This window comes from Schlesneria paludicola DSM 18645, from assembly GCF_000255655.1.
Lineage (GTDB): Bacteria > Planctomycetota > Planctomycetia > Planctomycetales > Planctomycetaceae > Schlesneria > Schlesneria paludicola.
Genome location: NZ_JH636436.1, coordinates 907,037 through 949,918 on the forward strand (window position 1 = coordinate 907,037; position 42,882 = coordinate 949,918).

Genomic DNA, 42,882 nt, shown 5'->3' on the forward strand with positions numbered 1-42,882 from the left:
GCTGATCAATTTCAATGTCCGGCGTGGCGATCGCAACGTGCATTTGGCGCTCGGCCCGACGCACGAAGAAGTGGTGACGGATCTGATGTCACGGCACATCAGCAGCCACCGCCAGATGCCGCTGACCGTTTATCAGATTCAGACCAAGTTCCGAAACGAAGAACGGCCCCGCTTTGGGATTTTGCGGACCAGTGAATTCTTGATGAAAGATGCCTACAGCTTCCATTCATCACTCGAATCGCTGAACGAAACGTATCAGAAGATTTATCGCGCCTACTGCCGGATCTTTTCGCGTTGCGGGCTCGAATACTTGCCCGTCGAAGCGGAAAGTGGTCCGATCGGGGGGGATGCGTCCCATGAGTTCATGATTCCCGCCGCTAACGGCGAAGACCGCATCGTGTTTTGCAAAAAGACGAACTACGCGGCGAACCTGGAACGTGCGGAAACCGGGCGAACGCCTCCCGTGATCGCGACGTCCGCCGACGCGAAAGCCGTGGCTAAGCTGCATACTCCCAACGTCGGTAGCATCGAAACGGTTTGCAAACTGCTGAAGTGCAAGCCCGAGAAGATGGTCAAAACGCTGATCTTCATCGCCGACGAAAAGCCGGTTGCGGTGCTGCTGCGTGGCGATCATGAGGCCAATGAAGGAAAAATCCGACGGGCACTCGGCGTGAAAGTGCTCGAACTGGCCGATCCTGACACGATTCTGAAGGTCACGGGGGCACCCGTTGGCTTCGCGGGTCCGGTCGGGATCAAATGTCCGATCTTCGCCGATCACGACGTTCCCTTGGTCGTCAATGCGATCACCGGGGCGAACGAAGGCGATTATCACCTGGCGAACGTCAATGTGGGACGCGACTACAGCCTCGAGACCACCTTCGATCTGCGAAACGCCGCAGCGGGCGATCCAAGTCCACGAGGCGAAGGAACGCTGGAACTGGTGCACGGCATCGAAGTCGGTCACGTCTTCAAGTTGGGCACAAAGTACAGCACGTCGATGGACGCACTATACGACGATGAATCGGAAACTCGTAAGCCGATCATCATGGGCTGCTATGGGATCGGTGTGAACCGTATCCTGGCGGGTCTGGCGGAAACACGCCATGACGAACAGGGATTGATCTGGCCATTGGCAGTGGCTCCATACGAAGTGATCGTCAGTGTCATTGGAGCCAACGAAACGGACACCCTGTCCGCTGCCGAGACGTTCTATCAGGAACTGAAAGCGGCAGGTGTCGATGTGCTACTGGACGACCGCGACTTGCGTCCGGGTGTCAAATTTAAAGACGCAGACCTGATCGGAATTCCGCTACGTGTAAATTACGGCGGCAAAGGGCTGAAAGAGGGGATTGTCGAGTTGAAATGGCGCACGAGTGCCGATTCGCAGCGCGTGGCAACCGCCGACGCACTGAAAACAGTCCTTGAGCAACTCGCCGAGCGACGACGTACGGACGCGGCGAGCGTTCCGGAATAAAGGAGTTTTGGATCGCCAGGGCTTCGCGACGGCGGAGCCCTGATCATTCATGACTTTGCGTGATAGTTTAGTTTGGTCTGCTGTTGCCGCTTGTGTGCCACTGGGCTATGCCAGTGCCGATGGACATGCAGGTGTGCCAGATCGGTGATTGGAGGCGTCTCTCTGTAGTAAATAGGTACTTAAAGAGATGCATTTTCATGGCTGAAATTGTGACCTTCGTTGCCGTGTTCCACCATCATGGTCGACGGGCACTGGCGGAGCCAGTGGCACACAGTCCAGAAGTGTTGAGTGAAGGAATTTGATGTTCGGCGGATGCTGAAGTGCCAGGACTTTTTAGAGGTGAGGAGCCGGTAGAAATCACGGGGGCTGGCTCCGTCCAGATACAAAAATGCCATGAAATAGTGGACACCGAGGTGCCTGTCCCCCTTGTTTCAACCGAACGATGAGAGGCGGATGTCGATGGCCGACGATGACGCTTCGCTATTGGCTGGCGTTCGCCGCGGTGAGGCGGCCGCGTGGGAGCGATTGATTGCCCGGTATGAAGGGCGTTTGCTCGCGTTTGCTCGCAGTCGACTCTCGGATATGGCGGCCGCGGAAGATGTCGTTCAAGAGGCGTTTCTCGGGTTTTTGATTTCGCTGCCGAACTATCAGGATTCGACGCCGCTTGAGTCATTCCTCTTTTCGATCACGGCCCACAAGTTGACGGATGCGTTGCGTAAAGTCGGTCGCTGGCCGCTGTTATCGCGTGTGGCCGCGTTTGAGGCGGGATCGATCGACGAACCCGCCAGCCGTGAGCGAAAAGTGTCGAGCATGGCGCGCAGCCGCGAACGGCGGGTGGGTGAACAACGCGTGCTGGCGGATTGCCTGAAAGACTTGATCCAGTCCTGGTTCAGCCGAGGCGAGTTTCAGCGACTGGAGTGTGTTGAACTGCTGTTCGTGTTGGGTTGGTCCAACAATGACGTGGCGGCGAAACTGGGAATCAGCGAACAAACCGTCGCCAATCACAAAAGCTTCGTCGTCGGAAAACTGAAATCCGCGGCCACGGCCGCAAAGCTGCGGAATGTCGATTGGAACTCATTGCGAGTCGAATGACCTGTCCCGGGATGAGTCGGATCTCTCAGCTGTTTGGAAATCATCGCCCGATCGGATGCGAACCAAATTAAGTTTTCACGACTCTTGGATTCAATGGGCCGCTGGATCGATGCACTCACCATGCGTTCGACGACGTAAGTGGGGCAGGCGCTCAATCGCCGTCGTGGCCGTTTTTCGCAGGCTTCCTTGAGCTTCCGTTTTGCTCGAGCAGCCTGATTCGCCGACGGGAAGCGTGCATTTCCCGTCTCAGATAGGATTGGACCTTCGACGCACCATGTTCCTGACTCACATGAACCGACCGAGTGTCTCACATCAGGGGAAAGCTGGTGACGAGGATCACTGGCAGAAACCGCCGAACACCGTAGGTTTCACGGGGGAATCGAGCTGCCATTGACGTTTTTTGCCGATTCACACATAGTTCCGACCTCCCCAGATCCCGCTGTTTCTCATTTATGTAGAAAAGTTTGCTCGATGTCCGAGACGCCAGATCGTTTGGAAGCCGCTCGTTTGGAAAAGCTCGCGAAAATCGAAGCACTGGGGCTTGATCCCTGGGGCCAACGGTTTGACGGCCATATTCCAATCGCCAAGGCGCGTGATTTGTGCCCGACCGAGAACGGCGTGGACGGTGATACGGTCCGCATTGCTGGCCGGATCATGAAGTGGCCGAAAACGGGCAAGCTGAACTTCCTGCACGTGCAGGACTACAGTGGCCGCATCCAGTTGATGCTGTCACAGAAGGACTCGACGCCCGAAACCTGGGCGCTCTTGGAATGTCTCGATCTCGGCGATCTGATCGGCGTCGAGGGCCGCGTCCGCGTCACGAACACAGGTGAAAAGACGGTCTTCGTGACCGAACTTGTCATCCTGTGCAAATCGCTGGCACAGCCGCCCGAGAAGTTTCACGGATTGCAGGATAAAGAGCAGTTGCTGCGTCAGCGGTATGTGGACCTGATCTACACCGAAGGGGTGCTGGATCGGATGTTCAAGCGACTGCGGATTATCGACTCGATCCGAAGTACGCTGCGCGGTGAAAGCTTTTACGAAGTGGAAACACCCGTGCTGCACGCGATCGCGGGTGGTGCGGCGGCGCGTCCATTTGTCACGCATCACAACGCACTCGACATTCCCCTGTTTCTGCGGATCGCGCTCGAACTGCATCTGAAGCGACTGATGGTCGGCGGGATCGAACGCGTGTACGAAATTGGTCGCGTCTTCCGGAACGAGGGTGTCGACAGTACTCACAATCCCGAATTCACGATGATCGAGCTGTATCAGGCATACGGCGACTACAACGCGATGATGGATCTGGCCGAGAAGTTGATCTCGCAAGCGGCGATCGCTGCGAACGGGACGGCCGTCGTGCCGTGGGGCGATAAGACAATCGATTTCACTCCACCGTTTCAACGAGCCAAGTACGGTGACCTGTTCCGTGAACACGCCGGTTGCGAGATGCACGACACGGCGGCCGTTGCTGAAGTCGCGAAGAAGCTGCATATCGAAACCGCGAACCGCCATCCAGACGTCATCGTCAACGACGTCTTTGAAGCGACTGTGGAAGACAAGCTGATCGGCCCCGTGTTCGTCATCGACTATCCTGCGTCGATGTGTCCGTTGACCAAACGCAAGCGAAATGATCCCGCCATTGCCGAACGGTTCGAGATGTTCGTCGACGGGATGGAAGTGGCGAACGCCTACACGGAATTGAACGACCCACGGCTGCAGGAAGAGTTGTTCCGGACGCAGCTTCAGGGGTTGGCCGAAGATGATTCGATGGCCAAGATGGATCACGATTTCGTACGAGCATTGAAGGTGGGGATGCCACCTGCCGGGGGCATGGGAATCGGGATCGACCGGTTGATCATGTTGCTGACGAATACAAACAGTATTCGTGACGTGATCTTCTTCCCCTTGCTGAAACCGGAACAAGAGAAGTAATTTGGACGGTGGCAATTTGCTGTAACATGGCAATTCGTTAAACGACGGCCTTGCGCACGGATCAACCGAACTCAATCATGCCAAAGGACTGGCGATGTACAAACTGCTTCTCTGCCAGCGGTACCTGCGAACGCGGTATATCGCGTTGGCCAGTATTATCAGTGTGACGCTGGGCGTCGCCACGATGATCGTCGTCAATTCCGTCATGGCGGGATTCGGCACGGAAATGCGTAGCCGAATCCAGGGCATTTTGTCCGACATCATCATCATCACCCGTAGCATGAACGGCGAGATCGATCCCGAAGCCCGAAAGGCAGAGGTCCGCGAACTGGTGGGCGACTACATCACCGGCGTGACGGCGACGGTCGAGATCCATGCGATTCTGAGTTACAAGTACGGGGGGGACTGGGTCCCACATCCGATCAACCTGGTCGGAATCGACCCGGAATCGAAATCGGAAGTCGGGCCGATCGTCGGCTATCTGCAAAGTTATAACTCGCAAGAGGTTGATGGCGTCAAATTGCCGCCCGAGAGATCGAAAGATGAACCGCTGGGTTGGGAATTGACGCCGGCCGCCATGGCCGAGCGTGTCGAGCGAGCTCGCTGGTACAAAGACCAGGAACTGAAACGGGAAATGATGGCGAGCGGTGCTGCACCCGCTGCCGATCCGGCTGCGGCCGGTGGTGATTCGCTGCTCGATCTGGAGATGCCTGATGAGGCGCCGGCGCTCGGGAAGTTGCGAAAAGGGCGATTGTTTGTTGGCGTCGGACTGGCGACCTACACGCAGGTGGACCCCGACACGCAGAAGCTAAAAACGTACGACATGATCAAGCCTGGCGATGACGTGAAAATCAGCACGATCCAGGCGGGCGCCCCCGAACCTGTCCATTTCGAAGCGACGATCGTCGACACCTTCAAGACTGGAATGAGCGAATACGATTCGACGCTGGTCTACTGCAATCTGGATCATCTTCAAGAGGTTCGCAAGATGATTCACACCAAGGAAGACGGCAGTACCGTCGGTGGGTTCACCTCGCTGCAGATCAAGTTGAAGGATTACAAAGACGCACCGAAAGTGATGGATCTGCTGCGAACACACTTCTCGGCCGATCGCTACATCGTGAAAACCTGGGAACAGCAGCAGGGACCGTTGCTGGCGGCGGTCGATGTCGAATCGTCGATTCTGAACATCTTGTTGTTCCTCATCATCACGGTCGCGGGCTTCGGAATCCTCGCGATCTTTTTCATGATCGTGGTGGAAAAGACTCGCGATATCGGAATTTTGAAAGCCCTGGGGGCCAGTTCGTCGGGCGTCATGTCGATCTTCCTGACCTATGGACTGCTACTGGGCATGGTCGGGGCGGGGGCAGGGGTTGTCTTCGGGCTCTTGTTCGTGCATTACATCAACGAGATCGAAGCATTTGTGACGCTGGTGACCGGGCGAGAGGTCTTTCCCGAGAAGATTTACTACTTCAAAGATATTCCGACGCATGTCGAGCCATTCACGGTGGTCTGGGTCACCGTCGGCGCGATCCTGATTGCCGTCCTGGCCAGTGTTCTGCCCGCTCGTCGTGCCGCCCGGTTGCGGCCGGTACAGGCTCTCAGATACGAATAGCACATCCTTCGTGACGATCGTCTGTCCGAAAGGGAAGTCCCATGGTCGCTACTTCGCCCACGATTAACCCCGCAAAACGAGAGCCTCTCACCATGCCTCAAACGCATGTGGCCGCCTTGGCGGTCCAGAAGTCGTACCGCAAAGGGGAACATGCCGTTCCCGTGCTGCACGGTGTCGATATCTCGGTGCGGAAAGGTGAATTTCTTTCCATCATCGGTCAGTCGGGATCGGGGAAGAGCACGCTGATGCACCTGATCGGCTTGCTCGATTCGCCGGATCTCGGTGAAGTGCAGCTCGAAGGCGAGCGGATCGACGACTTACCCGCGCGAACGCGAGACGAACTGCGAAACCGTGTCTTCGGATTCGTGTTTCAGTTCTATCACCTGCTGCCCGAAATGAGTCTGATCGAAAACGTGCTGACTCCCTTGATGATCCGTCATTCCATCTGGAGTTATTGGGCGCGACGACGTGAATACCACGACCGGGCAAAAGAGATGATCGACCGGGTTGGGTTGGGACATCGGCTGACTCACAAGCCGTCCGAACTGTCCGGCGGCGAGATGCAACGTGCGGCAATCGCCCGAGCCCTGGTCGCTCGCCCTGAAATCCTGCTGGCCGATGAACCGACCGGAAATCTGGACGCCAAAACCGGACGCGAAATCATTGACTTGATCGCCCAATTGAACGAGAAGGATCGGCTGACTATCATTATGGTTACGCACGATAAGTCCATCGCCGCGGAAGCGCATCGCACCGTGAAACTCTGCGAAGGACGAATCGAATCGCTGACCGATGCGGCCTGAGTGACCTTAAGTCAAGGTGATGGGCCGGGCGTGGCGACGATTCTGCGGAAGGGCTGAGCGGGGTCGTCGGCTGATTTCCTTCGTCGAGCGAACTCGCGATTGGTTGTCAGAATCTGTGATTTGCCGTTAAGCTGCCGACAGCCGAAAGCACTGGTGGCCAAGCGTTTCGGTTGAGGTGAGCGATTTCGCCGGATGGTGCGTCGCTTGCCAGGACGGTTGGCTCGGTCAGTGAACTCAAATCAAAAACGTGTGTCTTCGTTGATCCTGGAACATTCGCCCATGAGACGTTGGTCGAACGGTTCATGAATTCGACAATGTCTCAACCAACTCCGCGGGTCTGTTCAGGGCGGATTTCAGAAACAGGGACTGCCGCAAATGGCGCTCAAGATTTTTCTCGGTGGTAAGCTGGTCGACGAGGCCGACGCCAAGATCAGTGTGTTCGATCATGGTCTGCTGTACGGTGACGGCGTCTTCGAAGGAATTCGCGTCTACGGCGGCCGTGTCTTTCTGCACCAGAAACACATTGATCGGCTGTTTGAGAGCGCCAAGGCGATTCGTTTGACGATCCCGATGACGCCGAAAGAAGTCATGAGCGCGGTTGAGGCGACCGTTAAAGCCAATCAGATCACCGATGGATACGTTCGTCTGGTGGTGACTCGCGGTGCGGGCAGCCTGGGTCTCGATATTCGCAAGACAAGCAATCCTCAGGTGATTGTCATCGCGGATACGATCACCCTGTATCCGCCCGAGACCTACACCAAGGGGATGCATCTGGTCACGGCGAGCACGATTCGTAACCATCCGGGGGCACTTAGCGCTCGCATCAAGTCGCTGAACTATCTGAATAACATTCTCGCTCGCATCGAAGGGACCGATGCCGGAATGGTCGAAGCGTTGATGCTCAACCATAAAGGCGAAGTCGCGGAATGCACCGGCGACAACATCTTCATCGTGAAGAATCGTGTACTGATGACACCGGGGCTAGATGCGGGAATCCTCGAAGGGCTCACGCGAAATGCCGTGATCGAGCTGGCTCGCGAAGGCGGCTATGAAGTTCGCGAAATGTCGCTGACCCGTCACGACCTCTATGTGGCTGACGAAATGTTCCTGACCGGAACTGCTGCGGAAGTGGTGGCCGTGGTCAGCCTTGACGGTCGTTCGATCGGTTCCGGCCAACCCGGCCCCGTAACGAAGGATCTTCTCGAACGATTCCAGGCGTTGACGCGTTCGGGTGTCTAAGTCTGCTGCTTTGGGCCCGAGGTTACCGTTCACAGTCCGAAGCGAGGGGCAGGCACAGTTTCCCGGATTGCATGGGAATCCGCAGTGCCTCGACGAGAGCAAGTATTCCCTTTGCCGCGGGAAAATGAGCCAGTCCCCGGCCTGTGGACGGCTAGAGGCCTGACAGGAATTCCTCGATGGCCCCCCGCAGGTTGTGACCGAAATCTTCGGCTTGAAGCCGGGTGCCGACATGACGCGCTCGTTCTGCGAACGAAGGCTCTTGAAGTACTTCCTTCAAAGCCGCGATCAGGCGCGGGGTGGTCAGTCGCCGGGATGAGATGGTGACGCCGCAACCCAACGTCGCGACGCGCTGTGCGTTGTCCGGCTGGTCATGGGCAAAGGGAACCATAACCTGGGGGCGGCCGGAAGTAAGTGCCTGTGCAGTTGTTCCCACTCCGCATTGATGAACGATGGCCGCGGCCTTGGGAAACAGATGGGAAAAGGGCTCGTACGGCGAGATCAGGATTTGCGGATCAGAGACCGCAGCGGGGGGAATCCGGTGGGGTGTCTTTCCCACAAGAAACACCGCACGAAGCCCCAACGCCTTAACGGCCTTGTACGCAATTTCGTAGTAAGGCGTTTCCATCGTGACGATCGTGCTCCCCAGCGTGAAGACGACGGGAGCCGGGCCGCCGTCAAGGAACGCTTGCAGATCCGCGGATAGCTCGCTGGAGGTCTCTTCGTCGTAAAGCGGAAACCCGACTTGCCGGAGATTGGGGGGCCAATCGGGTTGTGCCGGTGCGAACTCTTTCGAAAATAGCGCCAGGCAGCCGTACGGCGAGTGGCCATGAATCAACGGATTCTTCGACGATGGTGGCAAACCGATTTGTGAACGAAGTCGTGCGACCGGTTCAAACCAGGGATTGGTCTGCTTGACCAGGGTTCCTAGCAGCCAACCCATGAATCGCGGCCCCAGAAATTTCAGTCGCGGCAGGAAGTTGAAGAATCCCAGCTTGGGTGGGTCGTAGGCCGAAAAGTAGACGGAAGGCTGCAGTACGGTGGAAATCCACGGAATTCCCAGCTCTTCCGCGACAATCGGTCCCGCGAAAGTGAGGACATGCGAAACGATCAGGTCGTGTTCGGGTGCGATCTCTTTGATCGTCCGGTAACTGTCCTGCAGAAAAGGCAGGACAAGTGATCGAACCACGAACTGACTGCCGGTCAGAGGATGATTGGCTCGGGCCGTCCAGACTTCGGGTGGCCCCAGTTCTTCCTCACCAGGTTTGACGGGCACAAAGCGAATTCCGACCCGCTCGACCTGCTCGCGATAATGTGTGTGCGTCGCGATCGTGACCTGGTCACCGTTGGCCTTGAACACTCGAGCCATCGCGATATACGGGTTGAGATCGCCGTAGGAACCAAACGTCGTGAATAAAATTCGGCGCATGAAGTGGGCTCGGATAGCGGAACGGAAGATCCATTTCAAAGCGGTCGCTGTTCAATTCGTCGCGACCACGACTGTAGCACAGGCACCGAGCTGAACGCAGTGAAGCGGGGAAGTACGCGACTGTGAAGAACTTGGCGCGCTTTGACGCGTCGGCCGCCGGATTGTTGGCTGTCCTGTTTCCGATCAAATGGGCTGTATCGTTCTCTGGCGTCACGGCGGTGATCTCGACCGGCAGGAAGTGCAGAACGCCCATTGCGGCGATTGAATAACTGTGATATCACATGGACCTTCCATTGAAGGATTCGGCACGACAATTCCAAGGATTGGATCTGCGTCGGCCAGTGGTCTAGGAGACCGCTCGGTTGGGCAAGGAGATAGCCCGTTGACAGCTGCCTCGACTCAAAAGTTGCGAGTGTTGTTCGTCGATGACGAACCGGCGATTCGCGACGTTATGAAACTCGAACTTCCGCGCATGGGACATGATGTCGTCATGTGTGAAGATGGCTATGCCGCTCTCAAGGCATTAGACAAACAACCGTTCGACGCTGCGATCGTCGACCTGCGCATGCCAGGCTTAAGCGGTTGGGACGTCATCGAACATATCAAACGGGTCTCACCCGAGACCGAAGTGATTATCAGTACCGGTCACGGCGATATCGATGCCGCGATTCAGGCTGTTCGTAGTGGTGCGTACGATTTTCTCCGCAAGCCGTGCAAGCTGGTTGAAATCTCGGCGGCACTAAAACGCGTCGCGGAAAAGCGGATGCTGACCAACAAGACGATCGCGCTGGAAAGCCGCCTGAAGGCGGTGGAAGGGTCACCCGATCTGATCGGGCACTCGGCGCCGATGCTGATGGTCAAAAAGCTTTGCGAAAAAATCGCGCCGACAGATTCGAGCGTCTTGATTCAGGGTGAAACCGGGACGGGTAAGGAACTGGTGGCCCGCCGAATCCATGACCTGAGTCCGCGAGCCAACATGCCGTTTGTGCCTGTGAACTGTGGGGCACTCGCCGAGCATCTGGTCGAAAGCGAACTGTTCGGTCACGGCAAGGGAGCCTACACCGGCGCCGAAAAGTCGCGCAAAGGCCTGATTGAAGTGGCCAACGGCGGAACACTGTTCCTCGACGAATTCGGCGAACTCGACAAGGGAATGCAGGTCAAGCTGCTGCGGTTCCTCGAATCGGGTGAAGTTCGCCGCGTGGGTGAGAACGATGCGTTTCATGTCGATGTGCGCGTCGTGTGTGCCACCAACCGGCACCTGCAAAAGATGGTGGCCGATGGCGTGTTCCGCGAAGATTTGTACTTCCGCATCAATACGTTCGAAATCGCCTTGCCCGCACTCCGCGAACGAAAAGATGACATCCCGGAATTGGCCCGGACGCTGATCGCTCGATACCTCAAGCGACGTGATGTCCCTGACACGATGCTGTCTCCCGAGACGGTCGCGGTACTCAAAAATTACGACTGGCCTGGGAATGTTCGTGAGCTGGCCAATGCGCTCGAGCGTGCGACAATCATGTGCGATGGCACCACGATTCGACCCGAGGATCTGCCGTCGCACCTGCTGCGCAATATCGATGTCACGTCGATCAAGACGCCCGCTGTCGCGGTATCGTCGACGCCTAAGACTCTGCGTGAAATCGAAATGGAACTGATCTACAAGGCGCTCGACAAGTTCAACGGCGACAAGCCAAAGGCCGCCGCGGAACTGGGGATCGCTCTGAAGACACTCTACAACAAGCTGAACGCCGACCAGACCAAGGCGGCTGGCTAAATCCGTTCGGACCTTCCGATGCATACGAAACGTGCCGTGAAGCCTTCGTTGAGACTTCACGGCACGTTTGTTTTAGGCGTTAGTGTTTACGAGAGCTGTTGGACGGCTTCTTCGACACTCGTGAGTTGTTTCTGTAGGCCCGACAACGTGCCACGCACTTCCTGCACAACTTCTGGGGGCGCGCGGTCGACAAAGCTTTGGTTTGTCAGCTTCTTCTCGTGTCCCGCGATGAAGCCACGCAATTTTTCGGCTTCTTTCTTGAGTCGTTCGACTTCCGCTTTCAGGTCGACCAGACCTTCCAGCGGCAAGTAGCCGTCTGCATCGCCCAGTGAGAAGCTGGCGCTCGCACTTGGTCGTGTGACATTCGCCCCGGCTTCCGTCAACGTTGTTTTGGCTAGCAGTTCAAATTGCGGCTGGACCTGTTTCAAATCCTGCGCGATTTCGTCTGAGCAACGGACTGAAATTGCGACCGAAATCGCCGGACTGATGTTGTAGGTGCCTCGCACATTGCGAACGGCGATGATCAGGTCCTGTAGGCGTTGAAAACGAGACTCGAGCGCATTGTCGCGCAGACCGGTCAGGCCCGATGGCCATGGGGCGACGATGATGGCTTCCTCGGTCGTCGCTGGTTCTGGTAGTCCGCGTTCAGGAGCGATCTCTCGCAGGCGTTGCCACAATTCTTCCGTGATGAAGGGCGCGAACGGGTGAAGCAATCGCAGTGTTGTGTCAAGGACTGTCACGAGCACGCGTTGAGCCGTCGGCTTGAGGGCTTCGTCTCGCAGCCGCGGTTTAATCATTTCGAGGTACCAGTCACAGAACTCGTTCCAGACGAAGTCGCGCAGTGATCGCGTCGCGGCGTCGAATTTGTAGATTCCCAGCAGCGAAGTGACTTCGTCGGTAACCGTCGCCAGACGCGACAAGATCCAGCGATCTTCGATCGCCAATTGCGAGAGATCGACCGCACCGGGCGTATAGCCCTCGAGATTCAGCATCGCGAACCGCGCCGCGTTCCAAAGTTTGTTGCAGAAGTTCCGGCCGTACTCGAATCGTTCGATGACAATGCGCGCCACCGGCTCGCCATCGTCAGGAATGTAGTTCGGCGTGGCGTACTGTGATTCCTTCTTGCATTTGAAGCATTTGATTTTTGGTTTGCCGGGTTTGAACTTCAGGTGCTGCTGCTCCTGAGGGATCACGGCCTGACAATGCGGGCATTCATATCCGACGGGCAATCGGACGTCTTGCGTTTCGCCAGCGAACGAAGCGATCGTGAATCGCATGCCGTCGCAGCCATACTTTTCGATCAACTCGATCGGGTCGACTCCGTTGCCTTTCGACTTGGACATTGTTTGTCCAAATCCATCCTGGATCTTGGGGTGAATGCAGACATGGCGGAATGGGATGTCGCCCATGTTGTAAAGACCCGTCAGCACCATTCGCGCCACCCACAGCGTGATGATGTCGCGCGATGTCACCAGCACACTGCCGGGGTAGAAGTACGAGAGTACTTCGTTCTGGCCTGAACCTGATTCGTCGGGCTTCCCATTGAGCGGCGGGTTTTGTTCCAGATTCGGCCAACCCAGCGTTTCATGCGGCCAGAGGGCAGAGCTGAACCAGGTGTCGAGCACGTCGGGATCGCGTTCCAATCCCAGTTGTTCGAAGAATTCCTCCAGTGGCCGATCGCAGTTGGTCAGGCAGACCATGACATTCATTTTGCCCTGGTCTGGATCAGACACGCGCACCGCGAACTCATGTCGCTGCGGATGCTTCTCGACTGCTTGTTTGAACTGGTGCAAACTGAAGACATCTTGCACGTCGAATGTTTTGGACCACACTGGAATGCGGTGGCCCCACCACAATTGACGGCTGATGCACCAGTCTCGCTTCTCGCCGAGCCAGCTCAGGTACGACTGGCGGTAACGTTCGGGATAGAACGTCACGCGGCCATCGTTTGCGGCATCAATGGCCGACTGAGCCAGCGTGTCCATTTTGACGAACCACTGTTCCGACAGATACGGTTCGATTGGCGTTTTGGAGCGATCGCTGTGTTTGAGGGGAATCTTCCGGTCTTCCACCTTTTCAAAGTGGCCGAGCTTTTCCATCTCGGCGACTACCGCTTCGCGCGCAATCAGACGATCTTGACCCTGCCATGCACCGCCGTTCGCGTTCAGCGTGCCGTCGGCATTCAGAATATTGATCGGCTCGCCCAATTTTTCTTTGTTGCGAGTCCAGCAGGCGTAGTCGTTCGGATCGTGGGCCGGTGTCACTTTCACGCAACCGGTTCCCAACGTCTTATCGGCGAGTAGCGCGTCGGCGATAATGGGAATCACGCGGCCATTCACGGGGATGCGAACGTGTTTTCCGATCAATTCCAGATAGCGTTCATCGGTGGGATGAACGCACACGGCGGTATCGCCGAGCATCGTTTCGGGACGCGTCGTCGAGAACGAAATCCGTTGGCCCGTCGTCGTCCCGCTCTCATCGACAACGGGATAGTTAAACGTCCAGAAATGTCCGTCGGTGTCTTCTTCGTACACCTCGTCGTCGGCCACGGCGGTTTGCAGGAACGTATCCCAGTTTACCAGTCGTTTACCACGGAAGATCAAGCCGTCCTTAAACATCTTGAAGAATGTTTCTCGGACGGCGCGCGAGCAAACATCGTCGAGCGTGAATCGCACGCGCCGCCAGTCGCAGCTTGCGCCGATCCGCTTCAGTTGAGACAGAATGCGGGCCTCGTATTCGTCTTTCCATTTCCAGATTCGCTCGACAAGCGCTTCACGCCCAATGTCATGGCGCGTTTTGCCTTCTTCTTCGAGCATCCGTTTTTCGACAACCGATTGAGTGGCGATCCCCGCGTGGTCCGTGCCGGGCATCCAGAGCGCTTCATAGCCCTGCATTCTTCGCCACCGCGTGAGCAGGTCTTGCAGCGTGCCGTTCAGGGCATGCCCCATGTGCAATGCGCCGGTGACGTTGGGCAGCGGAATCATGATGACGTGCGGTGGCTTGGGGTGCTGTTCTCCCAGTTGTGGTGGATCAGCGTTGAAGTCACCTCGTTCTTCCCAGAACGGGAACCATCGAGCTTCAGCGGCGGCGGGGTCGTATTGCTTGGGGATTTCTGTAGTCATGCGCTGTGGGATATTTTCAAATGAGATCGAGAGTACGGTTAAAGCAAACTTTGGCCCGAAAGGGACAACTTCCCGAACGAGCCTGGTTCGAATGTGATTGTTTCCGAGGGGGATGCTGCGATCTTTCAGTCAACGGCGTCAGATGCACGTCAATACCGTCGCGCAAGTCGTCAATCAGCTCGATACTCATGTGAGTTCCTCCGATCAGACGCTGTTCGGATTTGATTCGGTGTCCTTATACAACTTGTATTCGACGCTATCGACCAGGGCCAGCCAACTGGCTTCGATCACGTTTTCGCTGACCCCCACAGTGCTCCAGACGTCTGTGTGGTCACGACTTTCGATGACCACGCGAACTCGAGCCGCCGTACCTTCGGTTGAGTTGATGACGCGCACTTTATAGTCGACAAGCTGCATCTCGCAGAGCGTCGGATAGGCGCTCGAAAGTGCCTTTCTCAGGGCGTTGTCGAGTGCGTTCACTGGCCCATCGCCCTCGGCGACGACATGTTCAATGTGCGAATTGACCCGCAGCTTCACCGTGGCTTCAGTGATCGTCCCTTGTCCCGCGGCGGTTTCCACGTTGACGCGATAGTGCAATCGCTGGAACTTAGGCTCGTACACACCGGCCTCTTTCCGGACGAGCAAGTCGAACGACGCTTCGGCCGCTTCGAATTGATAGCCTTCGTTTTCGAGATCGACGACCCGTTCCAGAATCCGTGCCATCAGTTCGTTGTTCTGAGCGATCTGATACTTGGTGGTCTTGGCGACGATGTTCGAGCGACCAGACAGTTCGCTGACCAGCACGCGTCGCTGGTTGCCGACCGTCTCGGGCGGAATGTGCTCGTAGCTCGATGCGAGCCGATTGACGGCATGCACGTGCATGCCGCCCTTGTGTGCAAAGGCGCTGGTTCCAACGAACGCCTGGCCCGAGCGAAAGTTCATGTTCGCAATTTCGTAGACATACCGAGACAGCTCGGTCAGGTGGGTCAGGCCGTCCGAGTTCAGGACTTGATATCCCTTCTTCAAAGCCAGATTGGCGATGACACTGATCAGGTCGACATTGCCGCAGCGTTCGCCGATCCCGTTGATTGTACCCTGGACCTGGATCGCACCGTGATCGACGGCGGTCAAAGAGTTCGCGACGGCGAGTTCGCAATCGTTGTGGCAATGAATGCCGACCGGTACGCGGAGAACTTTTCGAACGGCGTCGACGGCGGCGGCGATCTCTTCAGGAAGCCGCCCTCCGTTCGTGTCGCAAAGCACGATCGTGCTGGCACCGGCATCTTGAGCGGCGACGACAGTCCGCAGGGCGAAGTCGGGATTCGCACGAAATCCATCGAAAAAGTGTTCGGCGTCATAAAGGACTTCGCGTCCTTCCGCTTTGAGAAACGCGATCGAATCACGGATCATCGCCAGATTTTCCGCTTCATCGATATGCAACACTTCGAAGACATGCAGATCAGACGTCTTTCCGACGATCGTGACAGCGGGTGACTTCGCGTCACGTAACGCGCACATGCCGATATCGTCTTCGGCTGCACAGCCTTTGCGGCGGGTCATTCCAAACGCGGTGATTTTGGCCTGCTTGAGCGGCAAATCTCGCACACGCGCGAAGTACTCAGCATCTTTGGGGTTGGAAAGGGGATAGCCGCCTTCGATGTAGTCGACACCGATATCATCCAGACGTTGCGTGATCAGCAATTTGTCTTGCAGAGAAAAATTGACGCCTTCGCCCTGGCTACCATCGCGGAGCGTGGTGTCATAGATCTGGATTCGGGCCATGAAACTGCTTTCGGAAATTGCATCAAGAAAAAAAGCCCTCAGGTACGACCCGAGGGCTTGTGTTGTCTTCGAAACTCACACCCTAAGGCCGTCTACAGGTCTCCAATAATCGCAATGCGAATCGTTCGAGCGATCTGGATCGCTGAACCGACGACAGAACGACCGACGTGCAAACGCAACATGAAATCACAGTGTCGGAATGGGGTGAGAAACTGGTGCGAAAACAATCTGAAGATCATAAGCCTGACCAACAAGCCCGTCAATTGGACGCATTCACTCCATTGGCTGGCTGGGAAGCCGCGAAGCTCTGAAGCCAAACTTCGCGAATTATGGTTCAAATCCGTCGCTGGAGTTCGGTTGTGCCTCAAACCGAGCAAGAAAATCTGCCGAGCATCCAGAGATCCAAAATTCGCCCTTCCGATGCTTGGTAATTCGAAGCTGTGACCCCATCAGCAGCAGCGAGACAATCGAGCCAATGAACGCAAGAAGTGCCGTCACCATCGGAACTGGCGATTTCAATGGAGCGGTCAGGGGGATCGCCAGAAATAACAACAACGAAATGACGCAGTTCAGCAAGATGCGGTTTCGTCGTTTGCGTCGAATTGACGATGCGATGCCGTAGGTCAGCACGCACTGTTTTCGCACAAGCAGGTAGACAATTAGCAGGAGGAGTGGTCCACCGAGCAGTAGCACCAGAGCGTAGGCGGGCGGAAGCCACGTGAGCGTCTTTTTGATCAGTTCCGACTCAGGGATTGGTTCGTTCGTCTTAATGCAAAAGGGCGGTAGTACGGTGTTGGATCTGACAACCAGTTGTTTGCCGTCGACCCACACCTCGCCGAGATGAATGGCATCTCGATCGGTTTCGGGATTCAAATCCGACAATGGGGCTTCAAACGGGTTGCCGCTCATCCAGAGTTTCTCCTCTTCGTGGCGAAGTTCCGTCGACGATCGCTATGGATTGATCCCTGGCAGGACCTGTCTAACGATCGGCATCTCGGCTGTCGATTCGAGAGTTCCACCGGCTGATTTTGATGCGTGGAGGCTGAATCGAGAAGTTCCGGCCTGACACGCAGTGTCCGCTGAGAACTTTCAATCGCTACAATGGGTGTAATCGTATTAATGGCCCGAATTCACTTTAAAGCTCATGATGACCGACACGATGGAAAAAGCAGACTGGTTTGAACGCATTTGGGCGCATCGAGAAGACGTCTTATATCCAAATTTCTTTGGAACGCAGGCTGAGGGGATCTTCACGATCCCCATGCAAAATCTCGAGAAGGGGGGAATCGCCGACCCGCGATGGGCAAGCTGCGGTGTGATTCGATTCGCTCCAACAGCCGCCCGTAACTCGTGGCTGTATGTCTCGTCCGGGCTGTCAAATGAATGGTTTGAGTCCGTACCCGATCGTGCGGCCGTGTCGGGGTTTGGCTGTGAATTCGTGCTGGAAACACCCACTCAAGACCAGTGGCCCATTCAGCGCGTGCATCAGATCATGTGCTACCAGATCGCTTTGTGTCTGGGCCAGCATCCCGATTCCGATCCCATGACAATCGGCGACCGCGTCCCTTTGGGGCACGCAATCGATTGGGGTACCAGCGAATTGAAATACCTGCTCGTGACGGAACCAATCCGCATCCCGCCAACATTCAATCAGGACAGTGGCCGAGCAGCGTTCCTGCAACTCATCGGCATCTCAGAGACGGAGCGCTCATTTGCCGAGCAGAGTGGCTTCGATGCACTGATCGAGCGTCTCAAGATGCACGACGACTTTCCCACAACGGATCCGGTCCGAAAGACGCTGTTCTAACTCGCTCATAATAGATGAACGTCAACGATTGTCGTGCCTTCCAATTTGGAGTTGGGGTCTAATTCGGATGATACCGCGTCAAGTGTCCCCGTCGCCGCACGAGTGGGATCGTGAGCGCGATCGCGCTCATCGGTAGATGACGTGGAGTGCGACATCATCCTCGGAATCGATCGAATTCGCTGCTTGTCCCTTATCGTCGATTCCATTGGCGCCGGTGCAATAGAGGAAGTAGCTATCCCCATCTTTCCTGTAGGTCATTGGTTGATCCCTATATAAATCCGTTGGGACGACTGATAAGTAATCGGGGCAGAGGGCATCAAGACTCTCTGGGAAGGTCGAATGATCCGCGCGATAGGCTGCCAGCGCGAATCCAATGAGTAGAAGCTCATGCCGCATCTGAGCGCGAGTTTCCAATATGAGCAAGGTGCCAATTGGGGGCAAATTCAACCAGAGGTGGATGATCGCGATGTCATGGCCTAACTCTTCTTCTGTCTTGTATTCGAAGCCAGATTTCAGTCTGTGGCCCGCAGCGTCCATCTCACTTTCCAGGGACACCATTAGGGACGCAGTCGCCTTCGAGCGCTCAGAAAATGTAGGCAATCGTACGGCTGCGGCGAATTTATCCAATTTTTCGTTGCAGACACGCAACGTCGAGTCCAGCATCGTCTGACGTATCGCGTCCGCATTCAATTCAGGGCGGTTTGCACCGAACTGCAGTTGAACCCGGGAACTATGGTCCAGCGACGAGACTGCGTCGAGAATGGCCAGGCGTTCCGCGAAGTCAAGATTGTCAATGGCCAGTGGCAGTGGCGGTAGCTCGCGTAGTTTGCGCTGGTACGTCATTGCCTCTGCCGCGCTCAGTCGAGCGTACTCCAGCAAGGCTTTGTCTCCCTGGCCTGCAATATGGTCGATTCCCATTCCCATTGCCAAGGGCGTGAAGAACGGAGATCCGCTTACCAGTCTGCCAAGGCGATGGCAGGCAAGAAGGTCTTTCTCGGCGCCTCGAAGATCTTTCTGGTGCAAATGGTTCATTGCGCGTGCTGCGAGACACTGCGCGATCTCGCCGCAATCGTCGTGCATCGTCAGAAACGCATCACGCAGGCGAGTCGTTTGATCGAACCTTAAGATTGGAGCCCAGTAATGAGGGAGGTGCGTTCCCTCAATGACAGATTGGAGTGCCGCTGTGTTCGAACTGATCCAACCATAAAGCTTTGGGGCTGTTTCTGCGGCCCACGGCTGGGACTTGGCGGTCATCAAATTCGTTAGGAATTGTTCATCAGGATCATTGAGAAACTGAAACCATCCCGCCTTTGTCATGGGTGATTCGACGCCAAGCAGATGACAGACTTGCGCCAGCTGCTCAGGTGGTAAATCCGCGATACCAATACCGAGTTTCGCAAAGCATGCGGCAGCATTGTTCTCGGGCGTCGTCCGTCGGCTAAATTGTAAATTCACCGCAGAGAAATAGTCGATTCGTCCGTCAGGCATCACAGGATTGGTCAGGTAGGTTGTCTGTTCTGAAATTGTCGGAACAAGATTCGAGCTCTTTTCGATTCGATGGCGGCCCCGGCCTATGAATGTTCGCGTTTGATCAAACGAAATCTGCGAGATCGTCCCAATCGTAACGCCCATCAACGCGAATGAGACAACAACTGCCGATCGGGCGCGGTAAGGTTTTGGATGACGAATGTTGTTCATCGGTTTTCTGGTTGTCGTGGAGAGCGAATTGATTTGGCAATCATTCTCTGCATTGTTCCGGATCATGAGGCTACAATCGTCGAAATCCTTTGAGAAGCACAGTCGCGTGCCGTCAAAATCTCGATCATTCATCTGGGCAAGTCGATGTGCGGACGAATCACGATCAAAATTCCTCTCGCAAACGTCCAGGAACATTTTAGTATTGCGCGCGGTCTTGATGTCATCAAAGATTGGTCGCCTCGGTACAACGTTGGTCCGACGACACCGGTGCCTTGCGTCCGTGTGATCGCTGATAGTCGCGAGCTGTTTTCGGCGAGATGGGGTTTGATTCCTTCTGGCACAACCGGGGTGAAGCCGACGGGCAGTTTCAACGCCAAATCGGAAACGCTTGTGACGTGTCCTCTGTACCAAGACGCATTCAAAAGTCGTCGTTGTCTCGTCATTGCCAGTGGGTTTTACGAATGGCAGTTTCTCTCACCGCATGATTCGCAGCCGTATTACATCACGCTGCGAAGTGGGGCACCGATGGCGATGGCTGGGGTTTGGGAATCGTGGCAGTCGTCCGACGGTGAATTTCTGGAGACGTGTGCAATCTGCACGACCAAATCGAACTCGATGATGGAACGGATTTACGATCGAATGCCGGTCATCCTGCCGACCGAACGTTTTGATCAATGGCTCGATCCGATGAATCAGGATTCGTCGACGTTATTGCCTCTCCTCTCACCGCTGTCGTCCGAGGAATTGCAGGCCTGGCCTGTCAGCAAAGATGTGGGAAATGTTGCTCGTCAGGGCGCGTATCTCATCAAGCCGATTTTTTAGTGGGGAATCAACTCGTTCTGCACAAATTCTCGCGGCTTGCGAGCATAATTTCCCGTCGTCATTTAGAATCCTTGGCTTGCATCGTCTGGAACGCCCGGGCGCGAGCGTGTTTGTGGGATGATTTGTTAGCAGGTTACGTTCATGGATTTTCTGACGGAATTGCGATCGCGGCTGCGGACGGCCTTGGGAACATTGACGGACGCACCCGACGCCTTTGTCGACATGCTGAAGCCCGCCCAGGATGGAAAGTTCGGCGATTTTCAGGCCAATTGCGCGATGCCGCTGGGTAAACAGCTTAAGCAATCCCCGCGCGACGTGGCGACGACGCTCATCTCGAAGCTCGACGTGGCTGACCTGTGCGAACCGCCCGAGATCGCTGGTCCAGGCTTCATCAATTTTCGGCTGAAGACCGACCGGTTGGCGAGCGAGACCACGCGGCTGGCTCAGGACGATCGACTTGGAGTGGCTGTGGCGGCCGCTCCTCGTCGTTACATACTGGATTACTCGTCCCCCAATGTGGCCAAGCCGATGCATGTCGGTCACTTGCGAGGGACTGTTATCGGCAATGCGCTGGACCGAATTCTGCGGTTTCTGGGGCATAATGTGGTCTCCGATAATCACGTCGGTGATTGGGGCACGCAGTTCGGGATGATCATCTATGGCTACAAGCACTTTCGTGACGACGCAGCCTATCAGCGTGATCCCGTCGCCGAACTGGCGCGCATGTACCGCCTCGTCGTGAACCTGTCGGACTATCACGATCTCGTCGCAAACCTGCCTAAATTGCGCGAAAAACTCATTCCGAGCGAAGCCGCAGCGGCAGCCGTGAAGCAGATCGCCGTGGCGAATCCCAGCGATAAGGATGCCCTTCGGCACTCGAAGCGAGCCGACCAGGAGTTCGCCGACTTGCGAAATGAAATCGCTTCGGCCGAGAAGAAGTGCGCGACGCTTGAATCGAACTCGGACATGCTGGCGCTGGCGAAAGCCCACCCGAAGATTGGTGAGCTGGCTCGCCGCGAAACGGCCAAACTCCACGCGGGAGATGCCGAGAATAAACGGCTTTGGGACGAATTTCTGCCGAAATGCATGGCGGCACTCGAAGTCATGTATCAGCGGTTGGGTATCAAGTTCGACATGGCGCTGGGCGAGAGCTGGTATAACCCAATGCTTCCCGGCATCGTCGAGGAACTGAAACAGAAGAACCTGGCCGTGGTCAGCGACGGGGCGACCTGCGTCTTCGTCGAAGGCAATGACGCGCCGTTCATCGTGCAGAAGGCCGACGGTGCCTACACCTATGCAACCACGGATTTGGCGACGATCAAGTACCGCGTGGAAAACCTGCACGCAGACGCCAGCTTGTACGTCGTGGATTCCCGGCAGAGCGAGCATTTCCAACTGCTGTTTGCGACAGCAAAGAAAATGGGCTACGACAAGACTGAGTTCCGTCACGTTAGCTACGGGACCGTGCTGGGCGAAGATCGTCGTCCCTATAAGACACGATCGGGCGATACGATTGGTCTCGAGAGCTTGCTGGACGAGGCCGTGCAAAACGCTCGGAAGATCGTGGATGAAAACAGCCCACATCTCAGCGACGCCGATCGTGCGAACGTTTCTACACTGGTGGGAATGGGCGCGATCATCTATGCCGATCTGCACCACAATCGCGATAGCGACTATGTGTTCAATTGGGAAAAGATGCTCGCGACAACTGGCGATACGGCGACGTACAACCAGTATGCCTACGCACGCGTCTGTGGGATCCTGCGGAAGGGTGGAGTGGATCCACAGGAGTTGCGGTCTGCCGGTCACGCGATTGAACTGACGACGCCTGCCGAACGCGCGTTGGCGCTTCAGCTCAATCGATTCTCCAATGCGTTGATCGATGTCAGTCTCGACTATCGCCCCAATCTGCTCACGCAGTACTTGTACGAGACGGCGAACTGCTTTGCCTCGTTCTACAACGAATGCCCGGTGCTGACGGCCGAACCTGCCTCCTTGCGCTCGAGCCGATTGCTATTGTGTGATGCGACGGCGCGAGTGTTGAAACAAGGGCTCAGTCTGCTCGGAATCGGTGTGGCCGAGCAAATGTAGGGCGTATGAGGTCCGTCTGCATGGAGCCGAACAGCAGTCGCTGGCTTGTCTGGATGTTGCGTGTGATCGGGTTGTTCGACCTGATCGCTTTGGCAGCCGTGTTTTCACCGCGCAGTTGGATCTCGACCAGTCATCAGATGTTGGGCATGGGCACGTTTCCGGCCGAGCCGATCGCGGGATACCTGGCGCGCTGCACATCCATCTGGTATGCGTCGTATGGGCTGCTGCTGTGGTTCATCTCGTGCGATGTCAGACGGTATTCGTCGCTCATCACGTTTCTCGCCTGTGCGATGCTCGTGCAGGGGTTCGTGATCATTGGCATCGATCTCAGTGAGGGGATGCCGATCTGGTGGACCTGGTTGGAAGGCCCCTGCTGTTCGGGGCTCGGCGCCAGCTTGCTCATTTTGCAGCGACTGTCGACTGTGGAGACGCCCCGCATTGACGATCACGCAAACTGAGTACCAGAATCGTCTTCGTATTGTGTGTGACAGGAGGGGGGAAGGAATTCAGGCGAGCTGAAAAGCGCGCGGAGTGTTGAAATAAAGGGGGACTGGCTCCGCAAGGTGCCTGTCCCCCTTTATTTCAACCAAGCGGAGATTGGGGTTGAGAAGAGTCTTCGTCGTCACCACCCAGGCTCGGCGATGAAATCAACACGCCGGTTCGCTCTCGTATCTTGGGACCTGAGTCTTCGTGCGGCATTTGACGAGACACTGCAATTCAATGCGAAAACGGCCGAGTGATAACGCTTCTCGGGCCGCCTGAATCAATGAACGCGCCAACCCACTCGGCACGTTTTCCTCGCCCCCCCGGTGGGAACGCTTCGCCGTATCAGGCGCGTGTAGGAAGAAACTGAGCTCGGTCTCCGCTTTGACTGAGATCGCAAGAGGCGTTCCCAAGCGGGAGCTTGGGAACGAGGATAACTTCAAAATCGGGAGCCTGGGAACGAGGCTGAACTGTACCGCGTACTTAACACGCAGTGGCGTCGCTCGAATTGACTCGGGCTGAATCGGATTGGTTCCGCAGCGAAAACGCTTCAGTCGATTTGTTTTCGCGGTTCATTCCAGCGGCGGAATCCGATTCGGAGCAGTCCGGCGTATTCAGAGCCAAAAACGAACGAGCTGAGTTTTAGATACCGCACGAACCGGTTGTAAGTATCCATGTCGACGATTTTGAGTGCGTCGGCCTTACACGCGATCAATTTGCGGTACCAGATCTGGCACGTGCGGAAATACTGTTCTCGATCATTGCGGAGATTCACCACTTCGAACAGGCCATCACTGGCCGCGATGATGTCGGCGAGCGTCGGCAGGACCGATTCCGGGAAAATCTCTTTGAAGAAGAACTGCGTGTCGGCTTGTTCTTGAACGTGCTCAACATCGACGTTCGCGTACGCGATTGTTTGCAGCGACAGGCGGCCGCTCGGCTTCAGCCACTGATGGCACTTTTTGAAGAATTCGCGATAGGCCGCGATTCGTTGTGAGTCCGGCCATTCCGCCTTCGCGAAGTGCTCGAACGCACCGACGGAAATCACTCCGTCATAGGGGCTGTCTGGTTGGTGGTCGAGCCAGCTTTCGATGCGAATGTCGACTCGCGGATCGGGACGCTCTTCGCTCCACTCGGCCTGTGCCGTGCTCAGCGTCAAGCCGGTGGCGTGACCGACGCCATGCGTTTCGACGAGACGGCGGACAAGAGCCCCCCAGCCGCAGCCGACATCCAGAATTCGCTCGGCACCCTTTGCGCCGGCTTGCAATGCGTGATAGTCGAGCTTTCGGAGTTGCGCCTGTTCCAGCATTGAGTCCGGTTCATCGTCCTCCCACAGCGCGCAGGAGTAACACATGGTCGGATCGAGCCACAGTTCATAGAAGGCGTTTGCAACGTCGTAGTGTTGTCGAATGGCTTCAGGTGAAGCGCCGCGGCGCGTCGTGGCGACTGACATGGTGGGACCTTCTACGAAAGGAACGCACAGAATGAGGTAACGATTTCGAAGGCTGCCGATCGCTCGAACAGGACTCTTCCATGTTCCTGTCGCGGCAAAAATCACGGAGTTCGTTATTCGTTAATTGGCTTTGCGTGCCAAAGCGGAACGTCCGCCGGCTCATGATCGGAATGCGTGGCCGCGCCGCATGACAGCATGTGGCGCGGTGCATTAAGTCAAAATCGAAGTTGCCATGTGGAGGATGACGTCCATCCAGACTCACAGCCAGGGGGGCCAGCGTTACGCTGCCATCTTCTTCTGCGATGGAGCGTCACTGGATTGAGCCGCGTCTTTGGGGTCGTTCACCTTTTGCAGGACGATGTCCAGCAGTTGTCCCACTTGTACGGCGTTCGCCAGTTCTTCGTGGCTGAGCCGAATTCGAAAGTGGCGTTCCAGTTGCATGATCAGGCTGACCATGTCGACAGAGTCGAGCCCCAAGTGCTCGGCCATGTTCTGGTCGTCGGTCAGCGAGTCCAACGTTTCGCCGGTTTCGGCTTCAAACAGCTTGGTCAGTGTTGCGCGGATTTCTTCTCGTGTGATCACGATCTCTCCCGATTTCATCCATGATGGGAGGCCCCCCAGTTCGCGTCGAAAGCGGAGCCTTTTTCCTGCGACGCACGAATCGTTCGACGAACCCGGAATCCGATCCGCCAAGCCGAACAGTCGCAGATGAAATCAACTTTTGGCAGATGTCACAAGACGACTCTTTGTAGAAAATACTTAAATTCGCGTTTTTTTTGCGGAGCGGTCTAGTGGCAAAACAAGAAGTCGCTAGACTTGCCCGCGCATTGTGTCTGTGAAGTGGGAAAGTCAGGAAGACGCACCGCTTCACAAAATGAGGAACGTCGGTCATCGGGCCAGACGTCGTTCCGGCGAACCACGGTGCTTCAGGGAGGAGATCATGTGTCATCGCTGGCTAACAAGGCTCATTGCGTCGACTCGTTTGACGTCATTTCTCATCGCGACCGTGGCGATAACGACAATCGCACAATCTACACTTCAAGTCCGCGCCGCCGACCCGTTCTCTCCGCGTCACAAAGTTGTTCAGGCCAAAGCAACTTCCAGCTCTGAACCGATTGAAATTCGTGAATTCGAAGTCCGAGTCGACAACAAGACCGCCGGCACCCATCGGCTGACAATCAAGTCCGAAGGCGAGAAGCAGGAAGTCGGAATCCAAACCGATCTTCGCCTCGATTTTGTGGTCTACGCGTATGTGTTCAAGTTCTCGGGGACCGAGGTCTGGCACGAGGGGCGACTGCTGCAATCGGACATTCATGTCGAAGATGGCGGAAAGAAACGCGCGTTTTCGCTGAAGTTCGACGGCGACATTCAACAGATTTCGTTCAATGGTAAGCCGGTCAATGGATCGACCAAGGGCGTGATGACCACCGCCTATTGGCAGCTGCCGAGTCATGAAATTCGATCGAAGCCGTTCCCGATCGTTGATGTCGATAGCGGAAAGACTCATCAGGCCACGTTGACCGCAGTCGGTCCGGCGAGTCTGACCCATGCGGGGCGAGCACTTAAATGTCAGCATTTCAAAGTCGATGGGCCATCACCGGCGGAACTCTGGTTCGACGAACAAGGCCGCCTGGTTCGGCAACAGTCGGTCGAAGTGGGGCATACCGTGGAAATCAAACTCAAACAGATTCGAACGGCCCAAAACGAATGATCACGTTCACAATGTCCGATGCGCAGACCTGATCGCTGAACTGTCAGATTCAGATTGCGACAACCTGTCGGTTTCAGTTCCATTCTTTAATTCAATTCCCCTGGGCATTGTTTGCCCTTCATCCTGCAAAGGATCAACGCGTCGATGAACACCACTGCATCGCAGCCACGCGCGTCCGAGACCTGTCGTACATTGGAATGTGAAGTCGTCGCCTATTCGGCGCTTCGCTTTACCCCAGACGACGTGAATGCATTGCGCAAAAAATCCAAGGAACTCCCCGGGGATCTCGGCAATAGCCTGTTGCGCCACACGGACGAACAGACGCTCGCCGCGCTGGCCACCGTCAAAGATGCGATCCAGCAGTTTCCCCAGGCGACATCCGAGTACCGCGATTGGGGCGTCGTCTGTTCCAGTCGCTATTTGGGGCGTACGGCGTTCGCGCAATCACTTGTGAAGTTCGCGGCCGAAGGGCCGTGGAATGTTTCGGTACAGGTCGTTCCGAACCGGTCATTGCACTCACCCGCAAGCATGGTCGGACTGGCGCTCGGCTGTCACGGACCGTGTGTGGGTGTCGGCGGCGGACTCGACGGTGAGACGGATGCCTGGATCACCGCCACATCGCTGCTGGATAATCCCTCGGTCGCTGGGATGTGGATGATCTTTTGCGGCTGGGAACCTGATGAATTAATCGATACCGAAGGCGACGCGCTACGCGAGTCTCGCTGTACGGCACTGGCCGTCGCACTGCAACCACTCACCGCATCGAGTGGCGATGCGCGGATGCGAATTCGATATGACACAGCGGCCCCGACCGACTTGGCCGTTCCTGCCAAGAAGACGGCTCTGTCGCGATTCGATGCATTGCTATCGGGAACGACCAAGCCACTCGTGGCGATGCTTGGCGGAGGACTTCGCGTCGAATGGGATGCCTTGCCGATTCCAATGACGTCGACGATTCCGCTGTCGATCGGGACAAACGAAGAAAAGAAGAAGGCCGCGTAAGTGGGAATGCGACTCGCTTCAATCGACTTGCAGCGTTCAGGAATGCTGTGCATGTTCGATCGAGCGATCGTCGCGATGACTGTGAAACACCTCGTGTGATTCCTCGGTGAAAGTAACGAACGATGACGCAAGATTCGATCTGCATTACGGGAGTGGGACTGACTTGCTCGATGGGGCATTCCTACGACGAATTCACAAACAATCTGCTCTCGCAAGTCTCAGGAATCGAACCGGTCGCGGAATTCGATGTCAGCGATCACCCCAGTCAAATCGCCAGTTTGATCGGAAAGATTCCCTGCCCCGAAGGGTTCGACGAGACCGAGTACTATTCGCGTCTGCGAATTGAGCAATGCGGGATCTGGTGTGCTGAAACGGCCATGCGCCACGCCGGCCTGCAGGACCGACCGTCCGGGCTACGGATCGGTCTGGTACTGGGCTTGGGCGCGGAATGGATGCAAAGCTGGGAAATGGACTATCGCCGTGGCGGTCGTCGGGCATTCGATCCGACCGAAGAGCCCGCGGGAATGACGACCAAGGTTCATCGGTTCCTCAATCTGCGTGGTCCACAACTGACGATCTCGGCCGCATGTGCGAGCGGCAACTGGGCATTGGCTCAAGGCCGCCGCTGGCTGGAAATGGGTTGGGTCGATCTGTGTTTGGCCGGTGCCTGTGATATCGGAGTGACACCGTTGTCGATGGCTGGTTTCGGTAATCTGCGAGCCTTGTCGCGCAAAAATGACACGCCTCACGCAGCCCTTCGTCCGTTCGATTCGGATCGCGATGGAATGGTTCTGGGCGAGGGGGGTGCCGTGTTCGTCCTCGAAAAGACTGCGGCGGCCAAGGCCCGCGGCGCACGCCGTTACGCCGATGTCGCCGGATTCGGGGCGAGCAGTGATGCCTTTCACATGGTGATCCCCTGTCCCGAACCACAGCATGGAATCGCGGCCATGCAGCAGGCCCTGGGCGATGCCAGGATTTCTCCAAGCGAAATCGGTTACATCAATGCGCACGCGACCGGAACCCCGGTTGGTGACATTTGCGAGGCAAAGATTCTTCAGTCGGTTCTCGGTGAGTCCGTCGATCAGGTTCCGATCAGTTCCACCAAATCGCTGACGGGTCACTTGCTGAGCGCTGCGGCGGCGATCGAAGCGGTGGCCTGCCTGACCGTGCTGGATCAGCAGTTGATTCCTCCGACAATCAATCTGGATCACCCCGATCCGGAATGCGCGATGCTTCGTCACGTCCGGGGAAAGCCCGAATCCGTCAATGTTGACGTGACGGTGTCAAATTCCTTTGGTTTCGGCGGGAACAACACCTGTTTGGTCCTGAAAAAGGCAGCCTGAGCGGTTCGTGTTCTCGCTCCTAAGGCTCCTCGCTGTCGTCGATTGAGCGAAATCCATAATTTGAATCGAGTTATGGCTGATAGGGGTTTATGGCGTGGATTGGTCCCTTCGATCGATCCAACCCGCGTGGAATTGTCCTTCCGTCAGAAAGATCCATGAGCGGAAGCTTGACGGAAACGCCTTCCCCGATCATCATTCTCCTCCTGTGAAACGCAGGCCGAAGTGGCGGAACTGGCAGACGCGCTGGATTCAAAATCCAGTGTCCCTCAAAGACGTGTGGGTTCGAGTCCCACCTTCGGCACTTGACAGCAAAAGGACTTACATCAATTCGGTGTGAGTCCTTTTGCGTTTCTGGAAAGTTGTTCCACCTGTATTCCACCTCCAGCGAATCAAATCGTCGCGAGGTTCAGCCAGTCTCACCGGCCTTGAGATTTGGCGGAACGAACAGATTTTTCACTTTGCTGTTGTACCGCCGGGCCATATTTACGTACTCGCGGGTCGTTTCCAGGGATTTGTGCTGCATGAGCCCCTGAAGTTCGAAGAGGTCCATTGATTCCGCGTTCATGGTCGCAAACCCTCGGCGGACGTCGTGGAAGCCATATGGTTTGCCGTTTTTCCCGCCCAAGGGCAGGGGGGATTCGTCCGCCAACTTCGCCGCTGCCTGAATCGCTTGGAACTCGGGCCACAGATCGCGTCGATTCTGGTTCCAGGGAAACACATACTCATCGAAACTGGCCGCCAATGGCCGCAAGTGCGTGATCACAATCTCGTGGAGCGGAATCCTGTCGTCCCGCTTTCCCTTATTTCCTTCGACCTCGGCCCGAGTGACGGCGTACCCTTGCTCCAAATCGATGTCGGTCCACTTCAGCGACAGCAGCTGCGAGATCCGCCAACCGGTCATGTATGCCGTGGTCAAAAGCCCTCGCCACCAGATTGCCGGAGCAATGTTCGGAACTCGGGAAGGACGCTTGGCAAAATCGCAGGCAACGTAGATTGCTGTGAAGTGCTCCGGTGGCATGAATGTCGGAAGCTTCTTCTGTAGCTTCAGCATCCGGACCTTTGGAGCCGCAGCGATGTACTTCCATTCTTCGGCAATGTTCAGGATCGCCCGCACATATCGGAGTTCTTTGTTTACTGTCGCAGGGGAGACCGTCGGGCGCTCTTTCTTCTTCGCAGACTCAGCCGACTGACCCTTGCTGGCCGACTCCTTCAGTCGCTTTGTCACGAAGTCGTCGATCTTGGCAGGATTGATCGCGGTGACGGAGTTGGGTTTCGCGACGCGTTGGAAGTTGTTCAATGCGATCTCAGCGGCCATCCGTGAAGGGCCGTCCATTCGGGAGAGAATCTTCTCCTTGTAGTCAGCCAGCAGCCTCGCCCAGGTCTTCTTTGACTTCGATTGGTACGTACCAGTGACGAGTTCCGCGTGCGTTTTGTCTGCCAGCTTATTGGCTGCCGACTTTCCGATCTTGCCCGGTCCGCAACTCTTCGTGCATCGTTTGCCTTCAGGATCGTTCCAGGTGCAGTACCAGCTCGCCTTGTCCTCGCCGTACTTGGCGACTTGGCTCTTGATCTGGTGAACCCAAGCTTTCTTGTCCATGTTGCAATCTTTGATCGGAAGAAATGCCCCGGCAGCGAAATGCCGACGGGGCGATGGTTTGACTTTGACTAGGCTACGCGCAATCGCTGCTGCGCCTTCTTGATCCGCTTTGACTTTCGCCTGAACTCACGACGCGTCATGGTGACCGAAGTCAAATACTGCAACTGATCCGCCAGGATGTACCCGACCTTGATGTCGATCGGCTGGCCATCACGAAGCGAGCTTGCGGTGTTTGCTGCGACCAGCGCCTCTCGCATGCTGGTGAATGACTTTCCCTCTGAAACGTAGATCGCGACGATGTTTTCTGTCGGCGTGGACATGGGTGTATTCCTTTTGGCGACTCGTGGTCGCGGATTGATAAATGTCTGAAATGTTGTTGGGTGTGGGAGTCGATTTGCTGATTTCGAGATTCCCGCTATGACGCTTTCACGATGATCGAGAGATCGGACTCAGCGAATGCACAGGCTCGAACGATTTTGACATGCTCAAGACATGACAACCGACCTTGAACCAGATGAGCCGAATGCTGGGTGTGTGGCGATTCCACCAACTCGCAGCCGCAGTAATCGCAGATCGGAAGTTGCGCCATCAGTTGGGCTTTGAGCTTGGAACGTTGCTGCTCTTCTTTCCACCGCGCGAGATGTCGATAGCCTTTTGGGGTGATGAACACCCGCTCTTCAGCAATGTTGTCAATCGTGGGAACGTCGCCCGCACTCACCGCGAGTTTTGCGGAATCTCTCACTTGGGAAACGTGTTCCGGACAGGCCAACCGACCGCGAACAAGATTCGCACTGTTGAACCGGCCCGAGTGGTTCACGAGATAACGCCCGCATTCACAGCAGAATGGGACCTGGTTCATCAGCTCGGTTCGTCGATCAATCCGCCGTTGACGACCAGTTCTCTTCGGTGACAGTTGCGGAACATTCAGCTTGTCTGGTGGGCGTGATTCGGAGCGTTTGGCGCGAAACTCGGCCAGAGGTGCCTTACAAACGGTCGCGACGTGCGAGGGTGCGCAGTGCATGGGTATGCACCTTTCCATTCCCCGAGGGATGGGGAAAAGGAAGTCCATGCCTGGACCGGCGCCCTAAGAGCAGCAGCGAGCCGCTCCGATGGATCGTTAGCCTACCATCACGCCCATCCAGGCATGGACTTTTTCTTTCGCTGAGGTTTTTTAGGTTCGCTGTGACTGCCGACGATTTGAGATGTCGACTGATCTCTATAGGGACCGCGAGCATAGCTGAGCCCAGCGACGAAATGCAAGGTCCATTGAATCACTCGAATCGCTCTGTTTGCTCGCGGTCCAGGTGCATGTCTGGCCAAATCGACCAGTGCTACTTCTCCAGGCCCTGGGCGAACTCAACGACGGACTTGTGCAAGTCGCGAGCATTGACGGATTCGGATGGTTGACCAGGGGACAGTTCTCTGACTTCGATATTAATTAGCTGGTTCGTCATCAGATCACTTCTCCAATGTTCGAATGAAGTCGTAGACGGATCGCTTGCAGAAGTAGACTTTGCCACTTCCTCCCTTACGCAAGAGACCTGATTTTACGTGTCTTTCAATCGACGTTCGCGACATGCCACCAAGCAGCTCTTGAGTTTTTTCGAACGACAGCAGACCATCGACTCCGTATGGGAAACCCCATTTCCGATCGGTCGCCGTTTCGAGCTTATGTGTTGTCCGCATACCCCCTCCACAGTCGTCATTGATCACCCTTGATCGCACACGATTAGCGATCGTTACTGATGTTGATGAGATCGCCCTTCGGCTTGACCCGTGATGAGAGTTTTTCACAAATCTGTGAACAACTTCCCTACCATGACACCACGTGTTTCTAGCTCTATAGACCTCGAGTCGATCTAGCGTTCAAACAACCGATTTCACTGCCATTTGTCGCCATCTGAGTGCTATGACTCTTGGATGTGATCGACTAGGTTTTTGATAAATCCATCAACAACGTCGGCGCTCGTCACGCTCAACAAATTTGGCGAGCAGCTATCACCACAGTTGGAATCTATATTTGACATAGATCAATTGATCTATGTCAAATTTCGACATCGCCAAACGTCCGTTTTCGAGCATTTACTCTGTGGTGGCCAGGATGGGCCTCTGTAGGCGATTTCGCTTCTGGCTGGCTGTTGTGTCGAGTTGTTAAAGATCGGGCGGTATGGCGCAACGTGGCGAGTCGGCTGGACGCTCTCAGGCAATCTGCCGATCTTCTGCGAGTTGCCGCATGCGTTCAAGGTCTTCGGGATCGAGTCCGAAGCGATCGCGTGCATAGCCCTCGAATGTTCCGTGAGTTCTGGCGTGCAAGCGGTAATCTCGCACCCGCTGGAGGGACTCCATGACAGCACCAAGGTTTGCGAGATGTTTCTCGACAACTGCCTCTTCGCGTCGGAGCTTCGGTAGCTCCTCGAACTTCCAGCCGGGGTGTGGTGATAGGGGATTCTTGGCCTGTGTCGCAGGGATGGGCTGGCACCAATCAACCGTCGATGGTTCTACTCCCATCGATCGCAACGCAGAGTCCAGTCCATCGTGTTCGACGCAGCGATCCAGCAGCGTGATTACATTCCCCTGGCGAACCCCAACCTGGGAGAATCCAGGCTGGCGAGGCATCGACTGCACCACGGCGCAATCGTAATCATCCCTGAGGAGGCCTATCACCAACTGACCGGCGACCGGTGGATGGAACGACAACTGGTCTCGACCTTCACTTGTCGCGCGATGCGAGGACAGCTTTTTGAGCACTGCTCGCAAGGTCAGGCCCGGGGTTTCAGCCAGCAGATTTTCAACCCTCGCCCAGTTCGTTGCGAGTCGCATGTAATTGCAGGCCGTGACAACTGCGAAGAGCATGTTGCCGTGGATCCAGCCGTGAAACTTGCCGTGTGGCAACGCGCGTCGAATGTCGTGCAGTGACTCACCAGCGGCACGTGCGAAGTGCAACGCATCGTTTGAGGCTCGTTCGAACTGCGCGTGTTGCTCACGGGCCTGTAGCGTGAGCGCCAATAGATCCATCGATTCAGTCATGGGTTTTCCCTTTCCGTGGGATCTGCCTCGTAGAAAACCCGCGAGGTTTCGGGTGTTTGCGGGACGCACTTTGCGTAACCCGTTTTTCAGCACACGTTTGTGCTCATTTGTTGCTTGTGCTTGTGGTCGAGTCGTCCGATGCAAGTGCGGTTTTCGAGGTGCTGTTTGAGACCATCTCCCCTTCCCCCACCAACTCTCGCACCCTGTCGATCATGCTTTCGTGAAGGATCGCGTACACGGGGCCAGGGCGTTCGATCTGTTTCTCACGCACCTTGAGCTCGACCATCACCGATCCAACCAGAGGCTTCAAGAAGCCCGCTTCTCTGAGTTTGATACGCAGTTCGGATGCGGGTATCGGTCCATGGATCAGTAGCTTTGCTATCTCGCGAGCGCAGTTTTTCCGGTGATCTTCGTCAACGGTTTTCGGCATGCGTCGCTCACGTCTCTTCTTCTCGCGGCGTTGTCTGGCGCGATCGATTCGAGCTCGCTCACGGAAAAACTCCGGGCATTCGACGGCGATGTACGTTTGAATAAACGCTTTCAGTAACTGTTCACCTGGATCACTCCTCGGTTGTTTTTTCATGATCGCTCCTTCGGCGGTCTGGTCGTTGATTGTGGGAGTCGAATCGCAGTTTCGACGGTCGCGATGATTGCGCCACAGATTCGACAACATCTGCGTCGAATGGACATCGATCCGTTCTCGTGGTGTCGCACGTCGCGACTGTCGGTCATCCCGTTGCACTGCTCGCCGTTGCGCACCGCCTGACATCGAAAGCCTCGATGCTTCGACATTCGTGGCATGATCACCTCCAACTGCTGTGACGGGATCGTCGAGTTCGTCTTGGCCCCGCGCCAGCGATATCGATCACTGGTCGTGAGTTGCCTTCTGTAGTGACGACATTGCGCCAACCGCAGGCCCCGCATTTCCAATGATCTGGCCCTGCTGGGATTTGATGTGATGCGCCACAGCCGCTACAGGCCGTCGGCAATGTGAACAGATGCTGTTCGCTCATGCGTATCTCCGCTCGCGAATTTGTGTATCTAGTGAATTGTGTGTACGGGTTCTAAGAGTCCATTCCGTGGACAATGGGGTTCACAGAGAAGGACTCCGAAGGCTTTCTGCCTGGTCCTTGCGCGATCTGGTCCAGTTGTCTGAGGTATCCATTTTCGACGAGTCGTTTGAGGGCTGGGTCGAGCTCGTCGGGGTCGTTCACACGACGGCGAACAATCTGATGGAGGCCCCTCCTGGTGAACATATCCCAGTTGTTTTTCTTGATCACCTTCAGAATGTGCTCAGCCATTGCGAAGGATTCGTCGCGGCCCATGACGGTGAAGGCTCGGGCGGCGTGGGAGCGGAAGTATTGGCCAATGCTAATCGCGGACTGCATTACTTCAGCATCGATTTCCAACGGAATCGAGGAGCGTTCAGAGTGCTTCACGACATGCAAAATTCCAGCGATTCGTGCGACTGCTCCAACGAGCTTTCCTCCCCAGTCCGTGACGGTTGCCATGTCTCCGAAATCACCGAGCGCGTGCTCGATTTCGATCATGTATTTCTTGAATTCAGAATAGGCGTCATGGGACAGTGTCAGGGTCGCTGGAATCCAGTCACCGCTGTCAGTTGTTTGGGGTTGAATCTCTAACAGCGATCGCATGACTCTGTCGTATTCAACTTCGACGCAAGGATCGATCTCGTCGGGATCAATCTTTCGATTTCCAAGAGTCGACGCTGGAAGCTGATAAAGCAGTCGCCCCAGAAGCCCCCTGCCACGAAAGCCTTTTTGCCCCATTAATCCCCTCAGGACTTCTTCCTGAACACAGAAGCCGAGGGACAGCATTGGTTGCTTGATAAGTTCAGATGGTCGATTGCCTCGATCTACGCGGTACTCATCTCCCGAATGAGACCTGAGGAAAATTCCGATGTTCGCAGACCCCTTGCTGTACCGGCCTGCCATGATGTCAAACAGATCCCCCTCGGCTGCGAGGACACCCATTCGGCCACCGTTTTGAGCCATGCGGGTAGCCAGGCATTCAGGGGTGATGTCATCTGCCAGCACACGCGGCTCGGAGGGAATGACACAGGCCGCAATTTCTTCGTCGAGTGCCTGAAGCTCTCGCAGGAGCATGTCGCGATCCGATGGAGACTTGGCAATGTCATCCACGAGCCTCGCACGAAGCTTCGTCTTGATTTCATGATCTGATTTCGCCGCTCGGATCGGTTGAGCCAGCGCCTGCAAATTCCTTTCTTCATACCGCCTCAGGGGCGATGCGATTCGCGCAAGAACTGCAGACTTGCGATTCGCTGGTTCAAGAATGCTGATGATGTAAATCGATAGCTGTTCAATCCACCCTCGCCGGATCTCAACTCGATATTTGCCCTGCAACGCAATCGCACTCGCTGCCAGGAACATCCCGCCGCCAAGATCGTTCGGGGTTTGAGTGAACTCAGCAAGATCCCTGATAAACGGCGAAATGCTGCTCGGAAGCGACTCCACAGGAAACGGTGGAACCGTTCCGGAATCGAGAGGGGTTGGTTTACACCAATCTCCAGACCCGTACACAGAATTCACCGAATCCACAGAATTCGATGTCGCCGAGGTGTTTTGTGAATTGCGTGAATTGCGTGTACGCAAGCCGGGATTGCTCAGTTGAGAATGGCCCCCCAACTCGCCGATGCTTTTTGCGCCTCTATGTGACGCGCTGATTGAACTCTCTTCTACCGTTGACATAATAAATCACGTCCCTTCCATGGACAGCGTTTGCATGCGAGCCCGGTTGATTGCACCCAACCGGGACCTCGCGAAACCAAATCAAAAACCATTCACAAATGTCACGAAGTCATCGCCGCCGATGGTTGGAGTGCGGCACTCACGCGAGAGATCGCGATACTCCATCTCGTCGCAGGCTGGGCATCGGGCGCGAAACTCTGAAACAAACAGCGCCGTGCAGAAGACCTGGTTGTGCGTCTGCTCGCCACATTTCCGGCACAGATGCGGTATCGCTGTATTCTGCGGTATGTCCTGAGCCTCTAGCCCGATACGACGCCTGAGCCACAATCGAATGCAGGCAGCGCGAGCCTGATGATGCGCAGGTGAATACGACATCAGATTCGTGCCTCCGATCGCTCGCGATTGAGATACGCAAGCAAGTCTTCACGCGTATAACGAATGCGCCGACCGACGATGGTCGAGGCTCCGATCCGACCACGACGGCGTTCATCACGCAGTTGATGTGATTCCAGGTCCATCAGTTTCGCTGCCGTCGGCTCATCGAATGCGATGCGATTGCCTAGTTCAGCTTGATCGGCGCTGAACTTCGCGAGCGCCTCGATCGCTGCGGTCTTCAGAAGTGCCTGCAGTTCGTCTGGAGAGAGGATCACTACCGCTGGCATGTGGCGGCCTCCGATTCGGGAGCGAGCCACCCAAGTCGCTGGAGCTCTGCCGCGATGATTGCGACGTCAGACTCGGCGACAGTGCGATAGATACCAACACGCTGGATGCTGATTGCATCGTTTGTGTCGAGAGAGTCGATGACTCGTCTCATTTTCCAGGCAGGAACAATTTCACCGCCATGCTGCCGATGAATTGACTCGGCGACTTCCGTGATTGTGAGTCTCATTTCGTCCTCCAGTTTGTGTGCGTGAGACACGTGACTGGAAGAACAATAGACGTGAGTTTTGCCTGTTTCTACAGGCTTTTTCGTTGTTTAGATACAGATTGGGGGGAGTCGGGGGTAATGTGGTGTAAACCTGGAGTCACAGCCATTGTCGGCGATGGGATTCCTATCTTTGCGAACGCCGCCTGTTGGATTTTGATCGTTCGTTGTCCTTTCCCTGGTTCGTCATCACGTGCAAGTCGGTCGCGAATGAGTGTCTGCATATAGTTTGTCCATCCGCTGTCACTGTTGTAGGTCTTGCCGTGATTCTTAAAGTGTTGTCGAAGGACTTTTTTCTCGATCCAACAGGTGTAGCCTTCGTCACTGACGATGGGGATGTTGTTCGTCCCCTCCGTGCGATTAATCGCCGTCAATATCGATCCAGTGTCATCGCCCAACGTCTTAATGCGCCCGTCACCAGACTCGATATAAGTCGCATTTACGGCTGGATGTGATGCGATGATGTGGTCGTTGCTGACACCGCCGTCTACGCAATCTTGCAAACGGTAGCGTTCTTCAAGCAGTTGGGGATACGCGTACGTCCAAGGCGCAGCCGTTGCGCACAATTCTTGTAATTCGTCGATCATTTGGGAAAACACGGGCTCAGGAAAATTTGTCGTGAGCAACTGAACTTTCTCGTCTATCAGAGCATGAAGGCCGATCAACGAAACTGCGAATTCTTGCATGTCGAAGGAATAATCGTCGTCAGTCAATCGTTTCAGGTCAGAATAGCTAGGCACACGCCCGTGCCTAGCATCCCGCAGGTCTGCTGCAGTCAAAAGCTTGTGCCATTCTGGGCCATCGTTTAACAGGAGCCTTACGCCGTCTACGGAAAATTCTAGAGCGACTTGATTCACAATCTGGCTGAGCTTTATTCCGAAGTCCGTGAGTATTTCCCATCCATCTGACGTGTCCGCATTCATTTGACGGCAAGCCCGGAAGAGCGAGCAAACGTCCCGAAGGTTTCTGACTGCAATAAGTCGAGACTGCCGATGGGAATCATTGAACAGGCGCAGTTGGCATGACACCAAAGCGGTGTAACTCTTCTTGAGATCGTCGGCGTGCAATTTAGGAACGGATTGCAGCAACTCGAGGATTTCAAGAACCGCTTCACTGCATTGCGTTTCACGGGCAGATGCGAGAGACGTAATGGATTGGCCACTATGCCATCGAGCAGGAGCCTGCTTAATAGCTGAAGCGACCGCCTCGACTGAACTGTCGCCGCCGAATGAAGAGTCTGTTGAACTTCCCTTGCGCTTCGCCATCATGCCCTCATCCTTGAATGCTGGCCGCACCTGCAGGGTCGAGGGGATGAGATCCTCGCTACCCTGCGGGTGCCGATTTCACCGCGCGCCGCTTCGAATCAGCTCGCGGACCAGTGAGGCGATAATACGCATGCGAAAGAGCTTGTCTAGCGCCGATTTCGCAATGCTGGCCGATCGCAACCACGAGTGCCATTCAAGGAGAATCATCGCCGCAAGCGCGCCGGTGAATCAGCAGACGATATGGGGAAAGGAGATGTGGCGATGACGCGAGCGAATGCGTAACGGGAGCAATGTGATTTCGAGAATTACGAGATTTTCGACATCCGTGATCCTGTGCCGAGTGGGCCGACGACTGACTCCATGGATCTGCGTCCTATCGCACCTCGTCACGACGCGGCATCGACGGAGCTTTGTGGGACTCGCTCCAAGCGTCGAGGCAGTGACGACCGTTCTGTCGTGTCCATGCGTTCGCCGGGCAACGACTCAAGTCCCTCGTCAGAAATCGTTCACCACGGGTCTTCCAAACGTTTGGAAACTACGGCCAGATTGGCGTCGCGGGGCCAGCCAGTTCTGCTATTGTCCAACCTAGCTTGCGATTTATGGATTCGATTCCGATTTGAGCGGGTTCAGATGACAACTCCCCAAAGTATCCGAGTTTTGCACATCGTTTGCGGAGTCGAGTCTTGCTGATCTCGTCGCGTTAAACATGACGCTGAAGCGACGTTCGGTGTCGATGAATTTCGCGAAACGTCACTTGGTCACTTTGCCTTTTCCGCAAATTATCCGGAGCTGGAACCCATAATCGACCGCTTGTGCGTCGGCAAGATTGGCTGATTCTGCATGATTTCGCGTCGCAATCGGTTTGGTTCGATCCGTTAGAGGCGGTGATCTCTCTAATGTGCCTTGTCCTGAGTTGCGATCAACTCTACGATTTTCGTTACGGTTCTCGTTTTATTTCGGCTGAGACTCAAAAAATGTCGGTCAAATTCCGCATTCCGCGTGACCATTACTCTGATTTCGAACGTATCAGCGAACTCGGGCCTGACATTTTAAAAGCAGTGGTGGAACTCTGGGCTTCACTCCCAAAGCTGCCGTTGACGTCCGTAGCTTTGCGTAGAACTTTGAAAAATATCGTTCCCGGTACTACGACCGCACAAGCTCTGGTTCGTCAACTCGTGGCGCTGAGCCATCTGATTCGGCAGAGGGATCTTTCAGTTGAGGATGTGATCGACAGCCTCAACGAAGGTATTTCGAACAACAAGGACTGGAGCGTCGAGCAGCGTGCTTCTTGGGCTTTGTGCGAGCCAGCAATTCGACAACTGCTCGTAACAGATGTGGTTAGGGTCGTCTCAAAAGCCAGCGACTTGGCCTATGACCATGCAAACCTGTTTCAGGGAGCGAGAATCGTTGCTGACGTAAGGCCGGTGTTCAACGATTTCGAAGACAGCAATATCGCGATTAATGGAGCGATCGTGTCGTTCACCATGCGACTTCATTACGATAATCGGTCAGGTGATAATGGCTTGAGTTTGGCCCTCGATGAGGGAGATATCTTACTGCTGAAGGAACAATGCGAAAGAGCAATCGAGAAGGCGAAGTTTGTGCGGGATTTCATGGAAAAGCAAGGAAAGATTCCAACGGTCATTTCTGGAGAGCAAAACGATGACGACGAATAAACCGTCTACGTCCCTCTTCGCGGGCTGCGAAGAACCTTTTCCATTCTGGGATCTGGAGAACAACGAGTATCGTCAATTCGATGAATCAAAAGACGCAGTAAGAAAGGGACGGGAATATTTGAGCGCGGCCGTTTCTCGGCCAAATCAATCTCGTCAAATCTCCGCCATTAAAGAAGGCTACCTCAAGGGCCTTGAATCGGGCATTGCAACATCATCGAATCTGGAGCATGTAGAGAGCGAGAGAGTATGTGCCGAGCGGCCTGTTGAGAAATTTAATCGACTCGCAACGGAATGGCAGGACAATACATGGATGTACTCGTCTCTAACTGAAAAGTGTTTTGACTCAACCTATCTCCAAATAATTGGAATGGGCCGAACCGCCATACCATTCATTTTGGCTGATCTGCAAATTGCACCGAATCATTGGTTCGTGGCACTCTCAGCGATAACCGGCGAAGATCCGATACAAGTGGAACATCAAGGAGATCTGTCTTCTATGACAGAAGATTGGTTAGCCTGGGGACGTTTGCATGGATATCTCTAGTTGTGTCTTCGGAGTCAACGAAATTGCGGAGCCTCGAAGCGATATTTCCAAATCTTGCCACGACGCAATATTCCAGAACGAGCAATCCAACACGTCTATATAACTGCATCGCATGGGCTGCTGGAGTAAATGACAAGTGGTGGTGGCCTGGGCCCAAAAACTTCGGATTTTGGCCCAAGGGAGTCCGTCGGGAGGAGACAATCGACGCATTTATTGAGGCGTTCGCAACACTCGGATATGAGATTTGTCCAACTCGCGATCGATTCGAGCCAGAATTGGAAAAAGTAGCGATTTACACACGAGCTGGAATTCCGACGCATGCCGCCCGCCAACTGCAAGATGGGATGTGGACCAGCAAGTGTGGCGATGGGATTGATATAAGTCATACACTGGAAGGCTTGGCAAGTCCTTATTACGGAAGAGCAACGGTGTATTTGTCTCGGCGTAGGGTCGAATCGTGTTGATATGATTTGCCCCCCCGAATTCTGCATGGCTGGTTTGACGACGGATTCAGTTTCTGCGAGCTACGAATTAGACTCGCCCCTGCAAGCATCGCGTCTTGAACCTCCTTCGAATGGATTGCTGTAGTAGAGTTTTCTGAATTCAGGAAACCCTCTTTCTGGTCACATTCACACGGTCAAAAGTGACCTCGTACAGGGCCATGACATAAAAACGAATCCGTAGAGTTTCGGTACAATAATGCCACTGGTGTTATGGATCGCAGGACTCTACGAAAGGATTCGGAAATGGCTATTGGATTGGGCAACGGACTGCCACGACAGCGACCTCAGACATTGGGGCAATCGGGCCCCGCAGATGCATCGAGCCCGGCTAATGCTAATGGCCCTAAAATGCGATTGCCGCAGCGACGTCCGCAGACTCGCCCAACGGGTTCGTCAAACTTGCCAGATGGCGCTCAGGTGTTGCCGATTTATGGGTCGCGGCCAACAGGCCCAATGGGTGGCGCAACGCCAATCCCAAACCATATTCCTGGCCAAGAACAGCGTCAGTTGATGGGGGCACAATCAGGCCCACCGAGGACTCTGTTACCTGACTCGGAATTGCCGCCTCCGGGCCCCGTGCATCCGTTGCGAACGCCAGCACATGCTGCCTATGACGCTGCTCGCGATCAGCGGATGCAACAGGGGGATTCGTACTCAAGCGGTCTACAGAACGCGCAGGCGGCTCCATACCAGCGAAACCTGAAGACGTACAACTCGATGGGGCAGCCCGCTCCTCACATGACGGACGTTCGCTCTCGCGCCGATGCTGCCATCGCAGGTGGATCGGTCGGTCCACGACCAGCACCGCTTACTCCCTCGCAGGCAACAATGGTTGCAGCTCGAGGACAGAACCTTGAACTTCCATCTCTCTACAAGCCAGATAACGCTGCGCCTGCACCGAAGCCCTACGCTTTGGATGGAACTTCCGGCGGGAGCGGACCGAACGGCGAACGGCTTACGATGGGTGGCTCGGCTCAGTGGAAGCAACAGTTACTTGATGGATCTGCGACGGTAACGGCCGGTGTTCGGGGGGCCACGCCTAAGTTCACAGAAGGCAATACGTTCATTTCCGACAACGGCACGAAAGATGGAATTCCTGTGAACGTGCGATTCGACCCGAGTCAGGGAAACCTGCAACTCGTTGGGCAACGCACAGATGGCTTGGTGTCGGCGGGAAACGGCATGGTTCGTGACCCAAAGACTGGGGCGATCATTCGCGATCCAGGTCTCGAAAAGGCAGATACGAAAGCAGCGATGCGCAAGCAGACTCTGGAAGATCAACGAGTCCTGAAGGCTGGTGCGAACAATCCCGTGTTTCGTGGAAGCCCGCGATACATTGCGGCTCAAGGTCGGGCGAAGGCAATGGCAGAGTTGATTGCAGGTCCTGCTCGTCAGCAGAAGATGAAAGAAGAAATCGCCATGCAGGCGCATAGGCACGCGATGGAACAGCGTGAAGCCATCAATCAGGCGAAGATCGCGGAGAGGAATCGACAGATGGCACCTGGGCTGTTCAGTGGTGGCGAAACTGCGATCCGTCGGATTGAAAATGAATTGGGTGGTCCTTCGGGTGTTGACGCAACACAGTATGACCCGACTGCACCGCTGCAGCTCCCGGCTAAGCGACCAGCGAATCAGCCTCGACCATATCGGTCGTTCTGGGATTCGTTTGGTCGTGGACTCGCAAATGGGCTCAGCGGTGGCTGAAGTCCGCATCACGAAGTTCACCACTATGTGAACCCCTGCTGTTCGGTGATCGTGACGACGGTCAAGTCTTGGCCCCAGCGATTCCATAGATCCGTTGGGGCTTTTCGGTTTCAGATTCAAGGATGATTTGATGGCGGCCCAAGGCGACATTGAAATCGACGAAGAAGAGGATGATGCCGAGCAGGATGTCTACATGCCTACACAGCTCGAGATTGAGCGAGCGTGTGCTGCGATTCGCGC

36 protein-coding genes and 1 tRNA gene (1 of these 37 running past the window's edge) are annotated in these 42,882 nt (G+C 55.5%); 19 read left to right on the forward strand and 18 right to left on the reverse strand.

Going from position 1 to position 42,882, the window contains the following annotated elements; genetic code table 11:
• The 6 genes from OSO_RS0137285 to ilvE form a co-directional block, all read left to right on the forward strand.
• Positions 1-1,474 carry the 3' portion of a proline--tRNA ligase gene (locus OSO_RS0137285; RefSeq protein WP_010587855.1) on the forward strand. 275 nt of this gene lie to the left of the window's left edge, so the window shows 1,474 of its 1,749 coding nt (coding positions 276-1,749); the start codon falls outside the window, past its left edge; its stop codon occupies positions 1,472-1,474.
• A 453-nt stretch (positions 1,475-1,927) separates the two neighbouring features.
• On the forward strand, positions 1,928-2,566 hold the full coding sequence (locus tag OSO_RS46675; RefSeq protein WP_010587856.1) for an RNA polymerase sigma factor: 639 nt from the start codon (positions 1,928-1,930) through the stop codon (positions 2,564-2,566).
• A gap of 471 nt (positions 2,567-3,037) precedes the next feature.
• Complete coding sequence (gene lysS / locus OSO_RS0137295) at positions 3,038-4,501, forward strand: lysine--tRNA ligase (protein ID WP_010587857.1); 1,464 nt, start codon at positions 3,038-3,040, stop codon at positions 4,499-4,501.
• A 94-nt stretch (positions 4,502-4,595) separates the two neighbouring features.
• The gene (locus OSO_RS0137300) at positions 4,596-6,116 is read left to right on the forward strand and encodes an ABC transporter permease (protein ID WP_010587858.1); all 1,521 of its coding nucleotides are present in this window, start codon (positions 4,596-4,598) and stop codon (positions 6,114-6,116) included.
• Between the two features lie 92 nt (positions 6,117-6,208).
• Complete coding sequence (locus tag OSO_RS0137305; RefSeq protein WP_010587859.1) at positions 6,209-6,919, forward strand: ABC transporter ATP-binding protein; 711 nt, start codon at positions 6,209-6,211, stop codon at positions 6,917-6,919.
• A gap of 375 nt (positions 6,920-7,294) precedes the next feature.
• Positions 7,295-8,158, forward strand: coding sequence for a branched-chain-amino-acid transaminase (ilvE, locus tag OSO_RS0137315; protein ID WP_010587861.1), 864 nt, complete (start codon positions 7,295-7,297; stop codon positions 8,156-8,158).
• A gap of 151 nt (positions 8,159-8,309) precedes the next feature.
• Here ilvE and OSO_RS0137320 read toward each other — a convergent pair whose 3' ends face one another.
• On the reverse strand, positions 8,310-9,584 hold the full coding sequence (locus OSO_RS0137320; protein WP_010587862.1) for a glycosyltransferase: 1,275 nt from the start codon (positions 9,582-9,584) through the stop codon (positions 8,310-8,312).
• A gap of 382 nt (positions 9,585-9,966) precedes the next feature.
• On the opposite strand from OSO_RS0137320, the gene OSO_RS0137330 reads away from it, so the two are divergent.
• Positions 9,967-11,358 carry a sigma-54-dependent transcriptional regulator gene (locus tag OSO_RS0137330; protein WP_010587863.1) on the forward strand — a complete coding sequence of 464 codons (1,392 nt, stop codon included), beginning with the start codon at positions 9,967-9,969 and terminating at the stop codon, positions 11,356-11,358.
• A gap of 86 nt (positions 11,359-11,444) precedes the next feature.
• On the opposite strand, the gene OSO_RS0137335 is transcribed toward OSO_RS0137330, so the two are convergent.
• The 3 genes from OSO_RS0137335 to OSO_RS0137350 all read right to left on the reverse strand — a co-directional run bounded on the left by OSO_RS0137335 (position 11,445) and on the right by OSO_RS0137350 (position 17,171).
• Positions 11,445-14,480: a valine--tRNA ligase gene (locus OSO_RS0137335; protein ID WP_010587864.1), complete on the reverse strand. Its 3,036-nt coding sequence runs from the start codon at positions 14,478-14,480 to the stop codon at positions 11,445-11,447.
• Between the two features lie 204 nt (positions 14,481-14,684).
• Complete coding sequence (gene cimA / locus OSO_RS0137340; RefSeq protein ID WP_010587865.1) at positions 14,685-16,262, reverse strand: citramalate synthase; 1,578 nt, start codon at positions 16,260-16,262, stop codon at positions 14,685-14,687.
• A 327-nt stretch (positions 16,263-16,589) separates the two neighbouring features.
• Positions 16,590-17,171: a hypothetical protein gene (locus OSO_RS0137350; RefSeq protein ID WP_010587866.1), complete on the reverse strand. Its 582-nt coding sequence runs from the start codon at positions 17,169-17,171 to the stop codon at positions 16,590-16,592.
• Between the two features lie 250 nt (positions 17,172-17,421).
• Here OSO_RS0137350 and OSO_RS0137355 point away from each other — a divergent pair, with 250 nt between their 5' ends.
• A complete protein-coding gene (locus OSO_RS0137355) occupies positions 17,422-18,069 on the forward strand; it encodes a suppressor of fused domain protein (protein WP_157606023.1) in 648 nt (215 codons plus the stop codon).
• A gap of 126 nt (positions 18,070-18,195) precedes the next feature.
• Here OSO_RS0137355 and OSO_RS0137360 read toward each other — a convergent pair whose 3' ends face one another.
• Complete coding sequence (locus tag OSO_RS0137360; RefSeq protein WP_157606027.1) at positions 18,196-19,767, reverse strand: hypothetical protein; 1,572 nt, start codon at positions 19,765-19,767, stop codon at positions 18,196-18,198.
• Between the two features lie 144 nt (positions 19,768-19,911).
• Here OSO_RS0137360 and OSO_RS46680 point away from each other — a divergent pair, with 144 nt between their 5' ends.
• From OSO_RS46680 to OSO_RS0137375, 3 genes are all read left to right on the forward strand, one after another.
• A complete protein-coding gene (locus OSO_RS46680) occupies positions 19,912-20,589 on the forward strand; it encodes an SOS response-associated peptidase (RefSeq protein ID WP_010587869.1) in 678 nt (225 codons plus the stop codon).
• Positions 20,590-20,730: 141 nt separating this feature from the next.
• Positions 20,731-22,680: an arginine--tRNA ligase gene (argS, locus tag OSO_RS0137370; protein WP_010587870.1), complete on the forward strand. Its 1,950-nt coding sequence runs from the start codon at positions 20,731-20,733 to the stop codon at positions 22,678-22,680.
• 5 nt (positions 22,681-22,685) lie between these two features.
• Positions 22,686-23,138: a hypothetical protein gene (locus tag OSO_RS0137375; protein WP_029247864.1), complete on the forward strand. Its 453-nt coding sequence runs from the start codon at positions 22,686-22,688 to the stop codon at positions 23,136-23,138.
• A 575-nt stretch (positions 23,139-23,713) separates the two neighbouring features.
• On the opposite strand, the gene OSO_RS0137385 is transcribed toward OSO_RS0137375, so the two are convergent.
• Complete coding sequence (locus tag OSO_RS0137385; protein ID WP_040593869.1) at positions 23,714-24,616, reverse strand: SAM-dependent methyltransferase; 903 nt, start codon at positions 24,614-24,616, stop codon at positions 23,714-23,716.
• Positions 24,617-24,895: 279 nt separating this feature from the next.
• The gene (locus tag OSO_RS46685) at positions 24,896-25,198 is read right to left on the reverse strand and encodes an acyl carrier protein (protein ID WP_157606030.1); all 303 of its coding nucleotides are present in this window, start codon (positions 25,196-25,198) and stop codon (positions 24,896-24,898) included.
• 358 nt (positions 25,199-25,556) lie between these two features.
• On the opposite strand from OSO_RS46685, the gene OSO_RS0137400 reads away from it, so the two are divergent.
• The 4 genes from OSO_RS0137400 to OSO_RS0137425 all read left to right on the forward strand — a co-directional run bounded on the left by OSO_RS0137400 (position 25,557) and on the right by OSO_RS0137425 (position 28,973).
• Positions 25,557-26,327, forward strand: a complete 771-nt coding sequence (locus tag OSO_RS0137400) for a DUF6134 family protein (protein ID WP_010587874.1) — start codon at positions 25,557-25,559, stop codon at positions 26,325-26,327.
• Between the two features lie 144 nt (positions 26,328-26,471).
• A complete protein-coding gene (locus tag OSO_RS0137405) occupies positions 26,472-27,329 on the forward strand; it encodes a hypothetical protein (RefSeq protein WP_010587875.1) in 858 nt (285 codons plus the stop codon).
• Between the two features lie 122 nt (positions 27,330-27,451).
• Positions 27,452-28,672, forward strand: coding sequence for a beta-ketoacyl-[acyl-carrier-protein] synthase family protein (locus OSO_RS0137415; RefSeq protein ID WP_010587876.1), 1,221 nt, complete (start codon positions 27,452-27,454; stop codon positions 28,670-28,672).
• A 216-nt stretch (positions 28,673-28,888) separates the two neighbouring features.
• Positions 28,889-28,973: transfer RNA gene (locus OSO_RS0137425), tRNA-Leu, on the forward strand.
• 105 nt (positions 28,974-29,078) lie between these two features.
• On the opposite strand, the gene OSO_RS0137430 is transcribed toward OSO_RS0137425, so the two are convergent.
• The 11 genes from OSO_RS0137430 to OSO_RS0137495 all read right to left on the reverse strand — a co-directional run bounded on the left by OSO_RS0137430 (position 29,079) and on the right by OSO_RS0137495 (position 38,218).
• Positions 29,079-30,269: a tyrosine-type recombinase/integrase gene (locus tag OSO_RS0137430; protein ID WP_010587877.1), complete on the reverse strand. Its 1,191-nt coding sequence runs from the start codon at positions 30,267-30,269 to the stop codon at positions 29,079-29,081.
• Between the two features lie 68 nt (positions 30,270-30,337).
• Positions 30,338-30,589, reverse strand: coding sequence for a hypothetical protein (locus tag OSO_RS0137435; protein ID WP_010587878.1), 252 nt, complete (start codon positions 30,587-30,589; stop codon positions 30,338-30,340).
• Positions 30,590-30,684: 95 nt separating this feature from the next.
• Positions 30,685-31,290: a hypothetical protein gene (locus tag OSO_RS0137440; protein ID WP_010587879.1), complete on the reverse strand. Its 606-nt coding sequence runs from the start codon at positions 31,288-31,290 to the stop codon at positions 30,685-30,687.
• A gap of 310 nt (positions 31,291-31,600) precedes the next feature.
• Complete coding sequence (locus OSO_RS52350; RefSeq protein ID WP_261340401.1) at positions 31,601-31,723, reverse strand: hypothetical protein; 123 nt, start codon at positions 31,721-31,723, stop codon at positions 31,601-31,603.
• Positions 31,724-31,727: 4 nt separating this feature from the next.
• Positions 31,728-31,955, reverse strand: coding sequence for a hypothetical protein (locus OSO_RS0137450; RefSeq protein ID WP_010587880.1), 228 nt, complete (start codon positions 31,953-31,955; stop codon positions 31,728-31,730).
• Positions 31,956-32,468: 513 nt separating this feature from the next.
• Positions 32,469-33,296, reverse strand: a complete 828-nt coding sequence (locus tag OSO_RS0137455) for a protein-tyrosine phosphatase family protein (protein WP_010587881.1) — start codon at positions 33,294-33,296, stop codon at positions 32,469-32,471.
• A gap of 103 nt (positions 33,297-33,399) precedes the next feature.
• A complete protein-coding gene (locus tag OSO_RS0137460) occupies positions 33,400-33,879 on the reverse strand; it encodes a hypothetical protein (RefSeq protein ID WP_157606033.1) in 480 nt (159 codons plus the stop codon).
• Positions 33,880-34,360: 481 nt separating this feature from the next.
• Positions 34,361-36,025 carry a YfjI family protein gene (locus tag OSO_RS0137470; RefSeq protein WP_083843073.1) on the reverse strand — a complete coding sequence of 555 codons (1,665 nt, stop codon included), beginning with the start codon at positions 36,023-36,025 and terminating at the stop codon, positions 34,361-34,363.
• A gap of 374 nt (positions 36,026-36,399) precedes the next feature.
• Positions 36,400-36,687 carry a helix-turn-helix domain-containing protein gene (locus OSO_RS0137485; protein WP_010587885.1) on the reverse strand — a complete coding sequence of 96 codons (288 nt, stop codon included), beginning with the start codon at positions 36,685-36,687 and terminating at the stop codon, positions 36,400-36,402.
• Positions 36,675-36,914: a hypothetical protein gene (locus OSO_RS0137490; protein WP_010587886.1), complete on the reverse strand. Its 240-nt coding sequence runs from the start codon at positions 36,912-36,914 to the stop codon at positions 36,675-36,677. The genes OSO_RS0137485 and OSO_RS0137490 overlap by 13 nt, the downstream gene beginning before the upstream one ends.
• A 68-nt stretch (positions 36,915-36,982) precedes the next feature.
• Complete coding sequence (locus OSO_RS0137495) at positions 36,983-38,218, reverse strand: hypothetical protein (protein WP_010587887.1); 1,236 nt, start codon at positions 38,216-38,218, stop codon at positions 36,983-36,985.
• An 809-nt stretch (positions 38,219-39,027) separates the two neighbouring features.
• Here OSO_RS0137495 and OSO_RS0137505 point away from each other — a divergent pair.
• The 4 genes from OSO_RS0137505 to OSO_RS0137525 all read left to right on the forward strand — a co-directional run bounded on the left by OSO_RS0137505 (position 39,028) and on the right by OSO_RS0137525 (position 42,642).
• Entirely contained in the window at positions 39,028-39,891 is an 864-nt protein-coding gene (locus OSO_RS0137505; protein ID WP_010587888.1) for a hypothetical protein, read from the forward strand.
• Complete coding sequence (locus tag OSO_RS50265; RefSeq protein WP_010587889.1) at positions 39,878-40,435, forward strand: hypothetical protein; 558 nt, start codon at positions 39,878-39,880, stop codon at positions 40,433-40,435. The genes OSO_RS0137505 and OSO_RS50265 overlap by 14 nt, the downstream gene beginning before the upstream one ends.
• A 2-nt stretch (positions 40,436-40,437) precedes the next feature.
• Positions 40,438-40,899 carry a DUF7689 domain-containing protein gene (locus OSO_RS52830; RefSeq protein ID WP_449329012.1) on the forward strand — a complete coding sequence of 154 codons (462 nt, stop codon included), beginning with the start codon at positions 40,438-40,440 and terminating at the stop codon, positions 40,897-40,899.
• Between the two features lie 282 nt (positions 40,900-41,181).
• The gene (locus OSO_RS0137525; protein ID WP_010587890.1) at positions 41,182-42,642 is read left to right on the forward strand and encodes a hypothetical protein; all 1,461 of its coding nucleotides are present in this window, start codon (positions 41,182-41,184) and stop codon (positions 42,640-42,642) included.
• Positions 42,643-42,882 lie beyond the last annotated feature (240 nt).

What these genes read in the sequence shown, in the direction of transcription:
- OSO_RS46675 (WP_010587856.1), top strand. Translation starts at nt 1,928, where the DNA reads ATGTCGATGGCCGACGATGACGCTTCGCTATTGGCTGGCGTTCGCCGC.
- lysS (WP_010587857.1), top strand. Translation starts at nt 3,038, where the DNA reads ATGTCCGAGACGCCAGATCGTTTGGAAGCCGCTCGTTTGGAAAAGCTC.
- OSO_RS0137300 (WP_010587858.1), top strand. Translation starts at nt 4,596, where the DNA reads ATGTACAAACTGCTTCTCTGCCAGCGGTACCTGCGAACGCGGTATATC.
- OSO_RS0137305 (WP_010587859.1), top strand. Translation starts at nt 6,209, where the DNA reads ATGCCTCAAACGCATGTGGCCGCCTTGGCGGTCCAGAAGTCGTACCGC.
- ilvE (WP_010587861.1), top strand. Translation starts at nt 7,295, where the DNA reads ATGGCGCTCAAGATTTTTCTCGGTGGTAAGCTGGTCGACGAGGCCGAC.
- OSO_RS0137320 (WP_010587862.1), bottom strand. Translation starts at nt 9,584, where the DNA reads ATGCGCCGAATTTTATTCACGACGTTTGGTTCCTACGGCGATCTCAAC.
- OSO_RS0137335 (WP_010587864.1), bottom strand. Translation starts at nt 14,480, where the DNA reads ATGACTACAGAAATCCCCAAGCAATACGACCCCGCCGCCGCTGAAGCT.
- cimA (WP_010587865.1), bottom strand. Translation starts at nt 16,262, where the DNA reads ATGGCCCGAATCCAGATCTATGACACCACGCTCCGCGATGGTAGCCAG.
- OSO_RS0137350 (WP_010587866.1), bottom strand. Translation starts at nt 17,171, where the DNA reads ATGAGCGGCAACCCGTTTGAAGCCCCATTGTCGGATTTGAATCCCGAA.
- OSO_RS0137355 (WP_157606023.1), top strand. Translation starts at nt 17,422, where the DNA reads ATGGAAAAAGCAGACTGGTTTGAACGCATTTGGGCGCATCGAGAAGAC.
- OSO_RS0137360 (WP_157606027.1), bottom strand. Translation starts at nt 19,767, where the DNA reads ATGAACAACATTCGTCATCCAAAACCTTACCGCGCCCGATCGGCAGTT.
- OSO_RS46680 (WP_010587869.1), top strand. Translation starts at nt 19,912, where the DNA reads ATGTGCGGACGAATCACGATCAAAATTCCTCTCGCAAACGTCCAGGAA.
- argS (WP_010587870.1), top strand. Translation starts at nt 20,731, where the DNA reads ATGGATTTTCTGACGGAATTGCGATCGCGGCTGCGGACGGCCTTGGGA.
- OSO_RS0137375 (WP_029247864.1), top strand. Translation starts at nt 22,686, where the DNA reads ATGAGGTCCGTCTGCATGGAGCCGAACAGCAGTCGCTGGCTTGTCTGG.
- OSO_RS0137385 (WP_040593869.1), bottom strand. Translation starts at nt 24,616, where the DNA reads ATGTCAGTCGCCACGACGCGCCGCGGCGCTTCACCTGAAGCCATTCGA.
- OSO_RS0137400 (WP_010587874.1), top strand. Translation starts at nt 25,557, where the DNA reads ATGTGTCATCGCTGGCTAACAAGGCTCATTGCGTCGACTCGTTTGACG.
- OSO_RS0137405 (WP_010587875.1), top strand. Translation starts at nt 26,472, where the DNA reads ATGAACACCACTGCATCGCAGCCACGCGCGTCCGAGACCTGTCGTACA.
- OSO_RS0137415 (WP_010587876.1), top strand. Translation starts at nt 27,452, where the DNA reads ATGACGCAAGATTCGATCTGCATTACGGGAGTGGGACTGACTTGCTCG.
- OSO_RS0137430 (WP_010587877.1), bottom strand. Translation starts at nt 30,269, where the DNA reads ATGGACAAGAAAGCTTGGGTTCACCAGATCAAGAGCCAAGTCGCCAAG.
- OSO_RS0137435 (WP_010587878.1), bottom strand. Translation starts at nt 30,589, where the DNA reads ATGTCCACGCCGACAGAAAACATCGTCGCGATCTACGTTTCAGAGGGA.
- OSO_RS0137440 (WP_010587879.1), bottom strand. Translation starts at nt 31,290, where the DNA reads ATGCACTGCGCACCCTCGCACGTCGCGACCGTTTGTAAGGCACCTCTG.
- OSO_RS52350 (WP_261340401.1), bottom strand. Translation starts at nt 31,723, where the DNA reads ATGACGAACCAGCTAATTAATATCGAAGTCAGAGAACTGTCCCCTGGT.
- OSO_RS0137450 (WP_010587880.1), bottom strand. Translation starts at nt 31,955, where the DNA reads ATGCGGACAACACATAAGCTCGAAACGGCGACCGATCGGAAATGGGGT.
- OSO_RS0137455 (WP_010587881.1), bottom strand. Translation starts at nt 33,296, where the DNA reads ATGACTGAATCGATGGATCTATTGGCGCTCACGCTACAGGCCCGTGAG.
- OSO_RS0137460 (WP_157606033.1), bottom strand. Translation starts at nt 33,879, where the DNA reads ATGAAAAAACAACCGAGGAGTGATCCAGGTGAACAGTTACTGAAAGCG.
- OSO_RS0137470 (WP_083843073.1), bottom strand. Translation starts at nt 36,025, where the DNA reads ATGTCAACGGTAGAAGAGAGTTCAATCAGCGCGTCACATAGAGGCGCA.
- OSO_RS0137485 (WP_010587885.1), bottom strand. Translation starts at nt 36,687, where the DNA reads ATGCCAGCGGTAGTGATCCTCTCTCCAGACGAACTGCAGGCACTTCTG.
- OSO_RS0137490 (WP_010587886.1), bottom strand. Translation starts at nt 36,914, where the DNA reads ATGAGACTCACAATCACGGAAGTCGCCGAGTCAATTCATCGGCAGCAT.
- OSO_RS0137495 (WP_010587887.1), bottom strand. Translation starts at nt 38,218, where the DNA reads ATGATGGCGAAGCGCAAGGGAAGTTCAACAGACTCTTCATTCGGCGGC.
- OSO_RS50265 (WP_010587889.1), top strand. Translation starts at nt 39,878, where the DNA reads ATGACGACGAATAAACCGTCTACGTCCCTCTTCGCGGGCTGCGAAGAA.
- OSO_RS0137525 (WP_010587890.1), top strand. Translation starts at nt 41,182, where the DNA reads ATGGCTATTGGATTGGGCAACGGACTGCCACGACAGCGACCTCAGACA.